The organism is Streptomyces sp. NPDC040589 (assembly GCF_055594445.1).
On sequence record NZ_JBVIWP010000011.1, the window covers coordinates 72,152 to 128,591 of the forward strand.

Here is a 56,440-nt window from a genome sequence, read left to right on the forward strand (position 1 = left end):
TCTTTTCTCTGTTTTCCCCCCTCCCCCCCCCCCCCCCCCCCCCCCCCCCCCCCTCCCCCCCCCCCCCCCCCCCCCCCCCCCCCCCCCCCGACCGGCCACAACGGTGCCGCAGCCGACATACGGCCTTCCGCCGCACACCGTCGTGGCGCGCGCCTGCCGCAGCGGAGAAGAAGGTCCGGTTCAGCCGGCCCGCGCCAGACGCTCGGGCGTCCGTGTGATCTCCAGGCCCGCCGACCTCCCCACCCGCGCGAACGTCCTCGCGTCCTCCACCGCCGCGCCGCCCGGGTCGTTGTTGAAATACGCGTAGACGTCCTCGCCGGCGGGCCAGGTCGTGGCGATGCGGTCGAGCCAGGTGGCGAGGGAGCGCCGGCCGTAGCGGGGCCAGGGGCGGGCGCGGCCCTGGTGGAAGCGGACGTAGCCCCAGTCGGTGGTGCGCCACAGCGGTGTCGCGGGACGGGCCAGGACGTCGGCCCAGCACAGGGCGGCGCCCCGGGACCGCAGGACCGCGCGGACCTCCGGTGTCCACCAGGAGTCATGGCGGGGCTCCACCGCCACCCGGGTCGAGGCGGGGAAGCAGGCGAGGCAGGCGTCCAGCAGGCCCGGGTCGGCGCGCAGGTTGGGCGGCAGCTGGAGGAGGACCGGGCCGAGACGGCTCCCCAGACCCGCCGCGTGGCTCATCAGGCGGTGCACCGGCTCCTCGGGGTCCTTGAGCCGCTTGATGTGGGTCAGATAGCGGCTCGCCTTGACCGCGACGACGAAGTCCCCGGGCACCCGCCCCCGCCAGTCCTCGAAGGTCTCCCGCGCCGGCAGCCGGTAGAAGGCGTTGTTGATCTCGACGGTCGCGAAGTGCCCGGCGTACTCCTCCAGCCAGAGCCGCATCGGCAGCCCGGACGGGTACAGGACGTCCCGCCAGTCCTTGTACTGCCACCCGGACGTGCCGACGAACAGGGTCATACCTCCATCAAAACACCGGCCGGCGGGGACCTCCTACAGATACAGCCCCGCGTCGGCGTCCCCGCGCGGCTCCGGGAGGGCCGTCGGTGACGTGCCCCGGCGCAGCGCGTACAGCTCGGCCAGGGTCGCGCCCTCGCGGCCGATGCCGTCCTCGTGGCCCAGCCAGCCCACAGCCTCCGGGCGGGTCAGCGGACCCACCTCGATCCGGGCGAGGCAGCGGCCGGGGCGGACGACGGCGGGGTGCAGGCGCTCCAGGTCCTCGTTGGTCGTGACACCGACCAGGACGTTGCGGCCCTGGCCGAGCAGTCCGTCCGTCAGGTTCAGCAGCCTCGACAGCGCCTGGCCCGCCGTGTGCTTGGCCTCGCCGCGGATCAGCTCGTCGCAGTCCTCCAGCAGGAGCAGCCGCCAGCGGCCCTTGCCCGTGGAGTCCTCCTCGCCGATCGCGATGTCCATGAGATAGCCGACGTCGGAGAAGAGCCGCTCGGGGTCCAGGACGCAGTCCACCTGGCACCAGTCCCGCCAGGAACGGGCCAGGGTGCGCAGTGCGGACGTCTTGCCGGTGCCCGGCGGGCCGTGCAGCAGGAGCAGCCGGCCCGCGATGTCCTCTGGGGTCGTCTTCATCAGCCGGTCCATGGCGTCCGCCACCGGCGCTGTGTAGTTGGACCGCACCTCGTCCCAGGTGCCCGCCGCGATCTGGCGGGTCGTACGGTGCGGGCCGCGGCGCGGGGAGACGTACCAGAAGCCCATCGTGACGTTCTCCGGCTGCGGTTCGGGTTCGTCCGCAGCGCCGTCCGTGGCCTGGTCGAGGACCTTCTGCGCCAGCTCCGCGCTGGTCGCCGTGACCGTGACGTCGGCGCCCCGGTTCCAGCGGGAGACCAGCAGCGTCCAGCCGTCGCCCTCCGCCAGCGTGGCGCTGCGGTCGTCGTCCCGGGCGACGCGCAGTACCCGGGCGCCGGACGGCATCAGCGTCGCCCCGGACCGTACGCGGTCGATGTTCGCCGCGTGGGAGTACGGCTGCTCGCCCGTCGCGAAGCGGCCGAGGAACAGCGCGTCGACGACATCGGACGGGGAGTCGGAGTCGTCGACGTTGAGCCGGATCGGCAGCGCCTCGTGCGGGTTTCCAGACATGCCGCCATGATCCGGCACGGGGACGCCGCGTGCACCCGGTTTCCCGGTGCACGCGGCGGGTTCCCCGCGCGCGGGTCAGGCCCTGAAGCCCGCGCAGGTCAGACCCCGGAGCGGGACACCAGCCGGCGTGCCTGCCGGGTCCTGCGGACCAGGGCGTACCCCTTGGTCAGGGCACGGTCCCCGGCGAACGTACGGGCGATCGCGCGGCCCTCGATCAGCCGCTCGAACTCGTCGATGCCCGTGCCGCGGCGCACCGTCACGCGCCGCAGGGCGTACGGCCCCTGCGCGCGGCGCGCGAGGCCGTTGCCCACGGCGAGTGCCTGGGCGTACCCCGTCTCGCGCACCGCCTGCCGGACCCGGCGGCTGGAGTAGCCGTAGGGGTAGGCGAACGAGGCCGGAACGGTGCCCAGTTGGTCCGCGACGATCTCCTTGCAGTGGATCAGCTCGAACCGCAGTGTGGCATCGGAGACCTGGTCGAGCTGGGGGTGGCTGTGGCTGTGCCCGCCGATCTCGACGCCCGCCGCGGCGAGTTCGCGGACCTGGTCCCAGTCCAGCATGGTGTCCAGGCCGCCGCCGGTGTCGTACGGCCCCTTCAGCCACCCGGTCGAGACGAACAGCGTGGCCGGGAAGCCGTGCTTGGCGAGCGCGGGCAGCACGTGCCGGTGCACGCCCTCGTAGCCGTCGTCGAACGTGATGAGGACCGGCCGTGCGGGCAGCGGGCGGCCGGAGCGCCAGCACGCGGCGAGTCCGGCCGTGGTGAGCGGTGTCAGACCCCGGTCCGCGAGCACCGCCATCTGCTCGGTGAACGCCTCCGGGGTCACGGACAGGGCGCGGGTCGCGTCGTTCGGATCGGTCGCGACCGCGTGGTACATGAGGATCGGTACGGCTGCGTCACTCACGAACCGCCTCCTCCACTGCGGGCACCGAGAACGTCGCCCCGCCCCGGCGGGCCCGCACGCTCCCCACCACGTATCCGCCCGCCGCCGTGAGCACCCCGGCGACGATCGCGCCCGCCCGCCCCACGCCGCCCGGCCGGGCCAGCAGGGCGTCCCGCAGGCCCCGCGCCACCCCGGCCGGCAGCACCCGGGTCGTATACCGGCGCTCCGACTCGAGTCCCTTCTCGGCGCCGACACTTCGGGCCACCAGGGCCTTGGACAGGCCCTCGGCGTAGGTGCGCGTACGGAAGTAGCGGAAGTGCTCGCGGACCTCGGGCACCCGGTGGTGGATCACCGCCCGGTCGTCGATCAGCAGCACCGCCTCGGGCCGGGCGCGGCTGAGCCGGATGCACAGTTCCGTCTCCTCGCAGCCCAGCGGGCGTTTGTCGCCGTCCCTGCCGATGCCGGTGGCGAAGCCGCCCGCCGCGTCGAAGGCGCTGCGGCGGAACGAGGCGTTGCCGCCGAGCACATTGCGCACCCGGACCCGGCCGCGCGGCAGACCCCGGTAGGTGCAGCCGACCACCCAGTCGAACTCCTCCGGGAACCAGTCCGGCCGCCGCCCCGACGCCCAGACCGGCACCGTGCGTCCGCCGACCGCCATCACCAGCGGGTCGGTGTACGCCTCGGCGAAGTGCCGCAGCCAGTCGCGCTCGGCCACGGCGTCGTCGTCGAGGAAGGCGACGATCTCACCGCGCGCCGCCGCGATCCCGGTGTTGCGGCCCGCGGACAGGCCGCGGGGCCCCGCGTTGGCGAGCACCCGCACCACAGCACCCTCGGAGGGCTCCTTGTACTCCTTGGCCAGCCGCTCCCGGAGTGTGTCGTTGTGGTCGACGACCAGCAGTGTCTCCAGGGCCGGCCGTGACTGCGCCCGCACCGAGGAGACCGCCGCGAGGATGTCCTCCCAGCGGTCCTCGGTGTACGCGCAGATCACGACGGAGATGCCGGGACCGCTCAAGACACCTCTCCCCGCATGGCGTCCACCATCGGCGACTGGGGCGAACGGCGTCGCAGCGCACGGCGGTTGGAGCGCTCCTGGAGGATCACCCGCAGCACGCGCAGCCCGTCCCGCACGGCCCGCAGATTGCTGGTGCCGTGGATGCGCAGGTACTCGTGGCTCGGGATCTCCTGCACCTTGAGCCCGGCCTTGACGACCCGGATGTTCATCAGGGTCTCGACCTCGAAGCCGGTGCAGTCGAGGTCGATCTTGTCGAGGCAGTGCCGCCAGAACGCGTTGTATCCGTAGCACAGGTCGGTGTAGCGGGCGCCGAACTTGCGGTTGACGGCCGTGCACAGTGCCCAGTTGCCGAGCTTGCGGATGAAGGTCATGTCGTCGGTGCCGCCGCCGTTGGCGAAGCGGGAGCCCTTGGCGAAGTCCGCGCCGGAGACCAGGGCGGAGACGTACGACAGGATCTCGCCCCCGTCGGCCGAGCCGTCCGCGTCGACCATCACGATGATGTCGCCGGTGCAGGCCTGGAAGCCGGTGATCAGGGCGTCGCCCTTGCCCTTGCCGCGCTGCTCGACGACCTTGACCTCGGGCCACAGCTCGCGGGCCACCTGGACGGTGTCGTCGGTGGAGTTCCCGTCGACCAAGACCACTTCGTGTATCCAGTCGGGCAGGGTCTTGAAGACGTACGGAAGGTTCTCCGCCTCGTTCATGGCCGGGATGACCACGCTCACCGGCGGCGCGATGGCCAGGTGAGAGGAGACGGGTCGGTACTTGGAGGCGGTCGGCGGATGCTGCTCCGCGGCGGCCGGCTGCAGAACTGAGCTCATGAGTCTGGTCCCTCTCGTCCGGTGGACCGCCCCCCCAGGGCAGTCCGGATCCAGTCCGGTTCGAAAGGGGGGTTCTCACCCGTGGCACACCGAGATGGAGCTTCGGGCACGCCGGGTGAGCTGGCAAAGCTGGCCGGCCGCGAAAACGGCAGCCGACCGCGCGGCACGGCCCGGCCACCAAGTGCGGTCACCGAGCACGGCACCCCCCTACCGCGCCCCGCGCCGGTACGTCGCGGTCCTTGAGCCCTCCCCTAGAGCCGCGTACTGACGGACCGATGCGGGTGAGATGTATGACGGTATTGACGATTGAACCCGTATGGCAAGACCTGAAACGGCCCCTCACGTTTTTGTTGGTTTGGTCGTTACGTAATGTGTTTTATGAGTCGTAAGTTGAACGGTTCCGGTCACGGAAACAGCCGTTCCCCGGAGGCTCGGTCGAGCCTCCGGGGAACGGTCCTTCAGGTGCCGGCGTTTGTGCCGGTTACTGCACGAGCTTCAGCAGCCGGTTCGGCGAACCCGTACCCGCGCTGGTGACCTTGCCGGTGGTGGCGCCGGCGACCAGGGCCGAGGCGACCTGGGCCGGGGTGGAGGAGGTGTGGCCCGCCAGGTAGACCGCCGCCGCGCCCGCGACGTGCGGGGTCGCCATCGAGGTGCCGGAGATGGTGTTGGTCGCGGTGTCGCTGGTGTGCCAGCCGGCCGTGATGGACGAGCCGGGCGCGAAGATGTCCAGGACCGAGCCGTAGTTGGAGTAGCTCGCCTTGGCGTCGGTGTTGGTCGTGGCGCCGACCGTGATGGCCTCGGCGACCCGGGCCGGGGAGGACGAGGAGGCGGTGGTGCTGCTGTTGCCCGCGGCGACGGCGTACGTGACGCCGCTGGCTATGGAGTTGCGGACCGCCGTGTCCAGCGAGGCCGAGGCGCCGCCGCCGAGCGACATGTTGGCGACCGAGGGGCCGGAGTGGTTCTGTGTCACCCAGTCGATGCCCGCGATCACGCCGGCCGTGGTGCCGGAGCCGCTGTTGTTCAGCACCCGCACGCCCACGATCTTCGCCTTCTTGGCGACACCGTAGGTCGTGCCCGCGATCGTGGTGGCCACATGGGTGCCGTGGCCGTTGCCGTCGGAGGCGTCGTTGTCGCCGTCGACGGCGTCGTAACCGTGCGCGGCACGGCCGCTGATCTGCTGGTGGGTGACGCGCACACCGGTGTCGATCACATAGACCGTCACTCCGCTGCCCGCGCTGTCCGGGTAGGTGTAGGTGCCGGAGAGCGGGAGCGAGGTCTGGTCGATACGGTCCAGGCCCCAGGGAGCGCTGGTCTGGGTGGCGTCGGCCTGGACGCGCTGGTTCTGCTCGACGGCGGCCACGGCCGGGTCGGCGGCGAGCCGCTTGGCCTCGGTGGCGGAGAGGGCGGCGGAGTAGCCGTTCAGCGCCTTGCCGAAGGTCTTCTCGACCGTGCCGCCGTACTCCTTCACCAGGCCCTTGCCCGCCGCCGAGGACGCCTTCAGCCCCGCGCTCTTCTTGAGCGTGACGATGTAGCTGTCCTTGATCGCGGTCGGGGAGTCCGCCGAGAGCACCCGGCCCTCGGCGGGAGCGGCCTGGGCGGGCAGGGCGGTGAACCCGCCCACGAGGGCGGCGGTCGCCAGAGAGGTGATCGCGGCGAGTCCGAGTCTCTTGCTACGCAGTTGTGCCATTACGAGGGAGTCCTCCTCTAGGCGGCGCGCGCCTGGGTGGGGCGCGCGTCATGTGGGGGTGGTGCGCGGGCTCGCGCACACGGCCAGGAGCGTCGCGTTCCGCTCGCTGCCGGAGTAAAGCGTCGACCATCTACCGGCGTAGAACAAGAGAGTTGAGCACTAGTCAACAAATCTGTCATGAGCACGAAATAAATCAACAGAGTTGGCATGGACACTTCCTGTCAACACGCGTAGCTGCTACGACGGTTATGGCAGAGATCCTGCTAAAGGGAGGTTCCATGAGACGTTCCCGACTTGTCGTCCTCGTGAGCTCGCTCCTCCTCGCCGTCGGCACCGCCCTCACCGGGGCCGCGACGGCGCAGGCGTCCTCACTCGCGGCAACTGGCGGCTATGTGGCGCTCGGTGACTCCTACTCCTCCGGAGTGGGCGCCGGCAGCTACATCAGCTCCAGTGGCGACTGCAAGCGCAGCACGAAGGCATTCCCCTACCTCTGGGCAGCCGCCCACTCACCCTCGACGTTCGACTTCACGGCCTGCTCGGGCGCCCGAACGGGTGATGTCCTGTCCGGTCAGCTCGGCCCGCTCAGCAGTGCCACCGCCCTCGTCTCCCTCAGCGTCGGCGGCAACGACGCCGGTTTCGCCGACGTCATGACGACCTGTGTGACCCAGTCCGACAGTTCCTGTGTCTCCCGCATCAACACCGCGCGGGCGTACGTCGACTCCACGCTGCCCGGCAAGCTCGACGGCGTGTACTCGGCGATCCGCTCCAAGGCACCCAACGCACGGGTCGTCGTCCTCGGCTACCCCCGCTTCTACAAGCTCGGCACGACCTGTCTCGGCCTCTCCGAAGCCAAGCGGAAGGCCATCAACGACGCCGCCGACCACCTCGACACCGCCATCGCCAAGCGCGCCGCCGACCACGGCTTCACCTTCGGCGACGTACGCACCACCTTCACCGGCCACGAGATCTGCTCCGGCGACTCCTGGCTGCACAGCGTCAGCTGGCTCAACATCGGCGAGTCCTACCACCCGAAGGCCCCCGGCCAGTCGGGTGGCTATCTGCCGGTGCTCAACGCCAACGACTGACCGGTCATCCGGAGTCAGAGTCCTCCGAGCCCGTGTCCGTGCCCGAAGGAGAAGGGGAGGCCCCGTCCGTCGGGGTCTCCGTCTCGCACGTCACCGAGAACGGCACCCCCTCGGACGTCGTCCGCACCGGCTCCCGCACCTCGACGCTGATCTCGTTCTCGAACGCCCCGCTCTTCGCGTCCGTCGTCACGGTCACCGCGTCCTGCTTCGTGCGCCCGCCGCCCTCCGGGAACGACAGCGTCTTCCAGCCCCCGTCGAGCTCGGAGCCGTCCTGCGTCAGCCAGCGGTAGCGCACCTCGGCCGGCAGCCGGCCCACCGTGAACGTCGCCGTGAACTGCGGCGCCTGGGCGTTCTGCGGCGGGCACGGGCCCGAGTAGTCCGTACGCCTGCCCTCCAGAGCCACCCGCACCGACTGCGGCGGCGGACTGCTCTTCTCGGTCTCGCTCTCGCTCTCGCTCGGCGTCGGGGAGGGGCTCGACTTCCCGCTCCCGGTGTTCTCCTTCGGGCCGGTCTCGGCCGGAGTACTCGCCCCGGCACCCCGGTCGTTGTCCCCGGAGCCGTCGCCGCCGACACCGTTCAGCAGCGCGTACGTCAGCCCGCCCACCGCGAGGGCCAGGGCGACCACGCCCGCGACCAGAACCCGGCCGCTCCGGCGGTCGCGATCCTGACGGGTGGCCGTCGTCGTCCCGCCCGAGCCGGAGGGCGTCGGCTGCCCCGGGAAGGGCATCGGGGGCGTGGCGGCGGGCTCGGCGCGGGCCGCGGCCATCGGCGGGTACGGGACCGCCCGTGTGGTGTCCGCGCCCGCCGTGCCGCCCGCGGCGATGACCCGCAGGTCCTGCTCGGCCCGCTCGGCCGGCAGCCGCTGCTCGGGATCCTTGCGCAGCAGTCCCTCGATGACCGGGGCGAGCGGCCCGGCCCGGTACGGCGGCGGCAGCTCCTCGTCGACGATCGCGCGCAGGGTGCTCAGCGGCGTGTCGTGACGGAAGGGGGAGTGGCCCTCGACCGCCGCGTACAGCAGCACCCCGAGCGACCACAGATCGGACTCCGGCCCCGGCGTGCGGCCGAGCGCCCGCTCCGGGGAGAGGAACTCGGGCGAGCCGATGACCTCCCCTGTCATGGTCAGCGCGGAACTGCCCTCGACCATGGCGATCCCGAAGTCGGTGAGCACGATCCGGCCGTCGTTCGAGATCAGCACGTTGGCCGGCTTCACGTCCCGGTGCAGCACCCCGGCCTCGTGCGCGACCCGCAGCGCGGCCAGCACCTCGGCGCCGATGTGCGCGGCCCGCTGCGGCGGCATCGGACCCTCGGCGTCCAGCACCTCCGCCAGCGAGAGCCCGCGGACCAGCTCCATGACGATCCACGGCCGGCCGCCGTCCGTCGCCACGTCGTACACCGTCACCACGTTCCCGCTCGCGACCCGGGCAGCCGCCCACGCCTCCCGCTCCAGCCGGGCGTACATCCGCTGCACATCGTCGCCGGCCAGCCCGGCCGGGGCGCGCACCTCCTTGACGGCGACCTCGCGGTGCAGCACCTCGTCGCGGGCGCGCCACACCGTCCCCATGCCGCCCTCGCCCAGCGGCGCCAGGAGCCGGTAGCGGCCCGCGATCACACGCTCATGGCCCGGTTCTTCGGACACGGAGCCCCCATTCGCAGCCGGGCGAAATCTCCACGAGGTCTGTTTTCCCCACGAGGTCGGTTTTCCTCACGACGTCCGCTTTCCCTTTGACGCCTGTTTTCTCACGAACGTAACTCAGCCGAGTGCGGATGCCGCCCCCTTGAACACCAGTCCGGCGCCGAGTACCACCACGGCGAAGGCCGAACCGAGCGGCGCGGTGCGGCGTATCAGGGCCGCCATCGGGCCGGCCGTCCAGCGGGGGCGCCGGTCCAGGAGCCGCGTCATCCCGCTGCCCGCCTTGACGACGGCGTACCCGCAGGCCGTCAGGGTGAGCGCCAGCCCGACGCCGTACGCGACGACGAGCAGCAGACCGAACCAGGCCTGCCCGAGGGCCGCGGCCCCGACGAGCACCACCACGGCGGACGGGCTGGGCACGAGTCCGCCCGCGAAGCCCATGAGGATCGTGCCGCGGAGGGTGGGGGCGACGGGGTGCGAGTGGGTGAAGCCGCCGTGGGTGTGCACGACCGTGTGCGGATGGGAGTGGGGGTGGGCGTGGTCGTGCGGGTGGTCGTGGTCGTGGTCGTGCTTGTGGGGGTGAGGGTGGGGCGCGCGGCTGCGCAGCGCGCGGCGGACCAGGCTCGCGCCGGCCAGTGTCACCAGCAGGCCGCTGGCGACGCCGAGCCAGGCGATCACCGAAGGGGCCGCCGCCGACCCGGCCGTGACCAGGAGGCCCAGGGCGACCACGCCCAGGGTGTGGGTGACCGTCACCGAGGCGGCCATCGGCAGGACGTCCTTCATCCTGGCCTGGCCGCCCCGGGCCGCCGCCGTCGCGGCCATGATGGTCTTGCCGTGGCCCGGGGCGATCGCGTGCATCGCGCCGAGGACGACGGCGATGCCGAGAGCCAGCGCGGCGAAGCCCGCGGTGAGGTCGTGCCGGGCGACCAGGTCGTCCAGGGCACGCGTCCACCGGTCGGCGCCGCGCGGCAGCACGGAGGCGGCGGGGGCGTCCGACTCCTCCTCGGCCAGAGCCGCCCCGCCGGGGCGCACCCGCAGGGCGGCGGACGCGGTGTCGGCCGGAGAGGAGAGCAACTCCTCGGGGTACTTGGTCAGTTCGGCCGATATCGACTTCTCGGGTACGTCCGACGCGGTGAGGGTCATACGGTCGCCACGGGCCGTGACCTCCCGCCAGCCCGGGCCGGAGGAGGCGCCCGCGCCGCGGAAGCCGAGGGACACACTCTCCTTGTCCGACGGGAGGGGAGCGGTCAGCTCGCACTCCACGCGGAGGGTGTCGAGCCCCGCCTGCCCGGGCCGCACGCGGGCGCGGCTGCGCTCGGCGGTGAGGGCGGCGGTACGGCCGTCGACGGTCACCCTGCTGTCCGCGGCGGCCGTGGCGCACCGCTCGCGGGCCCACAGGGCGATGCCCAGCCGCTCGACGTCCGGCTTCGCCTGGGTCGCCGGGATCTCGGCGAGGTCCTCGACGTGCCGGACCCGGAGTTCGCCGGGGGCGGCGACGAGACCGTCGTAGCGGTTGACGGTGAAGTTGCCCAGCGGGTGGGCGCTCGCCGTGGCGGCGGGCAGCAGAGTGAGCGCGCAGGCGGCCGTGAGGACGGCGGCGCCGGACGCGAACAGTCGGCGCAGGGTCACCGGTTCTTCTCCAGGTCCTTGAGCGCGGAACGGGCCTCGCGGGCGCCGAGGGGCGAGAAGCCGGGGTTCAGGTCGAGCGCGGCCTTCAGGTGGTCGCGGGCATGGCGCTCGTCGCCGGTGGCGCGTTCGATGATCCCGCGGTGGAAGAGGAAGGAGGCGTTGCGGTAGCCGGTGGCGGTGGCCCGGCGGGCGTACGGCAGGGCCTCCTCGTCGCGGCCGTTGACGTGCAGGGCCCAGGCGAGGGCGTCGGCGGTGTGCACGCTGTGGCGGCGGTCCCACTCGGCGCGGGCGGCGCGCAGGGCCTCCCTCTTGTCGCCGTGGTCGGCGGCGGCCATGGCCGAGTCGAGGTCGGCGTTGACACCGCCGGCGCGGGCCAGTGCCGTCCAGGCGTCGACCAGGGCGTACTGGTCGCCGGCCTTCGCCCGGTCGCCGTCGGCGCCGCGGTCCTCGTACAGCTCGCCGAGGGCGACGAGCGGGCCGGGCAGCGGGAAGCGGGCGACGACCTGCTCCAGTCCCTTCACGGCGGCCGCACGGTCACTGTCAGCGGCCTGGGCGCGGGCGCGGCCCTCCAGGGCGGGCAGGTAGGAGTCGTCGGCGGCGAGCGCGCGGGCGTAGTGGTCGAGGGCCGCCTTGTAGTCGCCCTGGTTCCAGGCGAGTTGCCCGAGGGCGGTGGCGACGTACGCGATGTCGGCGGGCGAGTCGGCGGCGTCCAGGGCGCGTTCCAGCACCTCACGCGCCGTGCGGACGTCGCCGCGCAGCTCCCGCACGTACGCGTACCGCGTGAAGACGGGCACGCCGGGACGCTTGGTGTCGGCGGTGTCGGCGGCCTTCTCGGCTTCGTCGTACCGGCCGAGTTCGACGAGGGCGTCGATCCGGGTGCACAGGGCACGTTCGTTGTAGGGGTTCTGCTTCAGGGCCCGGTCGGCGTACTTCAGGGCGCCGGGGAAGTCGTGCCGGGCCGCTGCGAGGGCGGCCTGCCCGGCCAGGGCCGGGTCGTTGCCGGGCTCCAGTCCGAGGGACCGCTTCAGCGCGCGCTCGGCCTGCGGATAGCGCGAGGGGTCGCCCTTCGTCCGGGCCTGTTCGACGTAGGCGACACCGAGGGTGGCCCAACTGCCGTAGTCCCTCGGCTGGGCGCGGAGATGCTTCTGCAGGGAGGCGATCCCCGCGTCGAGATCCCCCCGGGCCAGCGCGCCCGGCGACAACGCCCCGGCCGCGGACACGGCGGCGACGTCGCCGCCTGCCCGGCCGTTTCCCGCGCCCCCGAAGGCGATGGCCCCACCGGTCAGCGCGACAGCCAGCAGCGCGGCGCACCCGGCCAGTTGAGCCGCCCGCCAGCGCCGCGCGCCGTCAGCGGTCCGCCGCATCGCGGCTACGCGCCGGTCGACGTCCTCGCCGGCGGAGGATGTGCTGTCGCTGTCGCTGTCGCTGTCGCTGTCGCTGTCCGGCCGGGTGTCCTGCTCATCGGCCCGTGCTTCGCCGGCCTCCGCGTCACGCCCGGCGGCGGCTTCAGCCTCCGGCTGGACGCCCGGGTCGGCGGCGTGCTCGTGCCCTGCCTCCGCGGCCGGCTCGTGGTCCGGGCGTGGGCGGTCGTCGTCGCGCCTCTCCGGTGCGCTGTCCGTCGTACGCGGAGGCATGGGTCTCCTCAGTCGGCTGTGCGGGTGCGATTGCAGGTGTGGGGAGGTGGAAGGCGCGGCCCGTGCCGTGGGGGATGGGTGGGAACGGGCCGCGCCAGCAGGGGGAGCGGAACGGGTCAGTACGCCCGGTTCCGCATACGGCGCCACCACATCAGGGCCGCGCCGATCAGGACGATGCCGCCCGCGCCGGCCCCGGCGGACGCGGCGATCAGGCGCATGTCGTCCGAGCCCTCGGCACCGGCCGGCTGCAGCGCGTCGCCGAGCTGGCTGCGGACGTCGTTGCCGCCGTCCACGCCCTTGGCGAGCGGGCCGCGCGAACCCTCGGTGGGGTTGGCCAGGTACGGGAAGGACTTGCCGAACTTCTTGTCGTTCTCGTTCACCGCGTCGCCGAGGTCGTTCTTGGCCCCGAGCAGCTCACCCTCGACGACCTGGAGCGACGCGTCGATCACGTCGTCGGTGAGCCGGCGCCCGTTCGGGAAGCCCGCGTTGTCACCGTCCAGGACACCCAGCCGCTTGGGCTTGGCGGCGGGCTTGACGGACGTGTTGAGCCGCAGCTGCTCCGACGGCGTCACATGCGGCGGCTGGTTGAGGTCCTTGACGCCCTTGAGGAACACGTCGACCAGGTCGTTGCGCGGCTCGTCGGGCGCCGGGATCTTGTAGATCGCCTCGATGAGCTTGGGCAGCTCCGGGTTGGTGACGTTCTCCAGGAACTGGGCGTCGTCCCGCGGCGCGGACGCGTTGAACTTGTCCTTGTCCTTGAGCGGGTTGACGACCTCGTTCACCAGCGGCATGCCGAGGCGCGAGACCTGGGAGTAGTAGCCCTTGGCGTTCTTGCGCTGTGTCGTCGACCAGATACCGACGATCGGCTGCTCGTGCGACTCGGCGATGAAGCTGTTGGGGACCTGCAGGGCGATCGAGTTGACGTTGTAGCCCTTGAGCGTGTCGTTGCCGACCTCGGAGAGGTTCCCGCCGTACAGCAGGTCGAAGACCCTCAGGTCCAGGAAGAACGGGTCGTCGGCCTGCCCGGCGAACGTCTGGGCGCCCCCGGCGAGCTTGTGGATCGCCTGCTTGCGCAGGGTGTTGTAGTCCGGCATCGACGCCTTGCCGACGTTCGACGGCGCCACCGGCACGTCGTCGGCGACCTTGGTCTTCGACACCGCCTTCAGGTTCTTCAGCTTGATCAGCTCGAGGTCGTAGGTCTGCGTGATGTTGAGGTCGGGGTCGTCGAGGCTCTCGACCGGACCCGTGTTGTACAGGAACGTCTTGTCGTTCTTCGTGTGCGTCTTGAACGTGTACCGGAACAGCAGGTCTTCCTGCGCGTCGCCGTTGCTGTCGATGCGCAGGTCGTACTCGGCGTCCTCGGCGAACGTGAAGAAGTTGGGCCCGCCCGCCGGTTCCTCCATCGGGATCCAGTTTGCGACGATGGTCGTCGTGTCCGGCTTGTCCGGGCTGACGAACGCGTACACGTCGGTGTTGTCGTACTGCGGGGTCCCCGAGATCAGCGGGGCCTCGCGGTGACTGGAGGCGGAGGCCTCCTCAGGTGCCAGCGCGGTCACACCGGCGGCGGTGAGCCCGCCGGTGGCCAGCGCACCACAGATCACAGTCGCGATGCTCCGGCGCCCCGCGCCGGTCCTGAAGCTAGGTGTCATGCCGTCCGTCCTCGGTGCCAACTTGCCTGACACACGCCATTCGGAGTGGTCGGCAGAGCGGATTGGTCGAATCTCAAACGTTCTTACGGCGCGACTGAAAAGTTGTTTCATCGCCAGGGACCCGCGTTTTCGGCGAGTTGATCCGTAACCCCATCCGGAGGTGTGTGCGTTGCGAATACCTCGAGTGAGGGGACAGGCCCGATGCGGCCTCGGAGAGGGGGAACGAGTGGAGGCGGACGAGCTGCTGCTGCTCGTGGCGGGCGGGAACCACCAGGCCTTCGAGGAACTGTACGGACTGGTGTCCGGCCCGGTGTTCGGTCTGGTACGACGTGTGGTGCGCGACCTGGCCCAGTCGGAGGAGGTGGCTCAGGAGGTGCTGCTCGAACTGTGGCGGTCCGCCGCGAAGTTCGACCCGGACCGGGGGAGCGCGCTGTCCTGGATCCTCACCCTCGCCCACCGCCGTGCCGTCGACCGGGTACGCAGCGCCCGCGCGGCGGGGGAGCGCGAGCAGCGCGAGGCCTGGCGCGCCCACTTCCCGGCCTTCGACCAGGTCACCGAGGAGGTCGAGGCGGGACTCGAACGCGAGTGGGTACGCCGCTGCCTGGACCGCCTCACCGACCTCCAGCGCCAGTCCGTCACCCTCGCCTACTACGAGGGCTACACCTACCGTGAAGTGGCCGAGCGGCTCTCCCTGCCGCTGGGCACCGTCAAGACGCGGATGCGCGACGGGCTGACCCGGATGCGCGAGTGCCTGGGAGGCGTGGCATGAGCCTCTTCCGCCGCGAGGACCCGCACTCGCTCGCCGCGCCCTACGCGCTCGACGCCCTGGAACCCCCGGAGCGGGTCCGCTTCGAGAGGCATATGAAGGACTGCGACCGCTGCGCCGCCGAGGTGCGTGACCTGTCCGAGGACGCCGTTCGGCTCGCCTGGTCGACGGCCGCCCCGGCCCCGGCCGCGATGCGCGACCGCGTCATGGCCGCCGTACGGACGACTCCGCAGGACCCGGTGCCCCAGGAGGCGGCGCGCGAGCCGGCCCGCGCGCGGGCGACGCAGCTGCCGCCGCACGTGTGGGGCAACCAGCCTCCGCCGCGCCAGCGGGGGCGGCGCCGGATCCCGTTGTTCGTGCCCTTCGCCACTGCCACCGCCGCCGCGGCCCTCGTCGTCGCCTCGCTGTTCGCCGTCCAGGCGAACCGGACCCAGGACGAACTGACCGCCGAGCGGGACCGGTCACGTGAGATCGCCCACGTTCTGGCGGCTCCGGACGCCCGTGCGAGCAGCGGCCGGGACGCGCGGGGCCGCACCATCGGAGTGATCGCTTCCGCGACGGAGGGGAGCGCGGTGGTCACCCTCGGCGGATACAGCACCCCGCCGGGCGGCCGAGTGCACCAGTTGTGGCTCATGCGCCCGGGCGCGCAACCACGCTCCCTGGGGCTCCTCGAAGGCGACACGCCCCTGGTCGCGACCAGTCTCGGCTCCTCCGCGACGTCACTGGCCGTGACCGTCGAGCCCGCCGGCGGCTCACCGCAGCCCACCACCCAGCCCATCGTCCAACTCGCCCTGAAATCTGTTGGATTCGGAGAGTAATCGGAGATACATCGTCAACCCCCTTATGGGGAAGGTGAATCCTGTGACCGCGATACACGAGTGCCCGGGCGGGGCGATAGGGTTAACCTGCCCGGGCCGGGTGGACTCGTACGGGTGGGGAGTGACATGGAACAGATAACAGTGCGCAGCAGGGCGAGGGTCCCTGCGATCACCTGCGGGAGCAGCGCGACCAGTTCGCGCCTCGACCGCCATCTGTCGGTGCTGGGCGGTCCTGCCGTCCCGCAGCGGGAGACGGTCGAGGCGACCTCGCTGATGCGTGAACTGACCGCGCGTCAGCCGCACGACCGCAGTGGCAGGGGGGCACGCGTGCGCCGCGTCTCGCTCTTCGCACCGCTGCGCCGACTGCGCCGCTCGCTGTTCGGCGGCAGGTAGGGGCCCGCGCTCGGGCGGTCACACCGCCCCCGGCGTCACGCTGCGCACTCGTCGTCCGTCATCCCCACGGCACGCAGCAACGCCAGGTGTGTTCCCGAGCGCGGTACGTCCCCCCGTTCACCTCTCCCCGTGCGCGTACTGACGCACGGCCAGCGGCACGAAGATCCCGAGCAGCACCGCGCACCACATGAGCGACCCCGCGACGGGGTGGGCCACCGGCCAGGCCGCTTCGTCGGGCACGGGCGCGTTGCCGAACAGGTCCCGCAGGGCCGTAGCCACCGCGCTGATCGGATTCCACTCCGCGACCGTCCGCAGCCACCCGGGCAGTCCCGTCGTCGGGATGTACGCGCTGGACAGCAGCGGCAGCAGGAAAGTCGCGCCGCCCAGCTGACCGGCCGCCTCCTCGTTCCGGGTGAGCAGGCCGAGGTAGATCCCGGCCCAGGTGCACGCGAAGCGGAACAGCATCAACAGTCCGACGGCCCCCGCCGCTTCGAGTGGGCCGCCTTCGATCCGCCAGCCCACCGCGAGTCCCACCAGCAGGAACGGCACCGTTCCGACGGCCGTGACCACCACGTCCGCCGCGGCCTGTCCGAGCGGTACGGCCGCCCGGCTCATCGGCAGCGTACGGAAGCGGTTCGTCACGCCCCGGTGCGTGTCCTGGGCCGCCTGGAACATGCCGGTCATGATGCCGCCCGCGGCGGTCGCCACCAGCAGGCCCGGCACGAGGAAGGACCGGTACGCCTCGCCCGGCATCGCCAGCGCGCTGCCGAAGACGTAGCCGAAGAACAGCAGCATGCTGATCGGCATCGTCTGGGTGAGGATCAGCAGTCCCGGGTTGTTCCGCATCCGGAGCAGCTGGCGGCCCAGCATCGCGGTCCCGTCGTACGCCAGCATGCTCATGCGGCCGCCTGCCTTTCCTCGCTGGTGGTCTCGGTCAGGCGCAGGAACACGTCGTCCAGCGTCGGTGGTCGCAGGCTCACGTCGAGCAGGGGCACGCCCGCCGTGTCCAGGGCGCGCACCAGCAGCGGGAGGGTGAGTGTCGGGTCCTTGCTGACCGCGCCGACGGCGTTGCGCTCGTGGTCGAACGACGGCTGCGCCCCTGTGAGCCGGTCGAGCACGCCCGCCGCCCTCACGAGCACGTCCGCGTCCGTCACGACGACCTCGGCGTGTGCCCCGACGAGCGCCTTGAGCTGTGCCGGCGACCCGGTGTGCGCGACCCGGCCCCGGTCCACCAGGGCGATGTCGTCGGCGAGCTGGTCGGCCTCCTCCAGGTACTGGGTGGTGAGGAGCACGGTCGTGCCCTCGGCGGTCAGATCGCGCACCGCGTCCCAGATGAGGTTGCGGCTGGCCGGGTCGAGGCCGGTGGTCGGCTCGTCCAGGAACAGCACGTCGGGGCGGCGGATCAGGCTCGCCGCCAGGTCCAGGCGGCGGCGCATGCCGCCGGAGTAGGTGGACGCGGGCCGGTCGGCGGCCTCCGCCAGGCCGAAGCGGTCGAGGAGTTCCGCGGTCCGGCCGGCCGGTCCGCGCACCCGGTGCAGCCGGCCGAACAGCTGGAGGTTCTGGCGTCCGGTCAGGTCCCCGTCGATCGAGGTGTCCTGCCCCGTGACACCGATCCGGCTCCGTACGGCGGCGGCCTCGCGGACGAGGTCGTGCCCGGCGACCCGCGCGGAGCCCGCGTCCGGCCGCAGCAGCGTGGTCAGCAGCCGCACGGCCGTGGTCTTGCCCGCCCCGTTCGGCCCGAGGACCCCGCACACGGTGCCCTCGGCCACCGCGAGGTCCAGTCCGCGCACGGCGTGGACCTCCCTGAATCGCTTCTCGAGACCCTCACTAAGTACAGCGTACGTAGAAGTCATGGCTCGACCATAGCGCACTACGTACGCCGTACGTAACTAGGATGGTGGCCGAGGTGATGATCGATGGCGGGCCGAGCGGCCGTACCCGAAGTGATCTGGGCGCGCCCCGAGCGCACCGGCCGTGGGCCGAAACCGGCGTTCACCCGCGCCGGCATCGCGGCGGCGGCGGTGCGGATCGCCGACGCGGAGGGGCTTGACGGGGTGTCGATGCGGCGTGTCGCCGCGGAGTTGGGCTGCGGCACGATGTCGCTGTACAACTACGTCCCCCGAAAGGAGGACCTGTACGAGCTGATGGTGGACGCCGTCGGTGCCGAACACGAGATGTTCGAGCCCACGGGCGACTGGCGCGCCGACATGCTCCGCAACGCGGAGGAGACGCGGGCCATCATGTACCGCCACACCTGGGTGCCGCGCCTGATGTCGGGCGTCTACGGCTTCAGCCCCAACACCCTGCGGTATCTGGAGCACTGCCTGGCCTGCCTCGAACCGCTCGACGCTCCGGCCGGGACGAAGACGGAGCTGATCGCGCTGCTCAACGGCATCGTGACGACCTACACCGCGAACGACATCGCGACCGTCGAGCGCACCCGCTCCATGCCGTGGTCCGAGGAGGAGGAGAACGCGGTGCGTATGGCCTATCTGGGCAGCCAGGTGGCCACCGGCGCGTATCCGCGACTGGCCGCGGCCTTCATGGAGCAGAGCGGGCCGGTCGATCTGGAGGCGGTGTTCAAGCGCGCGCTGGAGCGCGTACTGGACGCCTACGATCCCGATCTGCGCTAGCTAGAGCAGCGCGAGCTGGCCCTCCGGGCCCTCCTCGGGGCCGTCCAGCACCGAGGCCGGCCGGCGGACCGCGGCCGGCACCGGGAGGAGGCCCGCCTCGCGGAGTTCGGCCGTCGTGATGGGGTCGGGGAGCGCCGGCTCGTCCGCCGGCTCGTCCAAGGGGCGCACTTCGGCCAGCAGGGCGAGGACCGTGATCAGTTCGAGCAGCTCTGACGTCCAGGTCTGCGTCCAGGTCGCGGGGCGGATCGCCGCGAGGGTGCCCGGCTCGGCCTCGGTGACGCGCGCCGCGAACCACTGCTCCAGGACGCGGACCCCGCCCGCCTCGAAGTCCCAGGCTTCCGGCGGCACCGGAGAGATGCGGCCCTCGTCCAGCAGCAGGGCCTCCTCGTCCCTGTCGTAGTCCAGGGTCATGGGCCGCGAGGGCAGCGGGGCGCGGACGTAGGGGCGGCGGCCGCCGGGGAGCTTCGGGCGTGCGCCGTCACGGCGCATCAGCCACAGCAGGCGGTGGCCCAGCTCCACGCCCCGCGTCCACGTGTCGGCGTCACCGGTGAGCGGGACGGTGAGGCCCGGGCGCGCCCTCGCCGTGATCCAGGCCAGCACGTCCAGTGGCGCGGGGGTGTCGCCCAGGCGGGCGCCCAGGTGCTCCAGCAGGCCGGGGGGCAGGTTGGGTTCCCGCCCGCCAGGCCGGCGGAACAGCGGGCGGACGCGCCCGGGGCGGAGCAGCGGCAGCAGTGAGGTGACGAGGAGGGGAGGTGTGAGGGCCGCGGGCGTCTCCACCACGAAGACCTGCCGTTCGTCCGTCACCCGCCACAGCTCCGGGCGGGCCGCGTCGATCAGCCGCTGGTCGGGGATCAGCCACTGCTCGTCGAAGGGCGCCTGCAGCACGCGCACCGGCTCCGGGCACGGGCCCGAGGCGCGGAGCAGCTTCTCCGTGCCGCCCGTCCGGCCGGGCAACTGGCCGACCGCCGTGTGCAGCGTGCGCGAGCGGGTCGGCTCGAACAGGGTCTCGCGGTCGGGTCCCCCGGCCTTCACCAAGGCGTCCCAGCGGGCCTTCAGGGACGCCGCGTCGGGGGCCGCCGGCCACCCCCGGCCGAGCCGCGGCGGTGCGACGGACCACGGCATGAGGTCCGCCAGCGGCGGAGCGTCGTCGTGCGTCACGCAGGCATCGTACGACGCCCCCAAGGGGCGCGGGGCTGTGTCATGTGCGGCTCCGCCGCGCGGGCGCGACCGGCCCCCACCGGCCCGCGGGGCGACCGCTACGCGTCAAGGGTCACCGTGAAGGAGAACCGGTCGCCCCGGTACTGGATGACGGCCACGTCCAGCGGCCGGCCGTCGGTGCCGTACGTGATGCCCGTGTAGTGCAGGATCGGGCTGAGCAGCGGCACTTGGAGCAGCTTCGCGGTCTCAGGGTCGGCCAGCCGAGCCTCCACCGTGTCCGTGATGCGGCTGATGTCCACCCCGACGACATCCCGCAGCACCTTGGTCATGGGCCACCGGACGAGGTCGTCCAGGTCGATCCGCGCGGCCAGTTCGGGACGCACGTAGTTCCGGGCGTGATTCGTCGGCTCACCCGTCTTCTCGTCGCTCCGCAGCCGGTGATACGTCGAGACCTCCCGCACCTCCCCGAAGAACTCGGCGAGTTCGCCCGGCACGGGGGTCGTGCCGTGGTCGAGCAGTTCGGTCGTCATGCCGGACTGCTGGGCCACGATCGCGTCCACCGAGCCGAGCAGGCGGACCGGGGAACCCCTGCGCGCGTGCGGCTCGATGAAGGTGCCCCGCCGGCGGTGGCGCGTGATCAGCCCCTCGTCCTCCAGTTCCTTCAGCGCCTGTCGCATGGTCAGCACGCTCACGCCGTAATGCCCGGCCAGCTGCTCCTCGGTGGGCAGGCGCAGCGGGTCCTGGGGCGAGCGGCCGAGGATCGAGGCGCGCAGCGACTGCGACACCTGATACCAGAGCGGCAGCTTGCGGTTCAGGACGATCGAGTCCGGAGCGAAGGAGGTCACGGGCCATCCGTACCGGTCAGGGGGGTTCAGTGCAAGGGACGGAAGTGCCGCTCCAGGCCCTGCCAGACGTCGTCGTATCGCTTTTGGAGGTGTTCCGCCCGGGCCGCGTGCGGCGTGAGGGTCAGCGGCCAGCGCGTCTCGAACATGAACGCCAGTCCGTCGTCGATCTTCTGCGGCCGCAGCTCGGCGGCGCTCGCCCGGTCGAAGGTCTCCCGGTCCGGGCCGTGCGCCGACATCATGTTGTGCAGCGAACCGCCGCCCGGCACGAAGCCTTCCGCTTTCGCGTCGTAGGCGCCCTCGATCAGGCCCATGTACTCGCTCATCACGTTCCGGTGGAAGTACGGCGGCCGGAAGGTGTCCTCGCCCACCAGCCAGCGCGGCGCGAACACCACGAAGTCGACACCGGCCAGGCCCGGGGTGTCCGACGGGGACGTCAGCACCGTGAAGATCGACGGGTCCGGGTGGTCGTAGGTGATGGTGCCGAGCGCGTTGAAACGGTGCAGGTCGTAGGCGTACGGCACATGGTTGCCGTGCCAGGCGACCACATCGAGCGGGGAGTGGTCGTAGGTGGCCGTCCAGAGGTTGCCGCAGAACTTGTTCACCACCTCCACCGGGCCCTCGACGTCCTCGTACGCGGCGACCGGGGCGCGGAAGTCCCGGGGATGGGCGAGCCCGTTCGCGCCGATCGGGCCCAGGTCGGGGAGGCGGAAGGGCGCGCCGTAGTTCTCGCACACATATCCGCGGGCGGATCCATCCAGCAGCTCCACACGGAAGCGGACCCCACGCGGGACGAGCGCGATATGGCCGGGCTCCACATGGAGTAGACCGAACTCGGTGCGCAGCAGCAGCCCGCCGCGCTCCGGGACGATCAGCAGCTCGCCGTCGGCGTCGCTGAACACCCGCTCCATCGAGGCGTTTGCGGCATAGAGGTGCACGGCGACGCCGGTGCGCTGGGCGGCGTCGCCGTTGCCGCCCAGCGTCCACAGTCCGGCCAGGAAGTCGGTCTCGGGAGCCGGGTCGGGAAGGGGGTTCCAGCGCAGGCGGTTCGGATCGGGCACGGTCTGGGTGAAGGGAGCGGTACGGACCGAGCCGTTGTGGGTCCGGGTGAACGCCGGGTGCGCGGCCGACGGGCGGATCCGGTACAGCCAGGAGCGGCGGTTGTGGGACCGCGGCTCGGTGAAGGCCGTACCGCTCAGCTGCTCCGCGTACAGCCCGAGCGGAGCCCGCTGGGGCGAGTTGCGGCCCTCGGGCAGCGCGCCCGGGACGGCCTCGGAGCTGTGCTCGTTGCCGAAGCCGGAGAGATAGGTCAGCCCCTCGGCGGTCTTCCGCGCTCCCCCACGCTCGAACCCGCTCGCGCGGGAGGTACCCCCATCGCCCATGATCGCTGCTCCCTTGCCGCCCTTGGCGTCCGATTCCTATGTAACACCGTAGGATTGCGTTTTCCGCGACGCAAGAGGGACACGCGCCCTCCTCTTGACGGATGACCTGAACCCGACTTGAGAACGATCCGCCGGGCCGTACGCGCGTTCTACGCTCGCGGACATGTCGTGGACACGTGGACCTCTCACCCTGCTCGCGGTCTGCGTCCTGCTGGCCGGAGCCGCGGGCTGCGGCTCCGATGAAGCGCGGGAGCGGGGGAGCGGGGTCTCGCCCACGCCGTCGGGCACGCTCCTGGAGGACCGGGACACGGAGGGGCGGCCCTACCGTCAGGTGGCCCGGCGGGACGCCCCTGACGTCGGCATCGAGGTGCAGCCGGACGCGGCCGGGGGCTGGGACGTCCGTCTGACCGTCAGCAAGTTCCGCTTCTCACGGGCGGGTGCGACCGGTGCGGCGGTGGCCGGGCACGGCCTCGCGCACCTCTATGTGGACGGCCGCCTCGTCGCCCGGCTCCGCACCTTTGAGTACCGGCTGGCCGCCCACCTCGTGCCGCGCGGCACACACCACGTCACGGCCCGCCTCTACGCCGACGACGGCACCGCCTGGGCGGTGGACGGCAGGCCCGTGGAGAGCACGGCCGACATCACCGCGTCGGAGCCCGGCCCGGGCGCGACGCCGGGTGCGAGCGCCCCGGGGGAAGCGCGGACGCATGCGACGGACGCCCGGTCCCGGATCAGGGGGCGAGGTTCACCCGACGGCGCCGGAAAGGCATCATGAAGCCCGTGCCCCACGCGACATCGCTCCGTCGTGCGCCCGTGCAGCGGCGCAGTGCCGAACGCCTGACCAGGATCCTCGACGCCTGCGCCGACCTCCTCGACGAGGTCGGCTACGACGACCTGAGTACCCGCGCCGTCGCCCAGCGGGCCGGTGTCCCCATCGGCTCGGTCTACCGCTTCTTCGGCAACAAACGCCAGATGGCCGACGCGCTGGCCCAGCGCAACCTCGAGCGGTACTCCGCCCGCGTCACCGAGCGTCTGCGGGAGACGGGCGGCGGGGACTGGCGCGTGGCCATGGACGCCGTGCTCGACGAGTACCTGGAGATGAAGCGCACCGCGCCCGGCTTCTCCCTCGTCGACTTCGGCAACCAGATCCCGGTCGGCGCCCGCCACAGCGAACCCAACCACCGTGTCGCCGACCGCCTCACCGAACTCCTCTCCGGCTACCTCGACCGCGAGCCCGACGAGGAACTGAGCCGGGTGTTCCTCATCGCCGTGGAGACCGCCGACACGCTCGTGCATCTGGCGTTCCGGGTCGCGCCGGAAGGGGACCCGAAGATCATCGAGGAGATGCGGGAGATGCTGCGGGCGTATCTGTCCCGGGTGCTCGACTGATCCGGTGCCGTCGACCGTCCCGGTGCAGTCGAGGGTCCCGGTGCCGTCGACCGTCCCGATGCCGTCGGGTGATCCGGTGCCGTCAGGGGCTCCCCTCCGTGCATACCGGTCGGTATGCTCGGGCGCGTTCGCGCGTCACCGTAGCCGCCGTCCCCGGGAGGACCCGTGTCCCGCACCGCCCTGCGTATCTGTCCCCTGTGCGAGGCCACCTGCGGCCTGACCCTCACCATCGAGGGGACGCGCGTCACCCACGCCCGAGGTGACCGCGACGACGTCTTCAGCGGGGGGTTCGTCTGCCCCAAGGGTGCCTCCTTCGGAGCCGTCGACTCCGACCCCGACCGGCTGCGCACCCCGCTGGTGCGCAGGGACGGCGAGCTGCGCGAGGCCACCTGGGAGGAGGCCTTCGACGCCGTCGCCGCCGGTATCCGCCCGGTCGTCGAGCGCCACGGCCCGAACTCCGTCGGCGTCGTCCTCGGCAATCCCAACGTGCACACCATGGCCGGCGCCCTCTACCCGACGCTGCTGCTCGCCGGACTCGGCACCCGCAGCGTCTTCACCGCCTCCACGGTCGACCAGATGCCCAAGCACGTCTCCAGCGGACTGCTCTACGGCGACGCGAACGCCATCCCCGTGCCCGACCTCGACCACACCGACCATCTGCTCCTGATCGGCGCCAACCCGCTGGAGTCCAACGGCAGTCTGTGCACCGCCCCCGACTTCCCGGGCAAGCTCAAGGCGCTCAAGGCCCGTGGCGGCACCCTCGTCGTGATCGACCCGCGGCGCACCCGGACCGCCAAGCTCGCCGACCGGCACATCGCCGTGCGGCCCGGCACCGACGCGCTGCTGCTGGCGGCGATGGCGCAGGTGCTCTACGCCGAGGGCCTCGTCGAGCCGACCCCGCACGTCCAGGGCGTCGAGGAACTGGCCGACGCCCTAAGGGAGTTCACCCCCGAGGCCGTGGCCCCGGCCTGTGACGTCGACGCCGGTGCCATACGCGCTCTCGCCCGTGAACTGGCCGCCGCCCCCACCGCCGCCGTGTACGGCCGCATCGGCAGCTGCACCGTCCCGCACGGCACCCTGGCCAGCTGGCTCGTCGACGTCCTGAACGTCCTCACCGGCAACCTCGACCGGCCGGGCGGCGCGCTCTTCCCGCAGGCCGCCACCGACAAGACCCCGCGCCCCGCCGGCCCCGGCCGCGGCTTCGCCCTGGGGCGCTGGCACTCCCGGGTGAGCCGGCACCCCGAAGCGAAGGGGGAACTGCCCCTGTCGGCGCTCGCCGAGGAGATCGATACCTCCACCGAGGAAGGCGAGCCGGTCCGCGCGCTCGTCGCCGTCGCCGCCAACCCCGTACTGTCCGCCCCCGACGGCGACCGGCTCGACAAGGCGCTCGAGTCGCTCGACTTCATGGTCAGCGTCGACCCCTACCTCAACGAGACCTCACGCCACGCCCATGTCGTGCTGCCCCCGCCCCCGCCCTCCCAGAGCCCGCACCACGACTTCGCCTTCAACACCCTCGCCGTCCGCAACCAGGTCCGCTACACCCGCCCCGCGGTCCCGCTGGAATCCGGCCGCATGGCGGAGACGGAGATCCTGGCCCGGCTGATCCTCGCCGCGACGGGCATGCACGGGGCCGACCCCGCCGCCGTGGACCGGATGGTCATCGACCAGACCCTGGGCAAGGCGGTCACGGAACCCCACTCGCCCGTATACGGCCGCGACCCCCGCGACCTCGCCGCGCAGCTCACCGGCGACACCGGCCCCGAACGACGGCTGGACATGATGCTGCGCCTCGGCCCCTACGGCGACGGCTTCGGCGTACGGCCGGACGGGCTCACCCTGGAGCGGCTGCTCGCGCATCCGCACGGCATCGACCTAGGCCCGCTGCGGTCCCGGCTCCCGCAGCCGCTGAAGACCCGCAGCGGCCTGGTGGAGCTGCTGCCGGGGCCGATCGCGCAGGACCTGCCCCGTCTGCGCGCGGCCCTGGCCGAACGCCCCGAGGGGCTCGTCCTGGTCGGCCGCCGTCATCTGCGCTCCAACAACAGCTGGATGCACAACGTGCCCGCCCTCACCGGCGGCTCCAACCGCTGCACCCTGCACATCCACCCCGAGGACGCCGAACGGCTGGGCGTCGCGGACGGGGCGCCGGTACGGGTGAAGGGCGCCGGGGGAGAGGTGACCGCACCCGCCGAGGTCACGGACGCCGTCCGCAGGGGTGTGGTGAGCCTCCCGCACGGCTGGGGCCATGACCGGCCCGGCACCCGCCTCGGGCATGCCTCGACCGACCCCGGCGTCAACGTCAACCAGCTTCTCGACGGCCGTCTGCTCGACCCGCTGTCGGGCAACGCGGTCCTCAACGGAGTGCCCGTCGAATGTGCCCCGGCGGCCGAAAAGCTCATGCCTCTGACCTGAGCAAAGCTGTGACCAGCAGTTCTGCGCTTATTGCTCGCACGTCAACGTCTTGTTAACGCTGCTTGACGGGCCCTAACGTCTCGGGAACCGCCGGCCCTGGTGGAATGTTCAAGGGCGAACGTTAGGTACCCACTCATGCTGACAATCCTCGGCTTCGCCATGATCGCGACCTTCCTGGTCCTGATCATGATGAAGAAGATGTCGCCGATCGCGGCGCTCGTGCTGATTCCCGCTCTCTTCTGCGTGTTCGTCGGCAAGGGAGCCAAGCTCGGCGACTACGTCCTCGACGGCGTGACCGACCTCGCCCCCACCGCGGCGATGCTCATGTTCGCGATCGTCTACTTCGGTGTGATGATCGACGTCGGTCTCTTCGACCCGATCGTCCGCGGAATCCTCAAATTCTGTAAAGCGGACCCGATGCGGATCGTCGTGGGCACCGCCCTGCTCGCGGCGATCGTCTCGCTGGACGGCGACGGCTCCACCACCTTCATGATCACCGTCTCGGCGATGTACCCGCTGTACAAGCGCCTGAAGATGAGCCTCGTCGTGATGACCGGTGTCGCCGCGATGGCCAATGGCGTGATGAACACCCTCCCCTGGGGCGGCCCGACCGCCCGCGCCGCGACCGCGCTCAAGCTCGACGCCAGCGAGATCTTCGTCCCGATGATCCCGGCGCTCCTGGTGGGTCTGCTCTTCGTCTTCGGCCTCTCCTACGTGCTCGGTGTGCGTGAGCGCCGGCGGCTGGGCGTGCTGACGCTGGACGAGGTGCTGGAGGAGGAGAAGGAGACCGAGACGGTCCTCGTCGGAGCCGGCGGCTCGGGCGACGGCAAGGTCGACATGCGCAAGGGCGGCGGCACGGGTGCCGGCACCGACGCGGGCGCGGGCTCCGGCAGTGGCGCCGACGCCGAGGACGACACCGAGGACGACGGCTTCCAGGGTCTCGACCCCAACCGGGCCACCCTGCGCCCCAAGCTCTACTGGTTCAACGCGCTGCTCACGGTTGTCCTGCTCACCGCCATGATCATGGAGTGGCTGCCGATCCCGGTGCTGTTCCTGCTCGGTGCCGCGCTGGTCCTCACCGTGAACTTCCCGCACATCCCCGACCAGAAGGCCCGCCTGGCCGCCCACGCCGACAACGTCCTGAACGTCTCCGGCATGGTCTTCGCCGCCGCCGTCTTCACCGGCGTCCTCCAGGGCACCGGCATGGTCGACAACATGGCCAAGTGGATGGTGGACGTCATCCCCGCGGGCATGGGCCCGCACATGGCCATCGTCACCGGTGTGCTGAGCCTGCCGCTGACCTACTTCATGTCGAACGACGGCTTCTACTTCGGTGTCCTTCCCGTCCTCGCCGAGGCCGGTGCCGCGCACGGCGTCTCCCCGGTGGAAATGGCCCGCGCCTCGCTGGTCGGCCAGCCGCTGCACATGTCGAGCCCGCTCGTCCCGGCCGTCTACGTCCTGGTCGGCATGGCCAAGGTGGAGTTCGGCGACCACACCAAGTTCGTCGTGAAGTGGGCCGCCCTCACCTGCCTGGTCATCCTCGGGGCGGGCATCCTGTTCGGCATCATCTGACGATGCTCGATTGATGTTGCTGGATTGATGCTGCTCGATTGATGTTGTTCGATCCCCGTTGGAGGACATCGTGAGGCCCGGTGGGAACCGCGGCTGGCTGCTCCGCCTCGTCATCGCCTTCAGCTTCGCGCAGGCGGCGGTGTCGATGGCCCGGCCCGCCGTCTCCTACCGGGCCCTCGCGCTGGGCGCGGACGAACGCGCGGTCGGTGTGATCGCCGGTGTGTACGCGCTGCTTCCGCTGTTCGCCGCCGTCCCCCTGGGCCGCCGTACCGACCACGGCCGCTGCGCGCCCCTGCTGCCCTTCGGCGTGGTCCTCATCTCCGGCGGCTGCGCCCTCAGCGGCGTCGCCGACTCCCTGGGAACGATGGCCCTGTGGAGCGGGGTGATGGGCCTCGGCCACCTCTGCTTCGTCATCGGCTCCCAGTCCCTGGTCGCCCGCCAGTCCGCGCCGCACGAGCAGGACCGCAACTTCGGCCACTTCACCATCGGCGCCGCGCTCGGCCAGCTGGTCGGCCCCGTCGCGGCGGGCGCGCTGATCGGCGGCGAGGACATGGCGGGCACCAGCGCGCTCGCCCTGGTCGTGGCGGGCGGGGTCGCGGCGGTCGCGTTCACCTCGCTGTGGCGCATCGAGCACCGCCGTACGGCGGCCACGTCCCGCGCGGACAAGGGCGGCCGGGTCCCGGTCGGGAGCATCTTGCGCACCCGGGGCGTGCCCGCCGGCATCCTCATCAGCCTCGCCGTGCTGTCCGCGACCGACATCCTCACCGCGTACCTCCCGGTGGTCGGCGAGCACCGGGGCATCGCGCCGTCCGTGATCGGCGTCCTGCTCAGCCTGCGCGCGGCGGCCACCATCGCCTGCCGCCTGGTGCTGACGCCCCTGCTGCGGCTGCTCGGCCGGACCATGCTGCTCACCGTGACGTGTCTATTGGCGGCCCTGCTGTGCGCGGGCATCGCCCTGCCGGTGCCGGTGTGGGCGCTCGGTCTGCTGCTCGTGCTGCTGGGCTTCTGCCTGGGTGTCGGGCAGCCGCTGTCCATGACGACGGTCGTCCAGGCCGCACCCGACGAGGCCCGTTCCACGGCTCTGGCCCTGCGTCTGACCGGCAACCGGCTCGGCCAGGTCGCCGCGCCCGCCGCGGCCGGGCTGATCGCCGGGGTCGCGGGGGTGGCGGCGCCGTTCGTGATGCTGGGGGTGCTGTTGCTGGTGTCGTCGGGGGTCGCGGTGCGGTCGCCGCGGGAGCCGGAGGAAGCGGAGGAGCCGGATGAGGCAGGCGGGGAGGATCCCGAACCCCCTCGGAACGGAATGCCGTTGGGCCGGAAGAGCGACATCTGACGCGTCGTGGGCGCTGCTCCGGCGTTTCCGGGTGACATGTGGCAGATAGTCAGGTGACGAGGTGTTTGTATGAAAATCATCTGACTTGGAGGCATGTTCATGCCCGTCGTACCCCTCGCACGCCGTGCCGGCACCCGCACCGCCGTCCTCGCCGCTCTCACCCTCGCCGGGACCACCCTGAGCGGGGTGCCCGCTGTCGCCGCTCCGGGGGACAACGGGGACGTCAAGATCCACGCCACCGAGACGGCCGCCGGTGATCGGCGCAACGATCCGAAGGTCTGCGACTTCTACCTCGCCGCGTTCGACTTCGAGGCGGGCGAGACGGTCAACTGGACCATCCAGGCGCTGCCCGAGGTACCGGCCAAGAGCGGCTCGGTCACCCTCGACGCGGCCGGCGCGGGCCGCAGTCCGCTCATCGACCTGCCCAACGGGCAGTACAAGCTGACGTGGCTCACCGACCGGGCCCACGGCGCGGGCAAGTTCAAGGTGTTCCAGGTCTCCTGCCCGGACTCCAAGGCCACCATCACCCCGAACGGCGGTGCGCCGGCGGGTGGGGGTGGCATCGCCCGTGCCGAGGCCTTCACCCCGGTCGCCGGCGCCGCCGCCGTCGGCCTGGCCGCCGTCGCCGGAGCGGTCTGGTTCCGCCTCCGCCGCCGCACTGATGGCGCGGCGTAGGACACCTTCCGCGTATCGCGCCGCTCCTGTGGGGCGGCGCGAGTCCGGGACGGGCGGTGGTGCGGGTTCGGTGGGGCGGGGTGGGCCTGGGGCTGCCCCCGGGGTTCGGCGTGGGGCTGGGTCGGGGTCTGTGGCTGAGCCAGGGCTTCCGCGCGGGGCTGGGTCGGGGTCTGTGGCTGAGCCGGGGGTTCGGCGTGGGGCTGGTTCCCGTTCTGACGGTGCTCCGGTGGGGTGGCGTGGGGCCGGGGCGAGCGATGGCGCGGGCTCGGCGGGGCGACGGCGTGGGGCTGGAACGGGGCCGGCTGAGCCGGGGGTTCGACGGTCCGGTTCCGGTGATGGTCCGGTGGGGCGGCGTGGGGCTGGGTCGGGGTCTGTGGCCTCTTCGGTGTCTCGGAGTGGGTCGGGGTCTGTGGCCTCTTCGGTGTCTCGGCGTGGGGCAGGGCCTGGTTCCGTCGCCACCTCCGCCCGGCGTGGGGCTGGGTCGGGGTCTCCGGCTTCCTCGGTGTCTCGGCGTGGGACAGGGCCTGGAACCGTTGCCGCTCCTGGGGCTCGGCGCGGGACTGGTTCCGGATCCGTCGCCACCTCCGCCCGGCGTGGGACCGGGGCTGGTGCTGCCCTCATTCCGGTGGGTCGGCGAAGGGGCGGGGCGGGGTCCGGTGCCGGGCCGAGGGTTCGGCGTGGGGCCGGTGGGGCCGGAGGCCGGGGTGGGGCCGGGGGCGGCCCTGCGGGATGGCCTCGGCGGTCTCGTAGGCCCTGGTACCGGACGCGTGCCTATCGGCTGACGCGGACGGTCGCGGTGGCCTTCTCCTTGCTGTTGCTCGGTGTCTGCTGGGACCCGGGCGACGTGCCCGGCCGAACGGTCACGGCTCTCCCGACCGGCTCCGCCGGAGCCGCCGCGGCCGCCCTGCCGAGCGACTTCGGCACCGCCCCGGTTACTCCCTCGGACGACGCAGGCACCACCACTGCCCGGCCCAAGCGCTCCGCCGCGCCCTCCACCCTCCCGGGCAACTCCTCCGCCTCCCCGTCCGCCCGGCCCGGCCCCTCCCGAGCCCCCGGCACGCCTCAGGCATCCGCATCCCCTACCGACAGCCGAACCGCACCGCCCCACCGCCCCGCGACCGGCACCCCCGAACCGACCCGCACCCAACCCGCGACCCCCAGCCCCCTACCCCCCTCCCGAGCCACCCGCCTCCTCATCCCCTACCTCCGCATCGACGCCCCGATCATGCCCCTGGGCCTCGACCGCGAACGCCGTCTCACCGCGCCCCCGGAGGACAAACCGAAACTGGTCGGCTGGTACCAGCACGGCGCCACGCCCGGCGAGCAGGGCACCGCCGTCGCCGTCGGGCACCTCGACACGGACCGCGGTCCCGCCGTCTTCGCGGGGCTGACGGAGCTGGAGCGCGGCCGGGTCGTCAAGGCCCGCCGCGCCGACGGGCGGATCGCCGTCTACACGGTCGACGCGATCAAGTCGTACGAGAAGGCGCGATTCCCGAGCCAGGAGGTGTACGGCTCCCGGGGCCGCCCCGAGTTGCGCCTGATCACCTGCGGCGGTGCGTACGACCGCAGGAAGGGCTACTCCGGGAACGTCGTGGTCTTCGCCCATCTCACCGCCGTCCGCTGACGCCCTGGCCGAATCGGGCCGTCCGCCTTCTCACCAGATGGACCGGAGCCCCCGATCCCGCCCGGTGTCTTCCCCCGGCCGCACACATTCCGTTAACTTCCGTGACCCACAGCCCCGTACGACCCGCACGGGGCTTCCGACCCGCGGAGCACCAGCGCCCTGTAGACCCCTCGGGGGCACGCATGACACGCGCCATCTCCCTGCACGACGTGAGCAAGGCCTACACGCGCGGCTCCCGCGTGGTGGACCGGCTGTCTCTGGACATCGCCCCGGGCGAGTTCCTCGTGCTGCTCGGCCCGTCCGGCTGCGGCAAGTCCACCGTGCTCAGGATGATCGCCGGGCTGGAGGAGATCGACGAAGGCGAGCTGCTGCTCGACGGCGAGTACGCCAACGACCTGCCGCCGTCCGGCCGGGACATGGCGATGGTCTTCCAGAACTTCGCCCTCTACCCGAACATGACCGGCCGGGCCAACATCGGCTTCCCGCTGCGCATCGAGGACCCGGGCACGGACCCCCGCCCCCGTGTGGACGCCACCGCCCGCATGCTGGGCATCGAGGACCTCCTCGACCGCCTGCCCGCCCAGCTCTCCGGCGGCGAACGCCAGCGGGTCGCGATGGGCCGGGCCATCGCCCGTCACCCCTCCGCGTTCCTGATGGACGAGCCGCTGTCCAACCTCGACGCCAAGCTCCGCACCCACCTGCGCGCCGAGATATCCCAGCTCACCGGGGAGCTGGGCGTCACCACGGTCTACGTCACCCACGACCAGGCCGAGGCCATGTCGCTCGGCGACCGGGTCGCCGTGCTGCGCGGCGGCGTGCTCCAGCAGGCCGACAGCCCGCGTGTGGTGTACGCGCTGCCCAGCAACGTCTTCGTCGCCGCGTTCATCGGCACCCCGCGCATCAACCTCCTGCGCGGCCTGGTGCGCGCCCCGCTGGACGGCGCGATGACCATCAGCCTGGGCAAGCAGTTCCTGCGCCTGCCCGAACCGCTCTCCCTGGACCACCAGTTGCTGCGGGTCCAGCAGGGCCGCGAGGTCATCGTGGGCCTGCGCTCGGAAGCCGTCCGGATCGCCAAGCACTCCTCGGCCCGGCCCGGCGAGGTGCCGATCACCGGCCTGGTCGAGCACGTGGAGTTCCAGGGGCACGAGATCCTCGTCCACTTCAACACCGGCTCCAGCCCCGCCGTCGTCCCCGACCTGGAGGCCCCGCGTCCCCGCCCCGGCCGCCCCGCCCGGCGGCGCCGCCGCGAGGGCTCGGTGCTCACCCGGCTGCGGGAGCGGTCCGGAGCCGGGCGGGCCGGACCCGTGGTCGCCCTGGACCACCCCGAGGCCGCCGCCCCCGCCCCCGCCGAACCCCGCCTGCCCGGGGACCTCATCGTCCGCACCACCCCGGACCTGGCCCTCCGCCACGGCATGCAGGTGCCGCTCCTCGTCGACCTCGCCCACCTCTTCGTCTTCGACCAGAACGGCGACCGCATCTGCCCGCACCCGGCGCGCCTGCCCGACCTGGAAAGGTGAGCAGCCGCACACCCATGACCGGGTACCCGCCGCCGGGACGTCTGGCGTCAGAAAACTATCGTCGCTAGTTTATGTGCCGGACGACGACGCCCCGCCCCGGAGGAAGCGCGATGAAGGCACACGACGGCATGTACATCGGGGGCGCCTGGCGCCCGGCCGCCGGCCAGGACGTGATCGAGGTCGTGAACCCGGTCGACGAGCAGGTCATCGGCACGGTCCCCGCGGGCACCGCCGAGGACGTCGACACCGCCGTACGGGCCGCCCGCGCCGCCCTCGCGGACTGGGCCGCGACCCCGCCCGCCGAGCGTGCGGCCCGCCTGGCCGCCCTCCGGGACGTGCTCGTGGCCCGCGCCGACGAGATCGCCGAGACCGTCACGGCCGAACTCGGCTCGCCCCTGAAGTTCTCCCAGGCCGTCCACGCGGGCGTGCCGATCGCGGTCGCGGGCTCCTACGCCGAACTGGCGGCCACGTACTCCTTCGAGGAGAAGACCGGCAACTCGGTCGTGCACCACGAGCCCGTCGGTGTCGTGGCCGCGATCACGCCCTGGAACTACCCCCTGCACCAGATCGTCGCCAAGGTCGCCCCGGCCCTCGCGGCGGGCTGCACGGTCGTCGTGAAGCCCGCCGAGGACACCCCGCTGGTCGCCCGCCTCTTCGCCGAAGCGGTGCACGAGGCCGGCCTCCCGGCGGGCGTCTTCAACCTGGTCACCGGCCTCGGCCCGGTCGCCGGCCAGGCCCTCGCCGAACACCCCGGCGTCGACCTGGTCTCCTTCACCGGCTCCACCGCCGTCGGCCGGCACATCGCCGCGATCGCCGCCGGGCAGATCAAGAAGGTCGCCCTCGAACTCGGCGGAAAGTCCGCCAACGTCATCCTCCCCACCGCCGACCTGGCCAAGGCGGTCAACGTCGGCGTCGCCAACGTCATGTCCAACTCCGGGCAGACGTGCAGCGCCTGGACACGCATGCTCGTCCACCGCGACCGGTACGACGAGGCGGTGGAACTCGCCGCGACGGCCGCCGCCAAGTACGGCGACCGCATCGGCCCGGTCGTCAACGCCAAGCAGCAGGCCCGGGTGCGCGGCTACATCGAGAAGGGCGTCGCGGAAGGCGCCCGCCTGGTCGCCGGCGGCCCCGAATCCCCGCGCGAGACGGGCTACTTCGTCAGCCCCACCGTCTTCGCCGACGTCACCGAGGACATGACCATCGCCCAGGAGGAGATCTTCGGCCCGGTCCTGTCGATCCTCCCCTACGACGACGAAGAGGACGCCCTGCGCATCGCCAACGGCACGGTCTACGGCCTGGCCGGCGCCGTCTGGGCCGGTGACGAGGCCGAGGCGGTGGCCTTCGCGCGCCGGATGGAGACCGGTCAGGTCGACATCAACGGCGGCCGGTTCAACCCCCTCGCGCCCTTCGGCGGTTACAAGCAGTCGGGCGTGGGCCGCGAGCTCGGCGCGCACGGCCTGGCCGAGTACCTCCAGACCAAGTCCCTCCAGTTCTAGAACCAGGGGAGTCCCTTCCGTCATGGCTGTCCGCGCCGCCGTTCTGCCCGCCGTCGGATCCCCGCTGGAGATCACCGGCATCGACCTGCCGGACCCCGGACCCGGACAGGTCCGCGTCCGGCTCGCCGCCGCCGGGGTCTGCCACTCCGACCTGTCCCTGTCCGACGGGACCATGCGCGTCCCCGTCCCCGCCGTCCTCGGCCACGAGGGCGCCGGCACGGTCGTCGCCGTCGGCGAGGGCGTCACCCACGTCGCGCCCGGCGACGGGGTCGTCCTCAACTGGGCTCCGTCCTGCGGCGCCTGCCACGCCTGCTCGCTCGGCGAGGTCTGGCTGTGCGCCAACGCCCTGAAGGGCGCCGGCGACGTCTACGCCCGCACCACCGAGGGCACCGACCTCCACCCCGGCCTGAACGTCGCCGCGTTCGCCGAGGAGACGCTCGTGTCCGCCGCCTGCGTCCTGCCCGTGCCCGAGGGCGTCCCGCTCACCGACGCCGCCCTCCTCGGCTGCGCCGTCCTCACCGGCTACGGCGCCGTCCACCACTCGGCCCAGGTGCGGCCGGGCGAGACGGTCGCGGTGTTCGGCGTCGGGGGAGTGGGCCTCTCCGCCCTCCAGGCTGCCCGGATCGCGGGCGCCTCGAAGATCGTCGCGGTCGACGTGTCCGCCGAGAAGGAGGAACTGGCCCGGGCGGCCGGCGCCACCGACTACGTCATCGCCTCCGAGAACACCGCACGCGAGATCCGCGCCCTCACCGGAAAACAGGGCGTGGACGTGGCCGTGGAGTGCGCCGGCCGCGCGGTCACCATCCGCACGGCCTGGGACTCCACCCGCCGCGGCGGCCGTACCACGGTCGTCGGCATCGGCGGCAAGGACCAGCAGGTCACCTTCAACGCCCTGGAGATCTTCCACTGGGGCCGCACTCTCTCCGGCTGCGTCTACGGCAACTCCGACCCGGCCGAGGACCTCCCGGTGCTCGCCGAACACGTCCGGGCGGGCCGCCTCGACCTGAGCGCGCTGGTGACGGAGCGGATCTCCCTGGAGGGCATCCCGGCCGCGTTCGAGAACATGCTGGCGGGCAAGGGCGGCCGGGCCCTGGTCGTCTTCTAGCCCGGCTCTCCCGCCACCCCGGCCTCCACGCGAGGCCGGGGCCTCAGGCATGCCCGCCCGCGCGGTCGGTGCCAAGTACAGGTAAAAGTCCTGGTGCGCGACCCGTTGACGTCCATACCGTCCGGTCAGTACGTTCCCGGGACCCGAGCCACCCCCCGTTCCGTCCCCGCACTCACCGGAGCGTGCACCGCATGGACACGGCACCTTCCGCTCAGCCCGCCACCACCACCCCGGCCGCCGGCAACCGCCGCCGGGTAGCCACCGCGGCAGCGCTCGCCTCGGCCGTCGAGTGGTACGACTACTTCGTCTTCGGCATCGCCGCCGCGCTCGTCCTCGGCGATCTCTACTTCCCCGCGGGCAGCCCCACCGCCGGCGTCCTGGCCTCGTTCGCCACCTTCGCCGTCGGCTTCCTCGCCCGCCCCATCGGCGGCATCGTCGCCGGCCACCTCGGCGACAAGCGCGGCCGCAAGCCGATGCTGGTCCTCGCCCTCACGCTGATGGGCGTGGCCACCACCGGCATCGGCCTGCTGCCGACGTACGACACGATCGGCGTCGCGGCCCCGATCCTGCTGGTCCTGCTCCGCGTCGCCCAGGGCGTCGCCGTCGGCGCCCAGTGGGGCGGCGCGATGCTCCTGGCCACCGAGTACGCCCCGGAGGGCAAGCGCGGCGTCTACGGCAGCGTCGTCCAGCTCGGCGTCCCCATCGGCGTGGTGACCGCCAACACGGTCTTCCTGGTGGCCGGCGCCCTCACCACCGACTCGGCGTTCGCCGCCTGGGGCTGGCGTGTGCCGTTCCTGGTCGGTCTGCTGGTCCTCGGACTCGCCTGGTACATCCACACCCGCGTCGAGGAGACCCCCGCGTTCCGGGAGGCCGAACGCGCCCTCGCGGAGAAGGAGAAGACGGAGCAGAGCTCGCCGCTGCGCACGATCCTGCGCGGTCACCTCGGCACGGTGCTCCTCGCCGGCGGTTCCTTCGCCGTCAACACCGCGACCTTCTACATCCTGATCACCGGCGTCCTCGACTACACGACCCGCGAGCTGGACATGAAGAAGAGCGCGGTGCTCACCGTCTCGCTCTGCGTCAGCCTCACCCAGCTCGTGCTGATCCCGGCCGCCGCCGCGCTCTCCGACCGTGTCGGCCGCATCCGGATCTACGCCCTCGGCGCGGTCGGCATCGCGCTGTGGGCCGTACCGCTCTTCCTGCTGATCGACACCGGCTCGCTGCTGTGGCTCGCGGTCGGCACGTTCGTCGCCAGCTGTTTCCTGAGCATCATGTACGGCCCTCAGGCCGCCCTGTTCGCCGAGCTGTTCACGCCCGAGATGCGCTACACCGGCGCCTCCCTCGGCTACCAGATCGCGGCCGTCGCCGGCGGCGGGCTCGCGCCCTTCGTCATGGTGCTGCTGCTGGAGGCGACGGGCACCTCGATGGCCGTGTCCGGCTACATCATCGTGCTCTCGGTGATCGCGCTGGTCTCGATCAAGGTCCTCGCGGACCGGGCGCGTGCGGCGGAACCGGCGGCCGAGCCGGCTGCCGAGCCGGCGGAGGAGGCCGAGTCAGCGGGCTGAGTCCGCGGCCTCCTCGGGCCGGGGCTCCGGAGCCGCTCCCGGAGCCCCGCCCCGAGCCGCCGCCCGCGACCGCGACCGGGACACCGCGACACCCGCCAGGCACAGCACACCGCCGACCAGGGTGAGCAGCCCCGGCACCTCGCCGAGGAACAGCCAGGACATCAGCACGACCAGCGCGGGCGCCGCGTACGTCGTCGCGCCCATCCTGCTCGCGGTCGTCCGGGACAGGGCGTACGCCCACGTCGTGAAGGCGAGGGCGGTCGGGAAGATGCCCAGGTACACCATGTTGAGCGTCGCGGAGGCCGGCGCGTCGGCGGCCTCCTGGACGAGCTGCCCGGCGAACGGCAGACACAGCACCGCGCCGACCAGGCAACCGAACGTCGTGACCTGCAAGGGACTCGCCGAGCTCAGCGCCGGCTTCTGCGCCACGACACCACCGGCGTACGCGACCGCCGCCAGCAGGCACAGCACCACCCCGAGCACCGAGGATCCGCCCTCGCCCGACATCGAGAGACCCACCGTCACCGCACCGGCGAACGACACCGCCATCCCCGCCAGCAGCCGCGGCGGCATCGGGTCCCCGAGCAGCCGGGCACCGAGCAGCGCGATCAGGATCGGCCCGGTGTTCACCACCAGGGCGGCCGTGCCCGCGTCGACCTGCTGCTCGCCCCAGTTGAGGGCGACCATGTAGAAGCCGAACCACAGCAGCCCCGATATCGCGATCCCGCGCCAGGCCGGGCGCGGCGGCCATCCCTCCCGCCGCAGCAGGCAGATCACCCCCAGCGTCAGCGCTCCGGCCAGCAGCCGCCCGAGCGCCAGCGCACCCGGCGAGTACGCGTCACCCGCGCTGCGGATCGAGACAAAGGCGGACGCCCACAACACGACGGTGACCGCGGCCGCCACGGCGGCCAGCAGCCCCTCCCGGCGGGCGGGGTGGGTGGGGGAGGTGTTCATCATGCTCCTGAGGCTAGGTACGGGACCGGCACGGACGCTCGCGGATTTCGGACGAGGGGTTGGGGCGGGAGGGGGCAGCCGGTTCGGGCCGGGGGCCGAGGCTGGTGGTGCGGGTCGGGGGTTGAGGGCCGAGGGCGGGGCTCGGGTGGTGCGGTGGCCGGTGGCGTGTGGCCATGCGGGCGCGGCCCGGCCAAGGCACTGCGCCTCGTCGCGTGTGCGGTGGGCGGGGAGCGCGTCGGCAGGCGCGCCCCCCGCCGAAGGCGCTGCGACCCGACCAGGATGCTGCGTCTGGGGTGGTGGGGTGGGTGGTGTGTCTTGCCATGCCTCCCGCGCCCCGACCAGGGTGCTGCGCCTCGGGCGTCGCGGTGGACACGTGCGTCGTCGGGACCGGCCGCCGCGCCCCGGCCGAAGCCGTCGCGGGCCCGGTCAGGGCTCAGCCCAGCGCCGCCGCCTCCACGCCCAGCAACTCGGAGAGGGCCTGTTCACCGGCCGCCGTCACCTTCACGGCCCGCTCGGAGCCGATGCGCACGCACCAGCCCGTGTCCAGGGCGTGCCGGCACAGGGCCGCGCCCGCGACGCCCGCGAGATGCGGCCGGCGTTCGGTCCAGTCGAGACAGGCCCGGGCCAACGGCCGACGGCCCCGCCGTTCGAGGCCGATACCGGCCGACGCGAACCACGCCAGCCCCGTATCGGTGAGCGCGAACCCGGTCTCCTGTTCCAGCAGCCCGCGCGCCGTCAACGCGTCGGTGACCGCGATGCCGAGCCGCCCGGCGAGATGGTCGTAGCAGGTGCGCCCCCGGGCCATCGCCGAACCGGCGCTCGACTCCCGCAGGCTCCGCGGCCGTACGGCCGTGCCCGGCGCGACCTGCGCGGCCAGGTCCTCCAGCAACTGCGCGACCCGCGCGTCGGCGAGCCGGACGTACCGGTGCCGGCCCTGCCGCTCCTCGGTGAGCAGCCCGCCCGCGACGAGCCTGCTCAGATGCTCGCTCAGTGTCGACGCGGCGACACCCGCGTGCCGCGCCAGCTCACTCGCGGTCCAGGCCCGCCCGTCGAGCAGCGCCAGCAGACACGCGGCCCGGGTCTCGTCCGCGAACAGCCCGGCGAGCCGTGCCAGGCCCGTGGCCCGCGGATCCCTCGTCGTCATGGCCCCAGCATGGGACACGAACCGTTCGGCCGCCGCCGAAGTGTGCCTACGCGGTCCGCCGCACCTGCTCGTACTGCCGCGCCAGCCCGTCCAGCAGGGCCGTCAGCCCCGTCTCGAAGGCCCGCTCGTCGATCTTCTCCTGCTGCTCGGCGAGGAGATGGGCCTGCTGGAGATGGGGGTAGTCGGCGGGGTCGTAGGCGCTCGCGTCGTCCACGAAGCCCCCGGCGAAGGAGCCGAGCGCGGAGCCCATCACGAAGTACCGCATCAGCGCGCCGATGGACGTGGCCTGCGCCGGCGGCCAGCCCGCGGCGACCATCGCGCCGTAGACGGCGTCCGCGAGGCGCAGCCCCGCCGGGCGGCGGCCCGGGCCGCGGGCCAGCACCGGGACGATGTTCGGGTGGTCGCGCAGCGCGGCCCGGTAGGAGACGGCCCAGTCGTGCAGCGCTGTCCGCCAGTCGCGGCCGTCCTCGAACATCGTCAGGTCCACCTGGCCGCTCACCGAGTCGGCGACCGCCTCCAGGATCTCGTCCTTGGTGCGGAAGTGGTTGTAGAGCGAGGGCCCGCTGACCCCGAGTTCGGCGGCCAGCCGACGGGTGGAGACGGCCGCCAGGCCCTCCGCGTCCACGAGCGCGCGGGCCGTCTCGACGATCCGGTCGGTGGAGAGCAAGGGCTTGCGCGGTCGGGCCATGGCGCACATAGTAGGGCTGCGCCCAGAAACTAGCACTGCTAATTTAAAGGTGCGGCTTTCAACGACGTACGGCTTTCCCTGGGGTGACGTGTGGTGAACCTGGAACTCGGCGAGGAACAGACCGCGGTCCGGCAGCTCGCGCGGGACTTCGTGGAACGGGAGATCACCCCGAACGTCATCGCCTGGGACCGCGCCGAGGAAGTCGACCGCGCGATCGTCAAGAAGCTCGGCGAGCTCGGCTTCCTGGGCCTGACCATCGACGAGGAGCACGGCGGCTCCGGCGGCGACCACCTCGCGTACTGCCTGGTCACAGAGGAGTTGGGCCGGGGCGACTCGTCCGTGCGCGGCATCGTCTCCGTCTCGCTGGGGCTCGTCGCCAAGACCGTCGCCGCCTGGGGGAGCGAGGCGCAGAAGCGCCGCTGGCTGCCGGGGCTCACGTCCGGCGAGGCGGTCGGCTGCTTCGGACTGACCGAGCCGGGCACGGGCTCGGACGCGGGCAGCCTCGCGACCCGGGCCGTACGGGACGGCGACGACTACGTCATCAGCGGCACCAAGATGTTCATCACCAACGGCACCTGGGCCGACGTCGTCCTGCTCTTCGCACGCTCCACGGACGCCCCGGGCCACAAGGGCGTCTCCGCCTTCCTCGTCCCCACCGACACTCCCGGCCTGACGCGCCGCACGATCCACGGGAAGCTGGGGCTGCGCGGCCAGGCCACGGCCGAGCTGGTGCTGGAGGACGTGCGGGTGCCCGCCTCGGCGCTGCTGGGGGAGGAGGGCAAGGGCTTCTCCATCGCCATGTCCGCCCTCGCCAAGGGCCGGATGTCGGTCGCCGCGGGCTGTGTCGGCATAGCCCAGGCCGCGCTGGACGCGGCGGTGCGCTACGCGGGCGAGCGCGAGCAGTTCGGGAAGCCCATCGCCCAGCACCAGTTGGTCCAGGAGCTGATCAGCGACATCGCCGTGGACGTCGACGCCGCCCGGCTGCTGACGTGGCGGGTCGCCGATCTGATCGACCGTGGGCAGCCGTTCGCCGTCGAGTCGTCCAAGGCCAAGCTGTTCGCCTCGGAGGCGGCCGTCCGCGCCGCGAACAACGCGCTCCAGGTCTTCGGCGGGTACGGCTACATCGACGAGTACCCGGCGGGCAAGCTGCTGCGGGACGCCCGGGTGATGACCCTCTACGAGGGCACCAGCCAGATCCAGAAGCTGGTCATCGGGCGTGCGCTGACGGGGGTTTCGGCATTCTGAGTACCTTCTGAGTACGTCGGCGGATGTGGCACGGGCCACTTCGGCCGAAGCTTGCCCCCATGAGTGACACACCGGGCAAGCAGCAGAACACGGCCGCCTTCTACGGCCAGGCCGTCGCCTCCTTCGCCGTCGCCATGGCGGCCACCGCCATCGGCATCTACCAGCTGAGCGCCGACGCCTGGGTCCGGGGCTTCCTCGCCGTCGCCGTCCTGTACCTGGTCACCTCCGCCTTCACGCTGGCCAAGGTGATCCGGGACCGGCAGGACGGGGCGGCGGCGCCCGCGCCCGCGTACACCCCCTTCGAGAAGCGCTGAGCGGCCGCACTAAGCGACCGCTCACCTTCGGCGGTATGGTGGTGCACCTGCCAGTGGAGAGGGGCACGTGATGGGTACGGCGGAGGAGACGGCCGGCGGCGAGGCGCAGGCGTGGGGCGAGGTCACGCCCGACGCGGCGCGGCGGCTGCTGATCGCCGCGGTGGAGGCCTTCGCCGAGCGCGGGTACCACGCCACGACGACCCGTGACATCGCGGGTCGCGCCGGGATGAGCCCGGCGGCGCTCTACATCCACTACAAGACCAAGGAAGAGCTGCTGCACCGCATCAGCAGGATCGGGCACACGAAGGCCCTGGAGATCCTGCGGACGGCGTCCCGGCGCGAGGGCGGCGCCCGCGAGCGCCTGGCCGACGCGGTCAGCTCCTTCGTCCGATGGCACGCCGGCGGGCGCACCACGGCCCGAGTCGTCCAGTACGAGCTGGACTCGCTCGGACCGGACGCCCGGGCCGAGATCCTCGCGCTGCGTCGGCAGTGCGACGACGAGGTGCACGGGATCATCGTGGACGGCGTGGCGTCGGGCGAGTTCGACGTGCTCGACGTCAAGGGGACCACCCTCGCGGTGCTCTCCCTCTGCATCGACGTGGCCCGCTGGTTCAACGTCGACGGGCCGTGGACGCCGGACGAGGTCGGCGCGCTGTACGCCGACCTCGTGCTGCGGATGGTCGGAGCCGGGGAGCCGGCGCCGGCTCAGAAGTAGTAGCGCGCCACGGACTCGGCGACGCAGACGGGCTTGTCGCCGCCCTCGCGTTCCAGGGTGAAGGCGACGGTGACCTGGACACCGCCGGTCACGTCCTCGACGCCGGTGATCGTGGCGGTCGCGCGCAGCCGGGAACCGACCGGTACCGGCGCGGGGAAACGCACCTTGTTCGTCCCGTAGTTGACGCCCATCTTCACGCCCTCGACGGCGATCAGCTGCGGCCCGAAGAGGGGGAGCAGCGACAGGGTCAGATAGCCGTGCGCGATGGTCGTGCCGAAGGGGCCGGCGGCGGCCTTCTCGGGGTCGACGTGGATCCACTGGTGGTCACCGGTGGCCTCCGCGAAGAGGTCGATCCGCTTCTGGTCGATGTCGAGCCAGTCGGTGTACCCCAGCTGCTCGCCCACCGCCGACTTCAGGTCGTCGACGGACGTGAAGATCCTCGGCTCTGCCATGTCCCGGCCTCTCGCATGTCAGGGAAGCTGTTTCTCTAAGCGACTGCTTAGCATGGTCGGCCGCGGGGGGTCGTGTCAACGGACTGGGTAGGGTTCGATGGGTGCCCCAGATTCCAGAGCAGATCCATGAGCTCACGGTCGGCCAGCTCGCGGCGCGGAGCGGCGCGGCCGTCTCCGCGCTGCACTTCTACGAGTCCAAGGGCCTGATCGGCAGTCGCCGGACCTCGGGCAACCAGCGCCGCTACTCACGCGACACGCTCCGCCGGGTCGCCTTCATCAGGGCCGCCCAACGGGTCGGCATCCCGCTGGCGACGATCCGCGAGGCGCTGGCGGAACTCCCCGAGGAGCGGACGCCGACGAAGGAGGACTGGGCGCACCTCTCGGAGGCCTGGCGCTCCGAACTGGACGAACGCATCGCGCAACTGAACCGCCTGCGCGACCACCTCACCGACTGCATCGGCTGCGGCTGCCTCTCCCTCGAAGGGTGCGTCCTCTCCAATCCGGACGACGCCTTCGGTGAACGCCGCACGGGCTCCCGCCTGATGGTGGACAAGGGGCGCGCGTAGTCGTCTGCGCGGTGGTGGTGGGTCGGGGACGTGTCGGGGGGTGTCCGTCCTCGGAACGGCGCGATGGGGTCTCGCGCCGACTGACTGTTCGTTGACGCGCCAACCGCTGCGGGCGGACACCCCCCGACACGTCCCCTTGCGTAGTCCCCCCAGCTGCGGGCATGCGTGCCGCTAGGGGCGGCACGGGTGGGCGCAGCGGCACCCCGCACCGCCGGGCTGCGCACCCCCCCCCGGCCCAAGCACCAACCCCGAGTGCTTGCCCATCAACCCGCCCCGTACTCACCCAACCCCGCCACCACCAACTCCGCATTGGACCCGGCCCGCCTCCCGTCCGGCAGCACCAGTACATCCTCCAACCCGACCCGCGTAGCCACCCCCAACCGTCCCGCGAGCCGCAGCACAGGCCAAGCACCCCCGTCCTCTCCGTGCAGCAGCACAGGACGGCCATGGGCGGAACCGATCTCGGACAGCAACGCCCGCGCAGAGGCAACGGCACTCTCCGTATCCGTGTCCGTCACCTCGGCCAGCACCCGCAAAACCCTCGGCCCCAGCGAGGACGCGGCGAACCGCTCCGCCCCGTCCGTCCCCGACCAGATACCCGCCTCCACCCCCACCCCGAGATCGAGGAGTGCGGCGGCCACCTCCTCCGCCCCCGGCTCATGCCAGTTGACCGACGCATGGTCGGGCAGCACGGTCCAGCCGCGGACGCGCTCCAGCCTGACGGCAGGGTCCGGCTCCGCCCACGCCCCCGTCGTCACCCCGACCGGCACCGACACCCGCGCCCGAATCGCCTCCAGCGTCACCGCGAGCACCCGCGGCGACACCGTGTCCCGCCCGCACGGCGTCTTGGGATGGACATGGACATCCGTGGCCCCGGCCGCGACGGCCTCCGCCGCCGACTCGGCCATCGCCTCGGGCGACAGTGGCACCGCCGCACCGTCGGCGGCTCCCCGCGCCCCGTTCAGACACACCTGCACCATGTCCCGATGGTGCCAGTCACCACTGACAGCCGGCCCCCGCGACGCCAGTGGGGGTGCGGCATCCCCGGCGCACCCCCCGCGCACCCGCGTTCGTCAAGCCGACATCAACAGTGGCCTCGCCCGCCTGGCGTACGCCAGGGACTCGGGCGTGAGCACGGGACGCGGTACCAGGATTCCGCAGTCCGTGCAGACCGGACCCGCCGATGGTTCGTGGTCCAGGTCGTACTTCCAGGCGAGTTGCTCCCCGCCGCACACCGGGCACGCCGAGCCCGGTTCGCGCTCCAGCGCGGCGATCAGCCGGCGCAGCACCTCGGCCAGCGGTTCACGGGGATGGACCGCCGGATCGTCGCACCACGCCACGCCGAATCCGCCCCAGGTCAGCCGGTGCCAGTCGTCCACGCTGCCCGGCCGGCGCAGTCCGTCGTGCTTCTCCTTCTTGCGGCGCTCGGCGAACTCGACCTCGTAGGCCAGCCAGACCGCCCGCGCCTCCTCCAGTTCGTCCAGTGCGGCCACGAGCCGCACTGGATCGGGGGACCGGTCCTCGGGACCGAACCCTGCCCGGGAGCACAAATGGTCCCAGGTCGCCCTGTGCCCGTAAGGGGCGAACCTCTCAAGGCACTTGCGCAGCGAATAGCGCCGCAATGCCAGATCGCACCGCGGATCGCGGACCTGTCTCGCCAGACTCCGGAAACCGGCCATCGTCCTGCACCTCCGTCACACCTGCACCTGTAATCCGGTCACTTCGGCGTCGTCGTACGGACGTCGCCGAATAGACGTATCGACAAGCGAATCGGCTCCATCCGATTTCAAATGCCCTCCATAAGCCGTCCTAAGAGGCCCGCGAGTCGACTGCCGTGGTCCGTGTGCCTGTTGTGCTGACTCCAAGAAGTGACGCTTGTTCATCTTCAAACCCGGGGATACCGGCGGTAACATCCGGCCACCCCCTCGGGAGGAGCCCCCCACATGTCACGGCGTACCCCACGCACCGTTCTCGACGGAATGAGAACTCCCCGGGGAATCCCCGGGTTCCTGAAGACCGCTTCGGTATGCGCCCTGATCGCAGGACTTTTGTCGCCGCTTGCCCCGGCGGCCGCCGCGGAAACGCCGACCGCGCAGGCCGCGGCCGTGGCGAACGACCACTGCGGCAACCAGTGTTCGGACATCCTCCCGCCCGGCCAGAACGGCAACGCCACCCTCGCCCAGATCCTCCTCAACCAGGCCTTCGGCACCCAGCCCGAGCACGCCGAGGACCAGCTCGGGCCCTACGCGAACCTCGCCAAGGGCTACACCGGCCTCACCAACGACAAGATCAACAACTTCTTCAACGACGCGTCCTTCGGAGTCCCGGCGGATCAGGTCGCCTCCACCGTCAAGCCCGCCGGGCGCGGCGACGTGACGATCGTCCGTGACAAGAAGACGGGCGTGCCGCACATCACCGGCACCACGCGGTACGGCACCGAGTTCGGGGCCGGCTACGCGGCCGCCCAGGACCGGCTGTGGCTCATGGACGTCTTCCGGCACGTCGGTCGCGGGCAGCTGACCTCCTTCGCCGGCGGCGCGCCCTCCAACCAGGGCCTGGAACAGCAGTTCTGGCGGCACGCCCCGTACACCGAGGCCGATCTGCAGGCGCAGATCGACAACGCCGTCGCCACCAACGGCGAGCGCGGCAAGCAGGCCCTCGCCGACGCCACGGCCTATCTCGACGGCATCAACTCCTACATCGACGCCTCCGACAGCGGCCGCTACTTCCCCGGCGAGTACGTCCTCACCGGCCACAAGGACTCCGTCACCAACGCCGGGACGATCGAGCGCTTCAAGATCACCGACCTGGTCGCGCTGGGCTCGGTCATCGGCGCGCTGTTCGGTTCCGGCGGGGGCGGCGAGGTCAACAACGCGCTGTCGCTGCTGGCCGCCCAGGAGAAGTACGGCGTGGTGGAGGGCGCCAAGGTCTGGGAGTCCTTCCGCGAGCGCAACGACCCGGAGGCCGTCCTCACCGTCCACGACGGCAGCTTCCCGTACGCGACCAAGCCCGACGACCCGCAGGGCACGGCCCTGCCCGACGCCGGTTCCGTGGAGCCGGAGCCGCTCGTTTACGACCGCACCGGCAGCGCCGCGACGGCCGGTTCCACCGGCGCGTCCGGCGAGGCGGCCAAGACGGCCCTGTCGTCCGCCAAGCGCGGCATGTCCAACGCTCTCGTGGTCGGCGGCGAGCACACCGCCAGCGGCCACCCCGTCGCCGTGTTCGGCCCCCAGACCGGCTACTTCGCCCCCCAGCTGCTGCTGCTCCAGGAGATCCAGGGCCCGGGCATCAGCGCCCGGGGCGCCTCCTTCGCGGGCCTGAGCATGTACGTAGAACTCGGCCGCGGCCAGGACTACGCGTGGAGCGCCACGACCTCCGGCCAGGACATCATCGACACCTACGCCGTCGAACTGTGCCAGGACGACTACCACTACCTGTACCGCGGCACCTGCACGCCGATGGAGAAGATAGAGCAGAAGAACGCCTGGAAGCCGACCACCGCCGACGGCACCGCGGCCGGCTCGTACACGATGCGCGTCTGGCGCACGAAGTACGGCCCCGTCGAGTACCGCGCGACGGTCGGCGGCAAGAAGGTCGCCTACACCACCCTGCGCTCGTCCTTCATGCACGAGGCCGACTCCATCATCGGCTTCCAGATGCTGAACGACCCCGGCTACGTCAAGGGCCCGGAGTCCTTCCAGAAGGCGGTGCGGCACATCAACTACACCTTCAACTGGTTCTACGCCGACTCCGAGCGCACCGCGTACTACAACAGCGGCGACAACCCGGTGCGCGCGAACGGCGTCGACGCCGAGTTCCCGGTGTGGGCGCGGCCGGCGTACGAGTGGCGGGGCTGGGACCCGGCGGCCAACACGGCCGACTACACCCCGCCCTCCGCCCACCCGAACTCGATCGACCAGGACTACTACATCTCCTGGAACAACAAGCAGGCCAAGGACTACACGACCGCGTCCTGGGGCAACGGGTCCGTGCACCGCGGCAACCTCCTGGAGGACCGGGTGAAGAAGCTGGTCCAGCAGGGCGGGGTGACCCGGGCCTCGCTGGTGAAGGCCATGGCCGACGCGGGAACGGCCGATCTGCGGGCGGAGGACGTCCTGCCCAAGCTGCTGAAGGTCGTCACCAGTTCGCCGGTCACCGACCCCGCCACCGCCGCCGCCGTCGGCAAGCTCCAGGCCTGGGTCGCGGCCGGCGGCAAGCGCACGGAGACCTCGGCCGGCTCCAAGAAGTACGCCGACGCCGACGCGGTCCGCATCCTGGACGCCTGGTGGCCACTCCTGGTCGAGGCCGAGTTCGAACCGGGCCTCGGCAGCGAGCTGTACGAGGCCATGACCGCCAACCTGCCCGTGGACGAGTCCCCGTCGGCCGCCCACGGACCGACCGGCGCGCACGCCGGAAGCTCCTTCCAGTACGGCTGGTGGAGCTATGTCGACAAGGACATCCGGGCCGTGCTCGGCGAGCAGGTGCGGGGCCCGCTCGCCAGGACGTACTGCGGCGACGGCAGCCTCGGCGCCTGCCGTGACACCCTCGTCAGCACCCTGAAGGAGGCGGCCGGCAAGACCGCCGCCCAGGTCTACCCAGGTGACGACCAGTGCTCAGCGGGCGACCAGTGGTGCGCCGACTCGGTCATCCACCGCACCCTCGGCGGCATCAAGCACGGGAAGATCAGCTGGCAGAACCGGCCGACCTACCAGCAGGTCGTGGAGTTCACCTCGCACCGGTGACCCGGCGGCCCTGAGAACAGGCGGCGGGTCAGCGCACGCGGCCCGCCGCCAGCACCAGCCTCGCCAGCTCCTCGTGCAGGATGTCGCTGTGCGCGCCGGCCGGCGGCCCGCCGCGTCTGACCACCGCCGCCACGTCGACGTTCACGCACCCCGAGGCGGGCAGTTTCGCCGTCAGGGCCTTGGCGAGGGTGTACGCGCGCGTGCCCGGCACCGCCCGCACCCCGCCGCAGCCCATCGCGCCCCATTTCTCGCCCAGGGCCCGGCTCAGGTCGAGGCCCGCGACCGAGTGGCTGTCGCCCGCCATCCGTGACGCCAGCGGATAGATCGTGCCGAGGGCCGAGTCGTGCCGGGAGTGGCAGCACACCACAGGACCGTCGACGCGGTTCTGCTGCCCTTGAAGCACCCCTCCGGCGCGGGCGTCGTGCGGCAGCCGGGCCGCGAACGCGTAGTGCGAGAACGCCCCTTGGAGCAGCGTCACGGACTTCACCGTGCGCACGCCCTCGGGCAGTCCGCGCAGTGCGAACGACACCAGCCGCGCGCCGAAGCTGTGCCCCACGAGGTGCACGCGCACGCCCGGCGCCACCGCCGCGAGCTGCCCGACGACCCTGCCGAGACCGCGCTCACCGACGGTTCCGGCGCGCCGCTTCATCGCGTAGTACGTCGCCTGCCGCAGCAGTTCGTGCGCGCCGTCCCAGGGGTTCGGGAGCCTGAAGTCCCGCCGCGCGCCGGACGCTTCGAGTTCCGCGAGCGCCTGCGCGTACTCCTCGCAGGCCGCCGCCGAGGATCCGGTGAACATCTCCGGCTCGCTCTGCGGCACCCCCTCCGCCACCGTGTCCGCCGTGAACAGCTCCTGCGGTCCGGGCGCCACCACCTCCACCAGCAGCCGCACCAGCCGCCCGAACTCCTCCAGCTCGGCCTCCTCCGCCGGCTGTTGCTCCAGCAGCCGCGCGATCTGGTCGACGAGGATCGCCCGGCCCGGGAAGGTCTCCAGCAGCGCGTGCCGCGTGTCCTTGTCGAGCACGGGCCGCCTGGGGGCCTCGGCCGCCACGGCCCGTGGCAGGTCCGGGATCGGTTCGTCGGAGAACCGCATCGCCGGCCACAGCACCCCGACGTACCCGACCCGGGCCGCCGGGACCAGCCGCGGGACGGGCGCGAGGAAACGGTCGTAGAGCCGGGTCGCGCCCGAGCGGTCGTTGTTCCAGCCGTGCGCGAAGACGATCAGGTCGCGCACCTTCCGTTCCGCCACCCCGGCGAGCAACCGGTCCCGCTGGCGGCCCGCCGGGTCCCCGTCCGCGTCGAAGGTCAGCTCCCAGTAGGGAGTCACACTCATCGCCGGATCCGCCATGACAGGCCCCCTAGGTCGTGTCCGCAAGGTCCCGGCGTCCGGCCGCGGGGCAGGCGGGACTTTGCGGACACGGCCCAGCCCCCGGGTGACGCCACGATCTGGGCGCATCGTCCTGCCAACGGGGCGGCTTGGCCATACGTCACGGGCGCATTGGGGAGCGGTATGCCTCGCTCAGCGGTAGACGAGGTACTCCCGCCGCATCCGCCGGAACACCGCAAGTTCGCTCTGCCACCCCGCCACGACCTCGTCGGTGTCCGCGCCCGCGTCGATCATCGTGCGCACGCGCGTGGAGCCGGTGAGCTTGTCGATCCAGTGGTCGGGTCGCCAGGCGAAGCCGCTCCAGACCTGCTTGGCGGTCACGAGCAGGGCGATTCCCGTGCGCACGGGGTCGAACGCGGCCCGGTCGTGCACATGGACCTGTACGCCGCCGATCGTCCTGCCCTGGAACTTCGAGAAGGTGGGCGCGAAGTACGCCTCCCTGAACCGCACGCCGGGCAGCCCGAGTTCGTTCGCCCTGCCCGCCCAGCGCCGGTCGACGCCCTCCGCGCCCAGCAGCTCGAACGGCCGGGTCGTGCCACGCCCCTCCGACAGGTTCGTGCCCTCGAACAGACACGTCCCCGAGTACACCAGGGCCGTCTCCGGCGTCGGCATGTTCGGGCTCGGCGGCACCCAGGGCAGACCGGAGGAGTCGTAGAAATCCGAGCGCTTCCAGCCCGACATCGTCACGGTCTCCAGCGGCACGGGGTCGGTCAGGAACTCGCCGTTGAACAGCCGCGCCAGCTCCGCGACGGTCATCCCGTGGGCCTGGGAGATGGGCTGCCGCCCGACGAACGTGGCGAACTCCTTGTGCAGCACGGGTCCCAGCGCCGCCCGCCCCGTCACCGGGTTGGGCCGGTCAAGCACCACGAACCGCTTGCCGGCGAGCTGTGCGGCCTCCATGCAGTCGTACAGCGTCCAGATGTACGTGTAGAAGCGCGCGCCGACGTCCTGGATGTCGAAGACGACCGTGTCCACGCCGGACGCGGTGAAGATGTCGGCGAGGGGGCGGCCGCTCTTGAGGTACGTGTCGTAGACGGGCAGGCCGGTCGCCGGGTCGTCGTAGCGGCCCTCGGAGCCGCCGGCCTGGGCCGTGCCCCGGAAGCCGTGCTCGGGGCCGAAGACGGCGGCGAGGTCGACGCGGTCGTCCCCGTGCATGACGTCGACGATGTGGCGGGCGTCGCGGGTGATGCCGGTGGGGTTGGTGACGATGCCGACCCTTTGGCCGTCGAGCAGGGCGTAGCCGTCTTGGGCGAGTCGTTCGAAGCCGGTGCGTAGTTTCTTGTGGCGCTGGGCGGCGGCCGCGGTGGAGGTGGCTGATACGGCTGCCGCCGTGGCGGTGGTGAGTACGGCTCGTCTGGAAGGGCGCATGCGGTGACCTCCTTGAGCGGGGACGGTCGGCATGGGCACGGTATGCGCTTCCGCGTGCCGTGGGGAGGCCGCGGCCCGCCTGTGGCTTGTCGCGCCCACGCGGCGGAGCCGCATATGGGTGCAGCCCCGCCCCTCAAGGGCGTTGTCGACACCCCTTCCGTGGTACATACCGACCGGTTAGTCTGGCGCCATTGCTGAGCCGCGTCTAAGGAGACCGATGGTGGGAGCCTTTCAAGGGGCTGGAGTCGTTGTCACGGGGGCCGGTGGCGGGATCGGGGCCGCGCTTGCCCGGCGCTTCGCCGCCGAGGGGGCCCGGGTCGTGGTCAATGACCTGGACGCCGAGCGGGCCAAGCACGTCGCGGACGAGGTCGGGGGGATCGCCGTGCCCGGTGATGCCTCGGCGGTCGTCGGGGACGCCCGGGACGCGCTCGGCGGGACCGTCGATGTGTACTGCGCCAACGCCGGGGTCGCCTTCGACGGCGTCGATTCCGGTCGGGCGGTGGACGAGAAGGCCTGGGCGACGTCCTGGGACGTGAACGTCATGGCGCATGTCCGGGCCGCCGAGGAGCTGCTGCCGGCCTGGCTGGAGCGCGGCAGCGGCCGGTTCGTGTCCACCGTGTCCGCCGCCGGGCTCCTGACCATGATCGGAGCCGCGCCCTACGCCGTCACCAAGCACGGCGCCCTCGCCTTCGCCGAGTGGCTGTCGCTGACGTACCGGCACCGGGGCGTGAAGGTCCACGCCATCTGCCCGCAGGGCGTCCGCACCGACATGCTCGCCGCCACCGGCAGCGCGGGCGACCTGGTGCTGCAGCCGACCGCGATCGAGCCGGAGGCCGTCGCGGACGCCCTGCTCAAGGGCATCGAGGAGGACCGGTTCCTGATCCTGCCGCACCCGGAGGTCGCCGCCTACTATCAGGCCCGGGCCGGTGACCCCGACCGGTGGCTGACCGGCATGAACCGCATCCAGCAGCAGTGGGAGGAGACCCGGTGACCGAGTCCCGCTACGCGGCCAAACCCTGGCTCGCCCTGCTCAGCGAGGCCCAGAAGGGCCCGATAAGCCCCGCCGGCTCCCTCGTGCACGCCCTGCGACGGGTGGTGGCCGAGACGCCGGACAGCGACTTCCTGGCCTACTTCGACGGCCGGCTGACCTACCGGGAGGTCGACGAGCTCAGCGACTCCGTCGCCGGGTACCTCGCGGCACGCGGCCTGGAGCGCGGCGACCGGGTCGCGGTGCTGCTCCAGAACTCTCCGCACTTCGTGCTCGCCGTGCTCGGCGCCTGGAAGGCGGGCGCGGTGGTCGTGCCGGTCAACCCGATGTACAAGTCGGGCGAGGTGGCCCACGTCCTGCGGGACGGCGAGGTCGCCGCGCTGATCTGCTCGGACCGGGCGTGGGAGTCGTATCTGCGCGAGACGGCCGCCGACTCGCCCGTGCGGATCGCGCTCACCGGGTGCGAGCTGGACTTCCAGACGCGTGACGACGCGCGCGTGCTCAGCTTCGAGCGGCTGCCGCAGGCTCCGGACGCCGATGATCTGGTGACGGTGGCGCGAGCCGGGAACAAGGCACCGGCGGACCGTACGCCCGGTCCCTCCGACATCGCGCTGATCAGCTACACCTCCGGCACGAGCGGCACGCCCAAGGGCGCCACCAACACGCACGGCAACATCATGTACAACGCCGAGCGGCAGCGGACCGGCCTGGGGCTGCCCGAGCGGCCCGTGTACTTCGCGATGGCGCCGCTGTTCCACATCACGGGCATGGTCTGCCAGTTCGGCGCCTGTCTGAACAGCGGGGGCACGCTCGTGCTGGCCTACCGCTTCGAGGCGGGCACGGTGCTGGACGCGTTCGCCGAGCACGCGCCGCACTACACGGTCGGCCCGTCCACGGCCTTCATGGCGCTGGCCGCCCACCCCTCCGTCACCCGTGACCACTTCTCCTCCTTCCGGGTGATCTCCTCCGGCGGCGCCCCGCTGCCGCCCGCGCTGGTGGAGAAGTTCCGGGCGGGCTTCGGGCCGTACATCCGCAACGGTTACGGGCTGACCGAGTGCACCGCGCCCTGCGCCTCCGTGCCGCCCGGTCTGGAGGCGCCCGTCGACCCGGCCTCCGGGACGCTCGCCGTGGGCCTGCCCGGCCCCGACACGGTCGTACGGATCGTCGACGACAACGGCGACGAGGTGCCCTTCGGCGAGCAGGGCGAGATCGCCGTACGCGGCCCGCAGGTCGTGCCCGGCTACTGGCGGCGCGCCGACGCCACCGCCGAGACCTTCCCCGGCGCCGAACTGCGCACCGGCGACATCGGCTTCATGGACGAGCAGGGCTGGCTGTACGTCGTCGACCGCAAGAAGGACATGATCAACGCGTCCGGCTTCAAGGTGTGGCCGCGCGAGGTCGAGGACGTGCTGTACACGCACCCGGCGGTGCGCGAGGCCGCCGTCGTGGGGGTGCCCGACGGCTATCGCGGGGAGACCGTCAAGGCGTACATCAGCCTGCGTCCGGACGCCGAGACGGACCCGGATGCGCTGGCCGCCTACTGCAAGGAGAGACTGGCCGCCTACAAATACCCGCGCCAGGTGGAGATCCTGCCCGACTTGCCGAAGACGGCCAGTGGGAAGATCCTCCGTCGGGAACTTCGTTCCCGTACGCAAGGCAACTGACAGCAGTACGGAAAGGCAGGTGGCGGCAGTGCCCAGGACTACGGACTCGGACGGCACCCCCGTGCCTCAGCGGCTCCTGGCCGCCGCCACCCGGCTCTTCGCCGAGCGGGGCTACGACCGCACCTCGGTGCAGGAGATCGTCGAGGCGGCAGGCGTCACCAAGGGGGCGCTGTACCACTACTTCGGCTCCAAGGACGACCTTCTGCACGAGGTGTACGCGCGCGTGCTGCGCATCCAGCAGGAGCGGCTGGACGCCGTCGCGGACGCGGACGAGCCGGTGGAGAAGCGGCTGCGGTCCGCGGCCGCGGACGTCGTGGTGACGACCATCGACAACCTCGACGACGCGATGATCTTCTGGCGGTCGATGCACCATCTCAGCCCCGAGAAGAACAAGCAGGTCCGCTCCGAGCGCCGCCGCTACCACGAGCGCTTCCGGGCGCTGGTCGAGGAGGGCCAGGAGTCGGGCATCTTCTCCAAGGCGACCCCGGCGGACCTGGTGGTCGACTACCACTTCGGCTCGGTCCACCACCTGTCGACGTGGTACCGGCCGGAGGGTCCCATGAGCCCCCAACAGGTGGCCGACCACTTGGCGGACCTGCTGATGCGGGCACTGCGCCCATAGCCGCCCAACCCAGCCCGTCCGGCGTTTGAGGACGAGGCCGTTCAGGCCGATCGGGGGTCCAGGGGGCGCAGCCCCCTGGCGGGGTCGAAGGGGCAAGCGCCCCCGGAGATGGGACGGGCAGGGGCGGCGGGGGCGAGGAAACCCCCACCGCCCGCCCCGCCTACAGGTACTTCTTCAACTCCCGCCGGGCCAGCGACCGCTGATGCACCTCGTCAGGCCCGTCCGCGATCATCAGCGTCCGCGCCCCCGCGTACAGCTCCGCCAGCGGGAAGTCCTGACTGACACCCCCCGCACCGTGCAACTGGATCGCCCGGTCGAGAATGTCCACCACCGCACGAGGCGTAGCGATCTTGATCGACTGGATCTCGGTGTGCGCCCCCTTGTTCCCCACCGTGTCCATCAGCCACGCCGTCTTCAGCACCAGCAGCCGCAACTGCTCGACCGTCACCCGCGCGTCCGCGATCCAGTTGTGCACCACACCCTGCTGCGCCAGCGCCTTGCCGAAGGCCGTACGGGACACGGCCCGCCGGCACATCAGCTCGATCGCCCGCTCCGCCATGCCGATCAGCCGCATGCAGTGGTGGATCCGGCCGGGACCGAGCCGGGCCTGCGCGATGGCGAAGCCACCGCCCTCCTCGCCGATCAGGTTCGACGCGGGCACGCGCGCGTCGTCGAAGATCACCTCGGCGTGGCCGCCGTGGGAGTGGTCCTCGTAGCCGAACACCCGCATCGCGCGCTTGACGGTCACGCCCGGCGTGTCGCGGGGGACCAGCACCATGGACTGCTGACGGCGGATGTCGTCCCCGTCCGGGTCCGTCTTGCCCATCACGATGAAGATCTTGCAGTCCGGGTTCATCGCCCCGGAGATGTACCACTTGCGGCCGGTGATGACGTAATCTCCCCCACTCTCGGCTCCGCTCGAGCGGGAGGTGCCCCCCTCGTCCCGCCGGATGTGCGTGGTGATGTTGGTGGCGTCCGAGGAGGCCACCTCCGGCTCGGTCATCGCGAACGCCGAGCGGATCTCGCCCGCCAGCAGCGGCTCCAGCCACTGCTTGCGCTGCTGCTCGTCACCGAACTGGGTCAGCACCTCCATGTTCCCGGTGTCGGGCGCCGCGCAGTTCGTCGCCGTAGGCGCCAGCTGCGGGGACCGGCCCATGATCTCGGCGAGCGGCGCGTACTGCAGGTTGGTGAGCCCGGCCCCGTACTCGGAGTCCGGCAGGAAGAGGTTCCACAGGCCCTGCCTGCGCGCCTCGGCCTTCAGCTCCTCCACCACCGCCGGCGTCTCCCACGGCGAGGCGAGCTTGGCGCGCTGCTCCTCCGCCACCGCCTCGGCCGGATAGACGTACTCGTCCATGAAGGTGAGCAGCTTGGCGCGCAGCTCCTCGGTGCGTGCGTCGAACGCGAAGTCCATACGGATCAGCCCTCCTGAAGGCCCTCGTGAAGCGTGGTCAGCCCGTGCCGGACGAAGACGGGCACGAGGTCGCCGATACGGTCGAACCCGCGCCCGACCGTCTGGCCGAGCGTGTAGCGGTAGTGGATGCCCTCGAGGATCACGGCGAGCTTGAACCAGGCGAACGCCGTGTACCAGGAGACCGCGGAGACGTCGCGCCCCGAGCGCGCGGCGTACCGCTCGATGAGTTCGGACGGTGCCGGATGCCCGGGGGCCTCGGCGGTCGTGGAGACGGGGGAGTCGGGCATGCCCAGCGGCATGCTGTACATGACCAGCAGGCCGAGGTCGGTGAGCGGGTCGCCCAGCGTCGACATCTCCCAGTCGAGGATCGCCCGGATGGTGTCGTCCTCGCCGATCAGCACGTTGTCGAGCCGGTAGTCGCCGTGCACGACGGCCGGGGCGGGGGAGCGGGGCAGGTCCCGGCCGAGGGCGGCGTGCAGTTCGTCGATGCCGTCCAGGTCGCGGTTGCGGGAGGCGTCCAGCTGCTTGCCCCAGCGCCGCAGCTGCCGGTCCAGGAAGCCCTCGGGCCGGCCGAAGTCCGCGAGACCCGCCTCGCCCGGGTCCACCGCGTGCAGCTCCACCAGCGTGTCCACCAGGTTCAGCACCGCGCCCCGGGTCCGCTCCGGACCGAGCGGCACGAGCTGGTCGGCGGTGCGGTAGGGGGTGCCCTCGACGAACTCCATGACGTAGAAGGGCGACCCGAGCACCTCCTCGTCCTCGCACAGCAGCACCGGCCGCGGAACCGGCACGGCGGTCGGATACAGCCCGCTGATCACCCGGTGCTCGCGCTTCATGTCGTGCGCGGTGGCCAGCACATGGCCGAGCGGCGGCCGCCGTACGACCCAGCGCGCGGTGCCGTCGGACACGGCGTACGTGAGGTTCGACCGGCCGCCCTCGATCAGCCGGCCGGACAGCGGGCCGTTCACCAGGCCGGGCCGCTCCCGGTCGAGCAGGCCGCGCAGCCGGTCGAGATCGAGTCCGGGCGGGTGGTCGGGGCTCATGCGTCGCTCCTACGGGGAGATGGACGGTTCCCGACTCATGATGCCGACCGGTCGGTATGTCGTCCAGAGGGGGGCCGAAACGTGATCGGAGCCACGATAGGCCGACGGCTCCTCGCGCGAGACGCCGGGGAGGCACAGGGACCTTCTTCGTTCAGGCCAATCCGGCTTGCGTGCCGCGCGGGGAGCCCGGAAGGTCAAAGCCATGAAGGCCATCAGCTACTCACGGTACGGCGGACCCGAGGCGCTGGCGTTCGGGGAGGTCCGCGATCCCAAGGTCGGCCCGGACGCGGTGCTGGTGAAGGTGCGGGCGGCGTCCGTGAACCCCGTCGACTGGAAGGCCCGCGAGGGCTACCTCGACGCCG

The 56,440-nt window shown here is 72.0% G+C and carries 50 protein-coding genes (1 of these 50 only partly in view); 25 read left to right on the plus strand and 25 right to left on the minus strand.

Annotated elements, in window-relative coordinates; translation table 11 throughout:
* Positions 1-180 precede the first annotated feature (180 nt).
* The 6 genes from ACZ58V_RS35210 to ACZ58V_RS35235 form a co-directional block, all read right to left on the minus strand.
* Positions 181-954 (minus strand): DUF72 domain-containing protein, encoded by a 774-nt coding sequence (locus tag ACZ58V_RS35210; protein WP_471295230.1) that lies wholly within the window; start codon positions 952-954, stop codon positions 181-183.
* Between the two features lie 33 nt (positions 955-987).
* Positions 988-2,082: a DUF5925 domain-containing protein gene (locus ACZ58V_RS35215; protein WP_468197196.1), complete on the minus strand. Its 1,095-nt coding sequence runs from the start codon at positions 2,080-2,082 to the stop codon at positions 988-990.
* A 98-nt stretch (positions 2,083-2,180) separates the two neighbouring features.
* Positions 2,181-2,981 carry a polysaccharide deacetylase family protein gene (locus ACZ58V_RS35220; protein ID WP_471295232.1) on the minus strand — a complete coding sequence of 267 codons (801 nt, stop codon included), beginning with the start codon at positions 2,979-2,981 and terminating at the stop codon, positions 2,181-2,183.
* A complete protein-coding gene (locus tag ACZ58V_RS35225) occupies positions 2,974-3,972 on the minus strand; it encodes a glycosyltransferase family 2 protein (protein WP_468197201.1) in 999 nt (332 codons plus the stop codon). Before ACZ58V_RS35225 ends, ACZ58V_RS35220 begins: the two co-directional genes overlap by 8 nt.
* The gene (locus tag ACZ58V_RS35230; RefSeq protein ID WP_468197203.1) at positions 3,969-4,790 is read right to left on the minus strand and encodes a glycosyltransferase family 2 protein; all 822 of its coding nucleotides are present in this window, start codon (positions 4,788-4,790) and stop codon (positions 3,969-3,971) included. The genes ACZ58V_RS35225 and ACZ58V_RS35230 overlap by 4 nt, the downstream gene beginning before the upstream one ends.
* 481 nt (positions 4,791-5,271) lie before the next feature.
* Positions 5,272-6,477, minus strand: coding sequence for a S8 family peptidase (locus ACZ58V_RS35235; protein ID WP_468197206.1), 1,206 nt, complete (start codon positions 6,475-6,477; stop codon positions 5,272-5,274).
* Between the two features lie 278 nt (positions 6,478-6,755).
* Here ACZ58V_RS35235 and ACZ58V_RS35240 point away from each other — a divergent pair, with 278 nt between their 5' ends.
* Positions 6,756-7,562, plus strand: coding sequence for an SGNH/GDSL hydrolase family protein (locus ACZ58V_RS35240; protein WP_189726658.1), 807 nt, complete (start codon positions 6,756-6,758; stop codon positions 7,560-7,562).
* 4 nt (positions 7,563-7,566) lie between these two features.
* Here the strand turns inward: ACZ58V_RS35240 and ACZ58V_RS35245 are convergent, their stop codons facing one another.
* From ACZ58V_RS35245 to ACZ58V_RS35260, 4 genes are all read right to left on the minus strand, one after another.
* Entirely contained in the window at positions 7,567-9,198 is a 1,632-nt protein-coding gene (locus ACZ58V_RS35245; RefSeq protein ID WP_468197209.1) for a serine/threonine-protein kinase, read from the minus strand.
* A gap of 114 nt (positions 9,199-9,312) precedes the next feature.
* Complete coding sequence (locus tag ACZ58V_RS35250; protein ID WP_471295237.1) at positions 9,313-10,821, minus strand: nickel transporter; 1,509 nt, start codon at positions 10,819-10,821, stop codon at positions 9,313-9,315.
* Positions 10,818-12,455 (minus strand): tetratricopeptide repeat protein, encoded by a 1,638-nt coding sequence (locus ACZ58V_RS35255; protein ID WP_471295238.1) that lies wholly within the window; start codon positions 12,453-12,455, stop codon positions 10,818-10,820. Before ACZ58V_RS35255 ends, ACZ58V_RS35250 begins: the two co-directional genes overlap by 4 nt.
* A gap of 116 nt (positions 12,456-12,571) precedes the next feature.
* Entirely contained in the window at positions 12,572-14,104 is a 1,533-nt protein-coding gene (locus tag ACZ58V_RS35260; protein WP_468197217.1) for a DUF4331 domain-containing protein, read from the minus strand.
* 226 nt (positions 14,105-14,330) lie between these two features.
* Between ACZ58V_RS35260 and ACZ58V_RS35265 the strand changes: the two genes are divergently transcribed.
* From ACZ58V_RS35265 to ACZ58V_RS35275, 3 genes are all read left to right on the plus strand, one after another.
* Positions 14,331-14,873 carry a sigma-70 family RNA polymerase sigma factor gene (locus ACZ58V_RS35265; RefSeq protein ID WP_468197219.1) on the plus strand — a complete coding sequence of 181 codons (543 nt, stop codon included), beginning with the start codon at positions 14,331-14,333 and terminating at the stop codon, positions 14,871-14,873.
* The gene (locus ACZ58V_RS35270) at positions 14,870-15,688 is read left to right on the plus strand and encodes an anti-sigma factor (RefSeq protein WP_468197222.1); all 819 of its coding nucleotides are present in this window, start codon (positions 14,870-14,872) and stop codon (positions 15,686-15,688) included. The genes ACZ58V_RS35265 and ACZ58V_RS35270 overlap by 4 nt, the downstream gene beginning before the upstream one ends.
* Before the next feature lie 126 nt (positions 15,689-15,814).
* A complete protein-coding gene (locus ACZ58V_RS35275) occupies positions 15,815-16,081 on the plus strand; it encodes a hypothetical protein (protein WP_184562045.1) in 267 nt (88 codons plus the stop codon).
* Positions 16,082-16,198: 117 nt separating this feature from the next.
* Here the strand turns inward: ACZ58V_RS35275 and ACZ58V_RS35280 are convergent, their stop codons facing one another.
* Both ACZ58V_RS35280 and ACZ58V_RS35285 read right to left on the minus strand, forming a co-directional pair.
* Complete coding sequence (locus ACZ58V_RS35280) at positions 16,199-16,981, minus strand: ABC transporter permease (RefSeq protein WP_470025610.1); 783 nt, start codon at positions 16,979-16,981, stop codon at positions 16,199-16,201.
* Positions 16,978-17,934: an ATP-binding cassette domain-containing protein gene (locus ACZ58V_RS35285; protein ID WP_471295241.1), complete on the minus strand. Its 957-nt coding sequence runs from the start codon at positions 17,932-17,934 to the stop codon at positions 16,978-16,980. Before ACZ58V_RS35285 ends, ACZ58V_RS35280 begins: the two co-directional genes overlap by 4 nt.
* Positions 17,935-17,997: 63 nt before the next feature.
* On the opposite strand from ACZ58V_RS35285, the gene ACZ58V_RS35290 reads away from it, so the two are divergent.
* On the plus strand, positions 17,998-18,714 hold the full coding sequence (locus ACZ58V_RS35290; protein WP_471295243.1) for a TetR/AcrR family transcriptional regulator: 717 nt from the start codon (positions 17,998-18,000) through the stop codon (positions 18,712-18,714).
* Here ACZ58V_RS35290 and ACZ58V_RS35295 read toward each other — a convergent pair whose 3' ends face one another.
* The 3 genes from ACZ58V_RS35295 to hmgA form a co-directional block, all read right to left on the minus strand.
* The gene (locus ACZ58V_RS35295; protein WP_471295417.1) at positions 18,715-19,836 is read right to left on the minus strand and encodes a type ISP restriction/modification enzyme; all 1,122 of its coding nucleotides are present in this window, start codon (positions 19,834-19,836) and stop codon (positions 18,715-18,717) included.
* A 134-nt stretch (positions 19,837-19,970) separates the two neighbouring features.
* A complete protein-coding gene (locus ACZ58V_RS35300) occupies positions 19,971-20,717 on the minus strand; it encodes a GntR family transcriptional regulator (RefSeq protein WP_468197231.1) in 747 nt (248 codons plus the stop codon).
* Positions 20,718-20,743: 26 nt separating this feature from the next.
* A complete protein-coding gene (gene hmgA, locus ACZ58V_RS35305; protein WP_471295245.1) occupies positions 20,744-22,096 on the minus strand; it encodes a homogentisate 1,2-dioxygenase in 1,353 nt (450 codons plus the stop codon).
* Between the two features lie 163 nt (positions 22,097-22,259).
* Between hmgA and ACZ58V_RS35310 the strand changes: the two genes are divergently transcribed.
* The 11 genes from ACZ58V_RS35310 to ACZ58V_RS35360 all read left to right on the plus strand — a co-directional run bounded on the left by ACZ58V_RS35310 (position 22,260) and on the right by ACZ58V_RS35360 (position 36,781).
* Positions 22,260-22,871, plus strand: coding sequence for a hypothetical protein (locus ACZ58V_RS35310; protein ID WP_471295246.1), 612 nt, complete (start codon positions 22,260-22,262; stop codon positions 22,869-22,871).
* Positions 22,868-23,485 carry a TetR/AcrR family transcriptional regulator gene (locus ACZ58V_RS35315; protein WP_468197238.1) on the plus strand — a complete coding sequence of 206 codons (618 nt, stop codon included), beginning with the start codon at positions 22,868-22,870 and terminating at the stop codon, positions 23,483-23,485. The genes ACZ58V_RS35310 and ACZ58V_RS35315 overlap by 4 nt, the downstream gene beginning before the upstream one ends.
* Positions 23,486-23,650: 165 nt before the next feature.
* Entirely contained in the window at positions 23,651-25,894 is a 2,244-nt protein-coding gene (locus tag ACZ58V_RS35320) for a molybdopterin oxidoreductase family protein (protein WP_471295248.1), read from the plus strand.
* Between the two features lie 135 nt (positions 25,895-26,029).
* Positions 26,030-27,466 (plus strand): CitMHS family transporter, encoded by a 1,437-nt coding sequence (locus ACZ58V_RS35325; RefSeq protein ID WP_468197243.1) that lies wholly within the window; start codon positions 26,030-26,032, stop codon positions 27,464-27,466.
* A 70-nt stretch (positions 27,467-27,536) separates the two neighbouring features.
* Positions 27,537-28,796 carry an MFS transporter gene (locus ACZ58V_RS35330; RefSeq protein ID WP_468197245.1) on the plus strand — a complete coding sequence of 420 codons (1,260 nt, stop codon included), beginning with the start codon at positions 27,537-27,539 and terminating at the stop codon, positions 28,794-28,796.
* Positions 28,797-28,889: 93 nt separating this feature from the next.
* Positions 28,890-29,471 carry a hypothetical protein gene (locus ACZ58V_RS35335; protein WP_382832691.1) on the plus strand — a complete coding sequence of 194 codons (582 nt, stop codon included), beginning with the start codon at positions 28,890-28,892 and terminating at the stop codon, positions 29,469-29,471.
* A gap of 796 nt (positions 29,472-30,267) precedes the next feature.
* Positions 30,268-31,095 carry a class F sortase gene (locus tag ACZ58V_RS35340; RefSeq protein ID WP_471295251.1) on the plus strand — a complete coding sequence of 276 codons (828 nt, stop codon included), beginning with the start codon at positions 30,268-30,270 and terminating at the stop codon, positions 31,093-31,095.
* 182 nt (positions 31,096-31,277) lie between these two features.
* Positions 31,278-32,612, plus strand: coding sequence for an ABC transporter ATP-binding protein (locus ACZ58V_RS35345; RefSeq protein ID WP_468197250.1), 1,335 nt, complete (start codon positions 31,278-31,280; stop codon positions 32,610-32,612).
* Positions 32,613-32,722: 110 nt separating this feature from the next.
* Positions 32,723-34,111: an aldehyde dehydrogenase family protein gene (locus tag ACZ58V_RS35350; RefSeq protein WP_468197252.1), complete on the plus strand. Its 1,389-nt coding sequence runs from the start codon at positions 32,723-32,725 to the stop codon at positions 34,109-34,111.
* A 22-nt stretch (positions 34,112-34,133) separates the two neighbouring features.
* A complete protein-coding gene (locus ACZ58V_RS35355; RefSeq protein ID WP_471295254.1) occupies positions 34,134-35,216 on the plus strand; it encodes a Zn-dependent alcohol dehydrogenase in 1,083 nt (360 codons plus the stop codon).
* Positions 35,217-35,407: 191 nt separating this feature from the next.
* Positions 35,408-36,781 (plus strand): MFS transporter, encoded by a 1,374-nt coding sequence (locus ACZ58V_RS35360; protein ID WP_471295256.1) that lies wholly within the window; start codon positions 35,408-35,410, stop codon positions 36,779-36,781.
* Here the strand turns inward: ACZ58V_RS35360 and ACZ58V_RS35365 are convergent.
* From ACZ58V_RS35365 to ACZ58V_RS35375, 3 genes are all read right to left on the minus strand, one after another.
* Positions 36,770-37,738, minus strand: a complete 969-nt coding sequence (locus tag ACZ58V_RS35365; protein WP_468197259.1) for a DMT family transporter — start codon at positions 37,736-37,738, stop codon at positions 36,770-36,772. The two genes, ACZ58V_RS35360 and ACZ58V_RS35365, sit on opposite strands and share 12 nt — an antisense overlap.
* 430 nt (positions 37,739-38,168) lie before the next feature.
* Positions 38,169-38,879, minus strand: coding sequence for an ArsR/SmtB family transcription factor (locus tag ACZ58V_RS35370; protein WP_468197261.1), 711 nt, complete (start codon positions 38,877-38,879; stop codon positions 38,169-38,171).
* Between the two features lie 46 nt (positions 38,880-38,925).
* Entirely contained in the window at positions 38,926-39,567 is a 642-nt protein-coding gene (locus tag ACZ58V_RS35375; protein ID WP_261683994.1) for a TetR/AcrR family transcriptional regulator, read from the minus strand.
* A gap of 93 nt (positions 39,568-39,660) precedes the next feature.
* Here ACZ58V_RS35375 and ACZ58V_RS35380 point away from each other — a divergent pair, with 93 nt between their 5' ends.
* From ACZ58V_RS35380 to ACZ58V_RS35390, 3 genes are all read left to right on the plus strand, one after another.
* Positions 39,661-40,812 (plus strand): acyl-CoA dehydrogenase family protein, encoded by a 1,152-nt coding sequence (locus ACZ58V_RS35380; protein ID WP_471295260.1) that lies wholly within the window; start codon positions 39,661-39,663, stop codon positions 40,810-40,812.
* Between the two features lie 59 nt (positions 40,813-40,871).
* A complete protein-coding gene (locus tag ACZ58V_RS35385; RefSeq protein WP_468197266.1) occupies positions 40,872-41,126 on the plus strand; it encodes a YiaA/YiaB family inner membrane protein in 255 nt (84 codons plus the stop codon).
* 70 nt (positions 41,127-41,196) lie between these two features.
* A complete protein-coding gene (locus ACZ58V_RS35390; RefSeq protein WP_468197268.1) occupies positions 41,197-41,841 on the plus strand; it encodes a TetR/AcrR family transcriptional regulator in 645 nt (214 codons plus the stop codon).
* Here the strand turns inward: ACZ58V_RS35390 and ACZ58V_RS35395 are convergent.
* On the minus strand, positions 41,832-42,293 hold the full coding sequence (locus ACZ58V_RS35395; RefSeq protein ID WP_468197270.1) for a MaoC family dehydratase: 462 nt from the start codon (positions 42,291-42,293) through the stop codon (positions 41,832-41,834). The two genes, ACZ58V_RS35390 and ACZ58V_RS35395, sit on opposite strands and share 10 nt — an antisense overlap.
* Positions 42,294-42,394: 101 nt before the next feature.
* Between ACZ58V_RS35395 and soxR the strand changes: the two genes are divergently transcribed.
* Complete coding sequence (soxR, locus tag ACZ58V_RS35400; RefSeq protein ID WP_468197273.1) at positions 42,395-42,859, plus strand: redox-sensitive transcriptional activator SoxR; 465 nt, start codon at positions 42,395-42,397, stop codon at positions 42,857-42,859.
* A gap of 263 nt (positions 42,860-43,122) precedes the next feature.
* Here the strand turns inward: soxR and ACZ58V_RS35405 are convergent, their stop codons facing one another.
* Both ACZ58V_RS35405 and ACZ58V_RS35410 read right to left on the minus strand, forming a co-directional pair.
* A complete protein-coding gene (locus ACZ58V_RS35405; RefSeq protein ID WP_471295263.1) occupies positions 43,123-43,839 on the minus strand; it encodes a 3-keto-5-aminohexanoate cleavage protein in 717 nt (238 codons plus the stop codon).
* A gap of 93 nt (positions 43,840-43,932) precedes the next feature.
* Positions 43,933-44,538 (minus strand): hypothetical protein, encoded by a 606-nt coding sequence (locus ACZ58V_RS35410; RefSeq protein WP_184597526.1) that lies wholly within the window; start codon positions 44,536-44,538, stop codon positions 43,933-43,935.
* 264 nt (positions 44,539-44,802) lie between these two features.
* Here ACZ58V_RS35410 and ACZ58V_RS35415 point away from each other — a divergent pair, with 264 nt between their 5' ends.
* Entirely contained in the window at positions 44,803-47,601 is a 2,799-nt protein-coding gene (locus ACZ58V_RS35415; RefSeq protein ID WP_471295266.1) for a penicillin acylase family protein, read from the plus strand.
* A 28-nt stretch (positions 47,602-47,629) separates the two neighbouring features.
* Here ACZ58V_RS35415 and ACZ58V_RS35420 read toward each other — a convergent pair whose 3' ends face one another.
* Positions 47,630-48,946, minus strand: a complete 1,317-nt coding sequence (locus tag ACZ58V_RS35420) for a serine-threonine protein kinase (RefSeq protein ID WP_468197281.1) — start codon at positions 48,944-48,946, stop codon at positions 47,630-47,632.
* A gap of 171 nt (positions 48,947-49,117) precedes the next feature.
* Complete coding sequence (locus ACZ58V_RS35425; protein ID WP_471295269.1) at positions 49,118-50,353, minus strand: exo-beta-N-acetylmuramidase NamZ family protein; 1,236 nt, start codon at positions 50,351-50,353, stop codon at positions 49,118-49,120.
* A gap of 217 nt (positions 50,354-50,570) precedes the next feature.
* Here ACZ58V_RS35425 and ACZ58V_RS35430 point away from each other — a divergent pair, with 217 nt between their 5' ends.
* The 3 genes from ACZ58V_RS35430 to ACZ58V_RS35440 are packed head-to-tail and all read left to right on the plus strand — an operon-like array spanning position 50,571 to position 53,627.
* Positions 50,571-51,344, plus strand: coding sequence for an SDR family oxidoreductase (locus ACZ58V_RS35430; RefSeq protein ID WP_468197285.1), 774 nt, complete (start codon positions 50,571-50,573; stop codon positions 51,342-51,344).
* Positions 51,341-53,005 carry a class I adenylate-forming enzyme family protein gene (locus ACZ58V_RS35435; protein ID WP_471295272.1) on the plus strand — a complete coding sequence of 555 codons (1,665 nt, stop codon included), beginning with the start codon at positions 51,341-51,343 and terminating at the stop codon, positions 53,003-53,005. The genes ACZ58V_RS35430 and ACZ58V_RS35435 overlap by 4 nt, the downstream gene beginning before the upstream one ends.
* Positions 53,006-53,033: 28 nt before the next feature.
* Positions 53,034-53,627 (plus strand): TetR/AcrR family transcriptional regulator, encoded by a 594-nt coding sequence (locus ACZ58V_RS35440; RefSeq protein ID WP_189726623.1) that lies wholly within the window; start codon positions 53,034-53,036, stop codon positions 53,625-53,627.
* 160 nt (positions 53,628-53,787) lie between these two features.
* Here the strand turns inward: ACZ58V_RS35440 and ACZ58V_RS35445 are convergent, their stop codons facing one another.
* Complete coding sequence (locus ACZ58V_RS35445) at positions 53,788-55,038, minus strand: acyl-CoA dehydrogenase family protein (RefSeq protein WP_471295274.1); 1,251 nt, start codon at positions 55,036-55,038, stop codon at positions 53,788-53,790.
* 5 nt (positions 55,039-55,043) lie between these two features.
* Positions 55,044-56,078 (minus strand): phosphotransferase family protein, encoded by a 1,035-nt coding sequence (locus ACZ58V_RS35450; protein ID WP_382832725.1) that lies wholly within the window; start codon positions 56,076-56,078, stop codon positions 55,044-55,046.
* 202 nt (positions 56,079-56,280) lie between these two features.
* Between ACZ58V_RS35450 and ACZ58V_RS35455 the strand changes: the two genes are divergently transcribed.
* Positions 56,281-56,440 carry the start of an NADP-dependent oxidoreductase gene (locus tag ACZ58V_RS35455; RefSeq protein WP_468197291.1) on the plus strand. The gene runs 785 nt beyond the window's last position, so only the first 160 of its 945 coding nucleotides appear in the window; it begins with the start codon at positions 56,281-56,283; its stop codon lies off the right edge, out of view.

Excerpts from the sequence above, each read along its gene's own strand:
- ACZ58V_RS35385 (WP_468197266.1), top strand. The coding sequence starts at position 40,872 with ATGAGTGACACACCGGGCAAGCAGCAGAACACGGCCGCCTTCTACGGC.
- ACZ58V_RS35255 (WP_471295238.1), bottom strand. The coding sequence starts at position 12,455 with ATGCCTCCGCGTACGACGGACAGCGCACCGGAGAGGCGCGACGACGAC.
- ACZ58V_RS35325 (WP_468197243.1), top strand. The coding sequence starts at position 26,030 with ATGCTGACAATCCTCGGCTTCGCCATGATCGCGACCTTCCTGGTCCTG.
- ACZ58V_RS35275 (WP_184562045.1), top strand. The coding sequence starts at position 15,815 with ATGGAACAGATAACAGTGCGCAGCAGGGCGAGGGTCCCTGCGATCACC.
- ACZ58V_RS35280 (WP_470025610.1), bottom strand. The coding sequence starts at position 16,981 with ATGAGCATGCTGGCGTACGACGGGACCGCGATGCTGGGCCGCCAGCTG.
- ACZ58V_RS35240 (WP_189726658.1), top strand. The coding sequence starts at position 6,756 with ATGAGACGTTCCCGACTTGTCGTCCTCGTGAGCTCGCTCCTCCTCGCC.
- ACZ58V_RS35270 (WP_468197222.1), top strand. The coding sequence starts at position 14,870 with ATGAGCCTCTTCCGCCGCGAGGACCCGCACTCGCTCGCCGCGCCCTAC.
- ACZ58V_RS35430 (WP_468197285.1), top strand. The coding sequence starts at position 50,571 with ATGGTGGGAGCCTTTCAAGGGGCTGGAGTCGTTGTCACGGGGGCCGGT.
- ACZ58V_RS35375 (WP_261683994.1), bottom strand. The coding sequence starts at position 39,567 with ATGGCCCGACCGCGCAAGCCCTTGCTCTCCACCGACCGGATCGTCGAG.
- ACZ58V_RS35345 (WP_468197250.1), top strand. The coding sequence starts at position 31,278 with ATGACACGCGCCATCTCCCTGCACGACGTGAGCAAGGCCTACACGCGC.
- ACZ58V_RS35315 (WP_468197238.1), top strand. The coding sequence starts at position 22,868 with ATGAAGCCCGTGCCCCACGCGACATCGCTCCGTCGTGCGCCCGTGCAG.
- ACZ58V_RS35420 (WP_468197281.1), bottom strand. The coding sequence starts at position 48,946 with ATGGCGGATCCGGCGATGAGTGTGACTCCCTACTGGGAGCTGACCTTC.
- ACZ58V_RS35370 (WP_468197261.1), bottom strand. The coding sequence starts at position 38,879 with ATGACGACGAGGGATCCGCGGGCCACGGGCCTGGCACGGCTCGCCGGG.
- ACZ58V_RS35290 (WP_471295243.1), top strand. The coding sequence starts at position 17,998 with ATGGCGGGCCGAGCGGCCGTACCCGAAGTGATCTGGGCGCGCCCCGAG.
- ACZ58V_RS35285 (WP_471295241.1), bottom strand. The coding sequence starts at position 17,934 with ATGACTTCTACGTACGCTGTACTTAGTGAGGGTCTCGAGAAGCGATTC.
- ACZ58V_RS35350 (WP_468197252.1), top strand. The coding sequence starts at position 32,723 with ATGAAGGCACACGACGGCATGTACATCGGGGGCGCCTGGCGCCCGGCC.
- ACZ58V_RS35335 (WP_382832691.1), top strand. The coding sequence starts at position 28,890 with ATGTTCATGCCCGTCGTACCCCTCGCACGCCGTGCCGGCACCCGCACC.
- ACZ58V_RS35425 (WP_471295269.1), bottom strand. The coding sequence starts at position 50,353 with ATGCGCCCTTCCAGACGAGCCGTACTCACCACCGCCACGGCGGCAGCC.
- ACZ58V_RS35360 (WP_471295256.1), top strand. The coding sequence starts at position 35,408 with ATGGACACGGCACCTTCCGCTCAGCCCGCCACCACCACCCCGGCCGCC.
- ACZ58V_RS35210 (WP_471295230.1), bottom strand. The coding sequence starts at position 954 with ATGACCCTGTTCGTCGGCACGTCCGGGTGGCAGTACAAGGACTGGCGG.
- ACZ58V_RS35410 (WP_184597526.1), bottom strand. The coding sequence starts at position 44,538 with ATGGCCGGTTTCCGGAGTCTGGCGAGACAGGTCCGCGATCCGCGGTGC.
- ACZ58V_RS35230 (WP_468197203.1), bottom strand. The coding sequence starts at position 4,790 with ATGAGCTCAGTTCTGCAGCCGGCCGCCGCGGAGCAGCATCCGCCGACC.
- ACZ58V_RS35215 (WP_468197196.1), bottom strand. The coding sequence starts at position 2,082 with ATGTCTGGAAACCCGCACGAGGCGCTGCCGATCCGGCTCAACGTCGAC.
- ACZ58V_RS35310 (WP_471295246.1), top strand. The coding sequence starts at position 22,260 with ATGTCGTGGACACGTGGACCTCTCACCCTGCTCGCGGTCTGCGTCCTG.
- ACZ58V_RS35260 (WP_468197217.1), bottom strand. The coding sequence starts at position 14,104 with ATGACACCTAGCTTCAGGACCGGCGCGGGGCGCCGGAGCATCGCGACT.
- ACZ58V_RS35295 (WP_471295417.1), bottom strand. The coding sequence starts at position 19,836 with ATGCCGTGGTCCGTCGCACCGCCGCGGCTCGGCCGGGGGTGGCCGGCG.
- ACZ58V_RS35235 (WP_468197206.1), bottom strand. The coding sequence starts at position 6,477 with ATGGCACAACTGCGTAGCAAGAGACTCGGACTCGCCGCGATCACCTCT.
- ACZ58V_RS35390 (WP_468197268.1), top strand. The coding sequence starts at position 41,197 with ATGGGTACGGCGGAGGAGACGGCCGGCGGCGAGGCGCAGGCGTGGGGC.
- hmgA (WP_471295245.1), bottom strand. The coding sequence starts at position 22,096 with ATGGGCGATGGGGGTACCTCCCGCGCGAGCGGGTTCGAGCGTGGGGGA.
- ACZ58V_RS35365 (WP_468197259.1), bottom strand. The coding sequence starts at position 37,738 with ATGATGAACACCTCCCCCACCCACCCCGCCCGCCGGGAGGGGCTGCTG.
- ACZ58V_RS35395 (WP_468197270.1), bottom strand. The coding sequence starts at position 42,293 with ATGGCAGAGCCGAGGATCTTCACGTCCGTCGACGACCTGAAGTCGGCG.
- ACZ58V_RS35415 (WP_471295266.1), top strand. The coding sequence starts at position 44,803 with ATGTCACGGCGTACCCCACGCACCGTTCTCGACGGAATGAGAACTCCC.
- ACZ58V_RS35405 (WP_471295263.1), bottom strand. The coding sequence starts at position 43,839 with ATGGTGCAGGTGTGTCTGAACGGGGCGCGGGGAGCCGCCGACGGTGCG.
- ACZ58V_RS35445 (WP_471295274.1), bottom strand. The coding sequence starts at position 55,038 with ATGGACTTCGCGTTCGACGCACGCACCGAGGAGCTGCGCGCCAAGCTG.
- ACZ58V_RS35450 (WP_382832725.1), bottom strand. The coding sequence starts at position 56,078 with ATGAGCCCCGACCACCCGCCCGGACTCGATCTCGACCGGCTGCGCGGC.
- ACZ58V_RS35355 (WP_471295254.1), top strand. The coding sequence starts at position 34,134 with ATGGCTGTCCGCGCCGCCGTTCTGCCCGCCGTCGGATCCCCGCTGGAG.